56 protein-coding genes and 4 tRNA genes (2 of these 60 cut by a window edge) are annotated in these 57,671 nt (G+C 37.8%); 54 read left to right on the top strand and 6 right to left on the bottom strand.

What is annotated here, in order from left to right; genetic code table 11:
• From B9J78_02245 to B9J78_02185, 13 genes are all read left to right on the top strand, one after another.
• Positions 1-157, top strand: partial view of an electron transport complex subunit RsxC gene (locus tag B9J78_02245; GenBank protein MBA2123747.1) — the 3' end only. It extends 1,151 nt beyond the left edge of the window; the window shows 157 of its 1,308 coding nt (coding positions 1,152-1,308); its start codon lies beyond the left edge, outside the window; it ends in the stop codon at positions 155-157.
• Positions 154-1,116: a hypothetical protein gene (locus B9J78_02240; GenBank protein MBA2123746.1), complete on the top strand. Its 963-nt coding sequence runs from the start codon at positions 154-156 to the stop codon at positions 1,114-1,116. The genes B9J78_02245 and B9J78_02240 overlap by 4 nt, the downstream gene beginning before the upstream one ends.
• Positions 1,113-1,643 (top strand): hypothetical protein, encoded by a 531-nt coding sequence (locus B9J78_02235; protein ID MBA2123745.1) that lies wholly within the window; start codon positions 1,113-1,115, stop codon positions 1,641-1,643. Before B9J78_02240 ends, B9J78_02235 begins: the two co-directional genes overlap by 4 nt.
• Positions 1,640-2,455: a hypothetical protein gene (locus B9J78_02230; protein ID MBA2123744.1), complete on the top strand. Its 816-nt coding sequence runs from the start codon at positions 1,640-1,642 to the stop codon at positions 2,453-2,455. Before B9J78_02235 ends, B9J78_02230 begins: the two co-directional genes overlap by 4 nt.
• A gap of 30 nt (positions 2,456-2,485) precedes the next feature.
• Positions 2,486-2,812, top strand: a complete 327-nt coding sequence (locus B9J78_02225; GenBank protein ID MBA2123743.1) for a thioredoxin — start codon at positions 2,486-2,488, stop codon at positions 2,810-2,812.
• Between the two features lie 19 nt (positions 2,813-2,831).
• The gene (locus B9J78_02220) at positions 2,832-3,683 is read left to right on the top strand and encodes a 30S ribosomal protein S2 (protein MBA2123742.1); all 852 of its coding nucleotides are present in this window, start codon (positions 2,832-2,834) and stop codon (positions 3,681-3,683) included.
• Between the two features lie 93 nt (positions 3,684-3,776).
• Positions 3,777-4,373, top strand: a complete 597-nt coding sequence (locus B9J78_02215) for a translation elongation factor Ts (GenBank protein MBA2123741.1) — start codon at positions 3,777-3,779, stop codon at positions 4,371-4,373.
• Positions 4,374-4,391: 18 nt separating this feature from the next.
• Complete coding sequence (locus tag B9J78_02210; GenBank protein ID MBA2123740.1) at positions 4,392-5,108, top strand: UMP kinase; 717 nt, start codon at positions 4,392-4,394, stop codon at positions 5,106-5,108.
• 74 nt (positions 5,109-5,182) lie between these two features.
• A complete protein-coding gene (locus tag B9J78_02205) occupies positions 5,183-5,743 on the top strand; it encodes a ribosome recycling factor (protein MBA2123739.1) in 561 nt (186 codons plus the stop codon).
• A tRNA-Lys gene (locus tag B9J78_02200) sits at positions 5,744-5,819 on the top strand. It begins immediately after the preceding gene.
• A gap of 150 nt (positions 5,820-5,969) precedes the next feature.
• A tRNA-Glu gene (locus B9J78_02195) sits at positions 5,970-6,042 on the top strand.
• A 72-nt stretch (positions 6,043-6,114) separates the two neighbouring features.
• Complete coding sequence (locus tag B9J78_02190) at positions 6,115-7,344, top strand: bifunctional 3,4-dihydroxy-2-butanone-4-phosphate synthase/GTP cyclohydrolase II (protein MBA2123738.1); 1,230 nt, start codon at positions 6,115-6,117, stop codon at positions 7,342-7,344.
• Between the two features lie 58 nt (positions 7,345-7,402).
• A complete protein-coding gene (locus tag B9J78_02185; protein ID MBA2123737.1) occupies positions 7,403-8,275 on the top strand; it encodes a hypothetical protein in 873 nt (290 codons plus the stop codon).
• A gap of 502 nt (positions 8,276-8,777) precedes the next feature.
• On the opposite strand, the gene B9J78_02180 is transcribed toward B9J78_02185, so the two are convergent.
• Complete coding sequence (locus tag B9J78_02180) at positions 8,778-9,020, bottom strand: preQ(1) synthase (protein MBA2123736.1); 243 nt, start codon at positions 9,018-9,020, stop codon at positions 8,778-8,780.
• Positions 9,021-9,214: 194 nt separating this feature from the next.
• On the opposite strand from B9J78_02180, the gene B9J78_02175 reads away from it, so the two are divergent.
• The 8 genes from B9J78_02175 to B9J78_02140 all read left to right on the top strand — a co-directional run bounded on the left by B9J78_02175 (position 9,215) and on the right by B9J78_02140 (position 19,047).
• Entirely contained in the window at positions 9,215-10,801 is a 1,587-nt protein-coding gene (locus B9J78_02175; protein ID MBA2123735.1) for a phosphoenolpyruvate carboxylase, read from the top strand.
• On the top strand, positions 10,798-12,108 hold the full coding sequence (locus tag B9J78_02170; GenBank protein ID MBA2123734.1) for a hypothetical protein: 1,311 nt from the start codon (positions 10,798-10,800) through the stop codon (positions 12,106-12,108). The genes B9J78_02175 and B9J78_02170 overlap by 4 nt, the downstream gene beginning before the upstream one ends.
• A gap of 7 nt (positions 12,109-12,115) precedes the next feature.
• Complete coding sequence (locus B9J78_02165) at positions 12,116-13,795, top strand: dihydroxy-acid dehydratase (GenBank protein ID MBA2123733.1); 1,680 nt, start codon at positions 12,116-12,118, stop codon at positions 13,793-13,795.
• Positions 13,764-15,167 (top strand): UDP-N-acetylmuramoyl-L-alanine--D-glutamate ligase, encoded by a 1,404-nt coding sequence (locus tag B9J78_02160; protein ID MBA2123732.1) that lies wholly within the window; start codon positions 13,764-13,766, stop codon positions 15,165-15,167. The genes B9J78_02165 and B9J78_02160 overlap by 32 nt, the downstream gene beginning before the upstream one ends.
• On the top strand, positions 15,164-15,976 hold the full coding sequence (locus tag B9J78_02155) for a hypothetical protein (GenBank protein ID MBA2123731.1): 813 nt from the start codon (positions 15,164-15,166) through the stop codon (positions 15,974-15,976). The genes B9J78_02160 and B9J78_02155 overlap by 4 nt, the downstream gene beginning before the upstream one ends.
• On the top strand, positions 15,967-16,989 hold the full coding sequence (locus B9J78_02150; protein ID MBA2123730.1) for a type I glyceraldehyde-3-phosphate dehydrogenase: 1,023 nt from the start codon (positions 15,967-15,969) through the stop codon (positions 16,987-16,989). Before B9J78_02155 ends, B9J78_02150 begins: the two co-directional genes overlap by 10 nt.
• A 73-nt stretch (positions 16,990-17,062) precedes the next feature.
• Complete coding sequence (locus B9J78_02145; GenBank protein ID MBA2123729.1) at positions 17,063-18,286, top strand: phosphoglycerate kinase; 1,224 nt, start codon at positions 17,063-17,065, stop codon at positions 18,284-18,286.
• A gap of 35 nt (positions 18,287-18,321) precedes the next feature.
• Positions 18,322-19,047, top strand: a complete 726-nt coding sequence (locus tag B9J78_02140; GenBank protein ID MBA2123728.1) for a triose-phosphate isomerase — start codon at positions 18,322-18,324, stop codon at positions 19,045-19,047.
• Positions 19,048-19,129: 82 nt separating this feature from the next.
• Here the strand turns inward: B9J78_02140 and B9J78_02135 are convergent, their stop codons facing one another.
• Positions 19,130-19,333 (bottom strand): cold-shock protein, encoded by a 204-nt coding sequence (locus B9J78_02135; GenBank protein ID MBA2123727.1) that lies wholly within the window; start codon positions 19,331-19,333, stop codon positions 19,130-19,132.
• Positions 19,334-19,700: 367 nt separating this feature from the next.
• Between B9J78_02135 and B9J78_02130 the strand changes: the two genes are divergently transcribed.
• From B9J78_02130 to B9J78_02010, 25 genes are all read left to right on the top strand, one after another.
• Positions 19,701-21,152 (top strand): hypothetical protein, encoded by a 1,452-nt coding sequence (locus B9J78_02130; GenBank protein MBA2123726.1) that lies wholly within the window; start codon positions 19,701-19,703, stop codon positions 21,150-21,152.
• Positions 21,153-21,334: 182 nt separating this feature from the next.
• The gene (locus B9J78_02125) at positions 21,335-22,231 is read left to right on the top strand and encodes a nicotinate-nucleotide diphosphorylase (carboxylating) (GenBank protein MBA2123725.1); all 897 of its coding nucleotides are present in this window, start codon (positions 21,335-21,337) and stop codon (positions 22,229-22,231) included.
• Positions 22,221-23,381: a tRNA guanosine(34) transglycosylase Tgt gene (locus tag B9J78_02120; GenBank protein ID MBA2123724.1), complete on the top strand. Its 1,161-nt coding sequence runs from the start codon at positions 22,221-22,223 to the stop codon at positions 23,379-23,381. The genes B9J78_02125 and B9J78_02120 overlap by 11 nt, the downstream gene beginning before the upstream one ends.
• Positions 23,382-23,457: transfer RNA gene (locus B9J78_02115), tRNA-Gly, on the top strand.
• Positions 23,458-23,644: 187 nt separating this feature from the next.
• Positions 23,645-23,923, top strand: coding sequence for a 30S ribosomal protein S15 (locus B9J78_02110; protein ID MBA2123723.1), 279 nt, complete (start codon positions 23,645-23,647; stop codon positions 23,921-23,923).
• A 10-nt stretch (positions 23,924-23,933) separates the two neighbouring features.
• The gene (locus B9J78_02105; GenBank protein MBA2123722.1) at positions 23,934-26,030 is read left to right on the top strand and encodes a polyribonucleotide nucleotidyltransferase; all 2,097 of its coding nucleotides are present in this window, start codon (positions 23,934-23,936) and stop codon (positions 26,028-26,030) included.
• The gene (locus tag B9J78_02100) at positions 26,027-26,476 is read left to right on the top strand and encodes a deoxyuridine 5'-triphosphate nucleotidohydrolase (protein ID MBA2123721.1); all 450 of its coding nucleotides are present in this window, start codon (positions 26,027-26,029) and stop codon (positions 26,474-26,476) included. The genes B9J78_02105 and B9J78_02100 overlap by 4 nt, the downstream gene beginning before the upstream one ends.
• 172 nt (positions 26,477-26,648) lie before the next feature.
• On the top strand, positions 26,649-26,990 hold the full coding sequence (locus B9J78_02095) for a hypothetical protein (GenBank protein MBA2123720.1): 342 nt from the start codon (positions 26,649-26,651) through the stop codon (positions 26,988-26,990).
• A gap of 55 nt (positions 26,991-27,045) precedes the next feature.
• Positions 27,046-27,117 (top strand) — tRNA-Cys (locus B9J78_02090).
• A gap of 19 nt (positions 27,118-27,136) precedes the next feature.
• Entirely contained in the window at positions 27,137-27,808 is a 672-nt protein-coding gene (locus B9J78_02085; protein MBA2123719.1) for a hypothetical protein, read from the top strand.
• Between the two features lie 27 nt (positions 27,809-27,835).
• On the top strand, positions 27,836-28,261 hold the full coding sequence (locus B9J78_02080) for a hypothetical protein (GenBank protein MBA2123718.1): 426 nt from the start codon (positions 27,836-27,838) through the stop codon (positions 28,259-28,261).
• Positions 28,262-28,516: 255 nt separating this feature from the next.
• Positions 28,517-29,326, top strand: coding sequence for a trehalose utilization protein ThuA (locus B9J78_02075; protein MBA2123717.1), 810 nt, complete (start codon positions 28,517-28,519; stop codon positions 29,324-29,326).
• 20 nt (positions 29,327-29,346) lie between these two features.
• Entirely contained in the window at positions 29,347-29,610 is a 264-nt protein-coding gene (locus B9J78_02070) for a hypothetical protein (GenBank protein ID MBA2123716.1), read from the top strand.
• A gap of 147 nt (positions 29,611-29,757) precedes the next feature.
• Positions 29,758-31,407, top strand: a complete 1,650-nt coding sequence (locus B9J78_02065; GenBank protein MBA2123715.1) for a hypothetical protein — start codon at positions 29,758-29,760, stop codon at positions 31,405-31,407.
• Between the two features lie 26 nt (positions 31,408-31,433).
• A complete protein-coding gene (locus tag B9J78_02060) occupies positions 31,434-32,390 on the top strand; it encodes a 6-phosphofructokinase (protein MBA2123714.1) in 957 nt (318 codons plus the stop codon).
• A 114-nt stretch (positions 32,391-32,504) separates the two neighbouring features.
• Complete coding sequence (locus B9J78_02055) at positions 32,505-33,476, top strand: fructose-1,6-bisphosphate aldolase, class II (protein ID MBA2123713.1); 972 nt, start codon at positions 32,505-32,507, stop codon at positions 33,474-33,476.
• A 36-nt stretch (positions 33,477-33,512) separates the two neighbouring features.
• Positions 33,513-33,899 (top strand): holo-[acyl-carrier-protein] synthase, encoded by a 387-nt coding sequence (locus tag B9J78_02050; protein ID MBA2123712.1) that lies wholly within the window; start codon positions 33,513-33,515, stop codon positions 33,897-33,899.
• Positions 33,900-33,906: 7 nt separating this feature from the next.
• A complete protein-coding gene (locus tag B9J78_02045) occupies positions 33,907-34,794 on the top strand; it encodes an NAD(P)H-hydrate dehydratase (protein ID MBA2123711.1) in 888 nt (295 codons plus the stop codon).
• Between the two features lie 71 nt (positions 34,795-34,865).
• Complete coding sequence (locus B9J78_02040) at positions 34,866-36,905, top strand: hypothetical protein (protein ID MBA2123710.1); 2,040 nt, start codon at positions 34,866-34,868, stop codon at positions 36,903-36,905.
• A 53-nt stretch (positions 36,906-36,958) separates the two neighbouring features.
• The gene (locus tag B9J78_02035) at positions 36,959-37,435 is read left to right on the top strand and encodes a permease (protein MBA2123709.1); all 477 of its coding nucleotides are present in this window, start codon (positions 36,959-36,961) and stop codon (positions 37,433-37,435) included.
• Positions 37,435-38,040 carry a hypothetical protein gene (locus tag B9J78_02030; GenBank protein ID MBA2123708.1) on the top strand — a complete coding sequence of 202 codons (606 nt, stop codon included), beginning with the start codon at positions 37,435-37,437 and terminating at the stop codon, positions 38,038-38,040. The genes B9J78_02035 and B9J78_02030 overlap by 1 nt, the downstream gene beginning before the upstream one ends.
• A 2-nt stretch (positions 38,041-38,042) precedes the next feature.
• Positions 38,043-39,119: a hypothetical protein gene (locus B9J78_02025; GenBank protein ID MBA2123707.1), complete on the top strand. Its 1,077-nt coding sequence runs from the start codon at positions 38,043-38,045 to the stop codon at positions 39,117-39,119.
• A complete protein-coding gene (locus B9J78_02020) occupies positions 39,113-39,442 on the top strand; it encodes a hypothetical protein (protein ID MBA2123706.1) in 330 nt (109 codons plus the stop codon). Before B9J78_02025 ends, B9J78_02020 begins: the two co-directional genes overlap by 7 nt.
• Before the next feature lie 111 nt (positions 39,443-39,553).
• Complete coding sequence (locus B9J78_02015; protein MBA2123705.1) at positions 39,554-41,296, top strand: V-type ATP synthase subunit A; 1,743 nt, start codon at positions 39,554-39,556, stop codon at positions 41,294-41,296.
• Positions 41,297-41,417: 121 nt separating this feature from the next.
• A complete protein-coding gene (locus B9J78_02010) occupies positions 41,418-42,755 on the top strand; it encodes a glutamate dehydrogenase (protein MBA2123704.1) in 1,338 nt (445 codons plus the stop codon).
• 14 nt (positions 42,756-42,769) lie between these two features.
• On the opposite strand, the gene B9J78_02005 is transcribed toward B9J78_02010, so the two are convergent.
• From B9J78_02005 to B9J78_01995, 3 genes are all read right to left on the bottom strand, one after another.
• On the bottom strand, positions 42,770-46,060 hold the full coding sequence (locus tag B9J78_02005; GenBank protein MBA2123703.1) for a hypothetical protein: 3,291 nt from the start codon (positions 46,058-46,060) through the stop codon (positions 42,770-42,772).
• Complete coding sequence (locus B9J78_02000; GenBank protein ID MBA2123702.1) at positions 46,061-47,503, bottom strand: hypothetical protein; 1,443 nt, start codon at positions 47,501-47,503, stop codon at positions 46,061-46,063.
• A gap of 563 nt (positions 47,504-48,066) precedes the next feature.
• Positions 48,067-48,294, bottom strand: a complete 228-nt coding sequence (locus tag B9J78_01995) for a YgiT-type zinc finger domain-containing protein (protein ID MBA2123701.1) — start codon at positions 48,292-48,294, stop codon at positions 48,067-48,069.
• A gap of 390 nt (positions 48,295-48,684) precedes the next feature.
• Here B9J78_01995 and B9J78_01990 point away from each other — a divergent pair, with 390 nt between their 5' ends.
• The 8 genes from B9J78_01990 (at position 48,685) to B9J78_01955 (ending at position 56,999) form a co-directional block, all read left to right on the top strand.
• Entirely contained in the window at positions 48,685-50,403 is a 1,719-nt protein-coding gene (locus B9J78_01990) for a cell division protein FtsH (protein MBA2123700.1), read from the top strand.
• Positions 50,404-50,509: 106 nt separating this feature from the next.
• On the top strand, positions 50,510-51,373 hold the full coding sequence (locus B9J78_01985; protein ID MBA2123699.1) for a dihydropteroate synthase: 864 nt from the start codon (positions 50,510-50,512) through the stop codon (positions 51,371-51,373).
• Position 51,374: 1 nt separating this feature from the next.
• On the top strand, positions 51,375-51,998 hold the full coding sequence (locus B9J78_01980; protein ID MBA2123698.1) for a V-type ATP synthase subunit D: 624 nt from the start codon (positions 51,375-51,377) through the stop codon (positions 51,996-51,998).
• A gap of 82 nt (positions 51,999-52,080) precedes the next feature.
• Positions 52,081-52,500: a hypothetical protein gene (locus tag B9J78_01975; GenBank protein ID MBA2123697.1), complete on the top strand. Its 420-nt coding sequence runs from the start codon at positions 52,081-52,083 to the stop codon at positions 52,498-52,500.
• A 1-nt stretch (position 52,501) separates the two neighbouring features.
• Positions 52,502-53,389, top strand: coding sequence for a hypothetical protein (locus tag B9J78_01970; GenBank protein MBA2123696.1), 888 nt, complete (start codon positions 52,502-52,504; stop codon positions 53,387-53,389).
• Between the two features lie 33 nt (positions 53,390-53,422).
• Positions 53,423-54,700: a hypothetical protein gene (locus tag B9J78_01965; GenBank protein MBA2123695.1), complete on the top strand. Its 1,278-nt coding sequence runs from the start codon at positions 53,423-53,425 to the stop codon at positions 54,698-54,700.
• Entirely contained in the window at positions 54,697-55,695 is a 999-nt protein-coding gene (locus B9J78_01960; protein MBA2123694.1) for a hypothetical protein, read from the top strand. Before B9J78_01965 ends, B9J78_01960 begins: the two co-directional genes overlap by 4 nt.
• A 41-nt stretch (positions 55,696-55,736) precedes the next feature.
• A complete protein-coding gene (locus tag B9J78_01955; protein ID MBA2123693.1) occupies positions 55,737-56,999 on the top strand; it encodes a 3-phosphoshikimate 1-carboxyvinyltransferase in 1,263 nt (420 codons plus the stop codon).
• A gap of 19 nt (positions 57,000-57,018) precedes the next feature.
• Here B9J78_01955 and B9J78_01950 read toward each other — a convergent pair whose 3' ends face one another.
• A protein-coding gene (locus tag B9J78_01950; GenBank protein ID MBA2123692.1) for a hypothetical protein crosses the window boundary here: on the bottom strand, positions 57,019-57,671 show its 3' portion. Its footprint extends 538 nt past the window's final position; the window shows 653 of its 1,191 coding nt (coding positions 539-1,191); its start codon lies off the right edge, out of view — the gene reads right to left on this strand; it ends in the stop codon at positions 57,019-57,021.

Raw genomic sequence — 57,671 nt, 5'->3', positions numbered from 1 at the left:
TGCAGGTTTTATAAAAAAAGAAAACCTTGATCTGGCAAAAAGGTACAATGTAATAGATTGCATAGAGTGCGGGTGTTGCGATTTTGTTTGTCCTTCACATATCCCACTTGTGCACTGGCTCAAGTTCGGGAAAATGCTTTTAAGAGACAAGAAATGAAGGAAAAATCTTTTTATGTGAAATCATCTCCGCACATACACTCAGGTGCAAGTGTGCAAGGTATAATGTTTACTGTTATTGCCGCACTTATTCCTGCTGGGATTGCAGGGGTATGGTATTTTCGTTTTAATGCACTGATATTGATGTTAACCTGCACAGTTGTTTGTATTTTAACAGAAGCAGTGATACAAAAAATAAGAAAAGTCCCCATAACAATTTCAGATGGAAGCACTATCTTAACAGGACTTTTGCTTTCCTTTAGTTTGCCTGCTTCTCTTCCAGTCTGGATGGCTGCTGTGGGTTCTTTTTTTGCTATTGCAATTGCCAAACAGGCATTTGGAGGATTAGGTTGTAATATATTTAATCCCGCTCTTGCTGGAAGAGTTTTTTTATTAACCTCTTGGCCAAAGCAGATGACCTCATGGGTTAGCCCTTTTTCGCTTGATGCGATATCTTCTGCAACACCGCTTGCCATAGAAAAATTGAACTTACAAAAACCCATCCCGAACATTTTTGATATGTTAGTGGGAAACAGAGCCGGCTGTATCGGTGAAACTGCAATAATACTTCTTGCCCTTGGGGGTATATTCCTTGTATATAAAAATATCATCACCTGGCATATACCGGTAACATTTATTTTTACTCTGGGAATTTTGGGTTGGTTATTTGCAGGTGATGAAATATTTAAAATGAATCCTTTATTTTATCTAATGGCAGGTGGAGTAATATTGGGTGCAATATTTATGGCAACGGATTATGTAACAAGTCCTCTTACAGAGCGGGGCAAGATTATTTTTGGTTTTGGATGCGGGTTTATAACATTTATTATTCGTGAATTTGGTGGTTTTCCTGAAGGTGTTGCATACTCAATACTTCTTATGAATTGTCTTGTCCCGTTGATTGACCGTCTAACGCAAGACAGAGTGTTTGGCACAATCAAAAGAAAGATGGCGTTATGAAAATATTTAGAGAATACAAGCCGGTGATAATACTTTTTATCATATCTATTATTGCATCAGGGTCACTTGCACTTACGCAGGTTATAACAATCCAGACCGTTATATCAAACCAAAAGGCAAGGGAAAAGGCTATGATTTTATCAATTCTTCCGGGCGCTCATTCATATCAATTGAAAAACACTTCTTTCGGAAAACAATATTTTGAAGGATTTTCTGAAACAGCACAATCTATAGGATATGCAATATATGCTCAAGGGCGTGGTTTCAGAGGACCCATTAAGATATTAGTCGGATTTTCAAAAGATGGCATAATATTTAATATAAGAATATTTGAGCATAAAGAGACCCCCGGACTTGGAGCAGGGATAACTCAAGCATGGTTTGTTGGGCAGTTTGATGGGAAAAAAATATGTGAATTAAGCCTTGATAATATCCAAGCCATAACAGGCGCAACAATATCTTCTCGTGCGGTTGTTGAGTCAGTAAAAAAATCTGTTGAAGAATTCTTAAAAAGTGTAGAAAAATGATAATTGTTTTTTCAATACTAACAATAGGAACACTCGGTTTGTTATTTGGGATCGGACTTACCATTGCTTCACAGCGGCTTCTAATATCTGAAGACATAAGGCTGGGGAGGATTATGTCTATCCTTCCTGGCTCTAACTGTGGTGCCTGCGGCTTTGTAGGTTGTCATTCTCTTGCAGAGGCGATACTTCAGGGAAAAGCAGATGCAAGTTCCTGTGTTCCGGGTGGAGAAGATGTTGTAAATCGGATTGCAGAATTTTTAGGATTGCTTCCCTCTACTGGAACAAAGCGACAGCAGATGGTTGCTGCGCTTTTTTGTTATGGCGGAATAAATGCAAAAAACAGGATGCAGTATCAGGGAATAGAAGATTGCAGGGCCGCATCCTTGCTTTTAGGGGGACAAAAACAGTGCAGGTTTGCCTGTCTTGGGAAAGGTACCTGTGTTACGGTTTGTCCGTTTAATGCCATAAAAATGAAAGAAGAAGGGCTTCCAATCATAGATACGAATAAGTGCAGAGCCTGTCAGAAATGTATAAAAATATGCCCCAAAAATGTTGTTCATCTTATTTTAAAGGAAAAGCATGTAAAAGTCAGATGTTCCTCGCATGACAGGGGTAATGTTGTTGTTCATGTTTGTTCTGTCGGTTGTATTGCCTGCAAAAAATGTGAAAAAGTTTGTTCATTTGATGCAATACATGTTATAGATAATCTTGCTGTAATTGATTATAAGAAATGCACAGAATGTTTAGAATGTGTCAAAGCCTGTCCCCGGCATATCATCACACAGGACATAAGTGTAAATAATTTTGCATAAAAAACTTGTTGTACAGGACAAGGAGGATATATGTCAGATGTAAAAGAATTAAATGAAACAAATTTTGAATCGGTTATCTCTAATTCGGCACCGGTGCTGATTGATTTTTTTGCCCCCTGGTGTGGTCCCTGTAAGATGATGTCTCCTATAATAGACCGGGTGGCAAAAGAATTTGAAGGAAAGTTAAATGTATATAAAATAAATATTGATGAAAACAAGACACTTGCATCAAGGTATGGTATAATGTCAGTTCCCACACTTATATTTTTTAAAAGTTCCAAAGAAGTTACAAGAAGTGTCGGGCTTGTTAATATAGGTGAAATAAAAAGAAAGATAGAAGATATTTTAAAGCAATAATAAAGAGGGTTAAAAACAGATGGAACAGATTACAGTAAAAGAATTACTTGCAGCGGGGGTTCATTTCGGGCACCAGACCAAAAGATGGAATCCAAAGATGCAACAGTACATCTTTGGAGAAAGAGAAGGTATCCATATTATAGATTTGCAAAAAACGCATCAAAAACTTTTAGTTGCAATGAATTTTTTAAAAAGTATAGCAGAGAAAGGGGAGGACATACTTTTTGTCGGAACTAAAAGACAGATAAAACAAATTGTTGAGGAAGAGGCCGGAAGGTGCGGCGTATTTTATATAAGCAATCGTTGGCCAGGCGGTCTTTTAACAAACTTCGAAACTATTCGTCAATCTATGAAGCAGTACAACAACTTGCAGGGTATTGAGACGGATGAAAGGAAAAATCAGTATACGAAAAAAGAGATTTTAAAATTTGTTAGGATAAGACAAAAGATAGAAAAAACACTGGGTGGTATTGTTTCTATGAATAGGCTTCCATCTGTTTTGTGTATTATTGATGTTAACAAGGAAGTTTTATCAGTAAAAGAGGCAAACAGTTTAGGTATCCCGGTTGTTGGAGTTGTTGATACAAATGCTAATCCAGAGCCCATTAAATATCCTGTTCCGGGCAATGATGATGCAATGCGTTCTGTCAAAACATTGCTATCATGTTTTGCAGATGCAGTATTAGAAGGTAAAAGGGTTTTTGAAGAAACACACCCTGCAAAAGAAGTATCATCTTCAATAGAAGAAACAAAACACAGTGCAAACATTGAAGAAGAAATAACAGAAGAAAAAGCAAAAAAGCCTTTTTTTAAGAAAAGCCCATATCGGTGGAAAGAAAAACAAGACAGAAAAAATAAAACAAAAATATAAGTCTGTTGCATAACCGCTCACACACCCAAAGGGTACCTGAGTAGAAATGTGGTTGTGCAACGGGCTCAAACAACGAGGAGGATATCGTAGATTATGGCAGATACACTGGAACAGATCAGAGAGCTTCGTTTTAAGACAAGCGCAGGGGTTGGTGATTGCAGACAGGCATTAGACCAATCAAGAGGAGATATAAATCTTGCAATAGAAATATTAAGAAAGAAGGGTATTGCTCTTGTTGCTAAAAGGTCGGGAAGAACAACAAAAGAGGGTATGGTTGCATCATATATTCATCACAATGGTAAGTTAGGTGTTCTTGTAGAAATAAATTGTGAAACAGATTTTGTCGCAAAGAACGAGGAATTCCAGTCCTTTGTTAAGGATATAACCTTACAGGTTGCAGCAAGTGCTCCGTTATATGTAAAAAAAGAAGATATTCCTTCTGATGTTTGTGAAAAGGAAAAAGAAATACTGAAAGCACAAATATCGGGGAATAAACCGGCGGTGGCTATAGATAAAATCATTGAAGGGAGATTGCAAAAGTTTTATGAGGAAAAGTGTCTTCTTGAGCAGCCATACGTAAAAGATCCAAATAAAAAAATAAAAGACCTTCTTGGTGAGATAGTGGGAAAGATTGGAGAAAACATTTTAATAAGAAGGTTTGTCCGATTTCAGGTCGGAGAAGAAGTGTAAAGAAAGAAGGAAACAGTATTGGGCAAAAAGGCTGTTTATAAAAGGGTTGTATTAAAATTAAGCGGAGAGGCTCTGCAGGGCGAGGAAGGATTTGGTATAGACCCTGTGGTTGTTAATTCCATTTCACAGCAGATTAAGAATGTCCACTCGCTTGGAGTAGATGTTTCAATTGTTATAGGAGGCGGCAATATATTCAGAGGTAAGGTAGCAGAACAAAACGGTATGGATAGAGCCACAGCCGACTATATGGGGATGCTTGCGACAATAATAAACGGACTTGCGTTACAGGATTCTATGGAAAGGTTAGGTCTAGATACAAGACTTATGACTTCTATACATATCCAGCAGATTGCAGAGCCATATATAAGAAGAAAGGCAATAAGTCATTTTCAAAAAAGCCGTGTTATTATATTCGGAGGGGGGACCGGGAATCCATATTTTACAACTGATACAACAGCGGCACTGAGAGCTATGGAAATCAATGCAGATGTTATTCTAAAAGGAACAAAGGTAGATGGCGTATATTCTGCCGACCCTATGAAAGATAAAACCGCCAAAAAATATAAAAAACTTTCATATATAGATGTACTTAAAAAAGAATTAAAAGTAATGGATGCAACTGCGATATCCCTTTGTATGGATAACAATCTTCCAATAATAGTCTTTAATCTTTTTATCCCTGGCAACATTAAAAAAATTATATTAGGTGAAGATATAGGGACAATTGTGAAGTAGATTTTACTCTTTGGATAATTCTTCCCTAATAAAGAGGATAATGGGGGTGTTTTTTATTAAGGAGGTGTGGCGGTATGGATACAGCAGGTATTATTCGTGAAACTGAAGATAAAATGAGGAAAACAGATGAAGAAACTGCACGACAGTTTGCAACTGTAAGAACTGGTCGTGCAAGCAGGGTTCTTGTGGACGATATAAAAGTAGATTATCATGGAACATTGACATCCTTAAAACAGCTTGCAGCAATAAATATCCCTGACCCTCGTCTTATAGTTATTCAACCATGGGACATAAGTTCAATATCTGATATTGAGCGTGCAATATTAAAATCAGATATTGGTATTACGCCTGTGAATGACGGTAAAGTAATAAAACTTACAATTCCACAATTGACAAAAGAAAGAAGAGATGAGATGACGAGGCTTGCCCGAAAGATAGCCGAAGAAATGAGAGTTTCCCTAAGAAACGCAAGAAGAGCAGCAATGGAAAATTTTAAAGCACTACAGAAAGATGACAGAATTACCGAGGACGATTATTTTAAGTATCAGGAACAGATACAGAAACTTACCGATAAGGCAGTAGAAAAGATAGACACAATGCTTGCAGCAAAAGAAAAAGAATTGGCACTGGTATAAGAGCCGCTAGCTCATCAGGTAGAGCACCACCCTTTTAAGGTGGGTGTGCCGAGTTCGAGTCTCGGGCGGCTCACCATAAACATAGTAGGTAGTAGATAGTAGACAGTATGTAGGAAAAAAATGGTGACAGGCAACCGGTGCTCTGGTGTCTTGACAGAGAAGTCCCCTGACAGGTATGGAAAACGTTAAGAGCATAAATAAAATTGCAAGTGGTGTGATTTATAGCGTCCCCATCGTCTAGAGGCCTAGGACAAGGGCCTTTCGAGCCCTCGGCGGGGGTTCGAATCCCCCTGGGGACACTCGTTTTTTTAGAGTCTGTGAGCATACACACAAGAAGGTCCCGTTGTGCAACGGGTTCTTATTTTTTTATTATGAAAAAATCAATTTTTAATACAATAGAACAGGCAATAAAAGACCTCAAAAAGGGCAGGATGATAATCGTTGTGGATGACGAAAACAGAGAAAACGAGGGGGATTTTATTGTTGCTGCATCTTTTGCTACACCTTCTGCAATAAATTTTATGGCTCATCATGGTAAAGGGCTTATCTGTGTCCCTATGGACGGTTTAAGTATTGATAGGTTGAAGTTAGAGCCTATGGTCCAAAAACTAAAAGACCCTTTCAAAACGGCGTTCACAATATCGGTTGACGCCGCAAAAGGAATTACAACAGGTATATCTGCTTATGACCGTTCTGTTACAATAAAATTACTTGCCAATCCTTCTTCTACATCAGATGACTTTATAAGCCCCGGACATATTTTTCCGTTAAGGGCAAGAGAAGGAGGTTGTCTTGTCCGAGCAGGACATACCGAGGCCTGTGTGGACTTATTAAAGATGGCTGGACTTCCCCCCATCGGTGTAATATGTGAGATTATGTCAAAAGATGGGAGAATGGCACGACTTCCTGAACTTTTAAGTTTTTCTAAAAAATATAAACTTTCAATAATATCCATAGAGGAACTTATAGGCTATAAAAGAAGAAAAGAGAAACTTGTTAAAAAAATTTCCACAACATCTCTTCCGACCCCCTGGGGGATATTTAAACTTTACACATACCAGAGTCTTATTGACGGTAAGTACCACATTGCCCTTGTTTTAACAGATACAGGGGAAAACCTTAAGAAGCCCATTCTTGTCCGTGTCCATTCAGAATGTTTGACAGGAGATGTTTTTAATTCCGGAAGATGCGATTGCGGATTTCAACTAAAAATGGCTCTGGAAAAGGTAAAACAGGAAGGCAGGGGTGTAATTCTTTATATGAGACAGGAAGGAAGGGGCATAGGGCTTGCAAATAAAATAAAAGCATATGAACTTCAGGATAAAGGGCTTGATACTATTGAGGCAAACAAGAGGCTTGGTTTTTCAGCCGACTTAAGAGAATATGGAATTGGGGCACAAATACTTGTGGACCTTGGTTTGCAGAATTTAAGACTTATGACAAATAATCCGCGGAAGATAGTGGGTTTATCCGGATACGGGGTTAGGGTTGTAGAAAGGGTTCCGCTTGAGATAGACCCAACACCCTGGAATAAAAAATATCTTAAAACAAAAAAAGAAAAGTTAAAACATATACTTTCCCATTCGGCAAGAGGTTCATAAGAACAGGTAACTGGTGCACTGGTGCTCAGGTGCTCTGGTACTCAGACAGGAGGTATTTATGTACATTTCAATCAGAGAAGATATCCTGTATCAGGCAGGGTACTTAAGTATTGCAGAAGGGCTTAAGGATTTAGGTCTTGACAGCGTGGAAGTGGAATTTTTTCGGGACTATGCCGTCTATGCAGCCAGTTCCTGGCAGAAGATGTCTTTGGACAGGAATAATTTGGCAGAAACGATAAAAAAATCTTACGAACCTGCCAGCATCAGAATCTGTGCCTTTCTGCTACATAATAACTTCAACTGTGCTGACCGGTCTGGAGAGGTGAACTGGGTAATTGATGTTGTAAGAACTGCAGAAACCCTGAAGATACCAGTCATTCGTATTGATGCCGTCACCGAAGGAGAACTGGAGGAGCCTTTTGAATATAGAGTTAACCGTTTTGTGTCCTGTATAAAGGAAGTTCTTTCTGCCACGGAAGGAAGCCCGGTTCAATTAGGCATAGAAAACCACGGATTACAAGGAAACGATCCGAACTTTTTGCACAGGATCATCAAACAGGTGGACAATATACGGCTGGGCATTAACATGGATACTGGCAATTTTTACTGGTATGGTTTTCCATTGAACGAAGTATATGAAATACTTTCGTCCGTCTCTAAATACACCAAACATACCCATGTAAAGAATATCCGGTACCCGGAAAAGAATCGAAACCGAAGACGGGAAGTTGGGTGGGACTACGAAAAGTATGTCAGTCCTGTTTATGACGGGGACATTGACCATGGGCGGGTCGTCCAGATATTAAAAAGCGCTGGGTATGAAGGGCCTCTTACTATTGAAGACGAAAGCCTGGGTAAATTTGCCAAGCCCGAAGAGAAAAAAGAGGTGTTAAAAAAAGATACGATTTATCTCAAAACTTTGCTTGCGTAATATAAATGCCTTAAAATTAGTTTCCACCGAATAAAAACTGTTGTAAATATTCACTAAACACCGTTCATATTTTAAGCACAGAGGCACAAAGTTTACTGTCTTTTTATCTTCTTTTCTCATGCTTTGTGCTTTTGCTACTTTGTGCCTTCAGGCAACGCAGTTGACTGAATATTTACAATCCCCAGACAAGTCGGGGCAGGCCCTGCGGTGTTCTATCGGGGTTGTGCAACAGGCCCCATAATGGGTATTCTGCCTTTATTATTGATTTAATACCCCCTCCTCGGATTAAATTTCACCTGTAATTATTGCCTTTTTTGGATGCACAGACTTTACAATGTCTCTTAATGACCTTTGCATAAATAATGGAAACTTTTATCGTCTCCATGGTAAATGATAAATATAAATAGGGTCAACTCTATTTTCTCTAAAAAACCAATGTAGTATTATTAAAAAAAGAAAATAGAGTTGACCCTATTTATCCCTGAAGATATTTTTCCATTATTTATGCAAAGGTCAATAATATCCTGTTTATGGCATTCTCATAAAATATTCCGATATTTCTATAACAGTTTATGTATTCTTTTAACGATTTCAATTCAAGACAGAATTCACCCGGGATATACCATATTGTTATTGTTCCAAAATCAGGTAGTTTTGTTTTTGGACATATAGATGTATATTCAGGGACTATAATTGTTATCTGATAATTTGGGAATTGATTCTTAAAAGTTTTTATACTTGGCATCTTAATATCAAGCCCTCATTTTCCACATTTCTTATATGTCTTCATATTTTTTATTTTACTTTTTGTACGAAGCTTATCAATATGCATACTTGACAAAAACTTTCTTACTTGGATAATACTAAAAGTCTATGTGTATGTAGAAAGTTCAAAAATCCCCCCAACTTCAAATCGGGGTGAGATATTTGATATATTTCATGACACTGGTAGTCGCAAGTTCTTTAGCCTGCCACAATGTAAAAAATATAAATACCATGAGGAAAATACCTAGGACTATGGTTACACAACATCCAGATAATGCTGGAAAGGCATTCTGGCTTGGTAAAAGTTTTATTGATAGCCGGGAAGAGGTTAGGGAGTGTTTTATTTCATATCTTGAATTAGGTTGTGAGGAATTTATGTGGGACTGGGAGGGGAAATATGTAGATGAGGCAGTAATTGAGCGGCTCTTTGAAAAAAACCTTTCTTTCTTTAAGGAAAATTCTTTAGGCAAAGATATCTTTCTTACTTATAGATTTCCCAATATCTGGATTGAGAAAGGAAGCTATCGCATCTTACGTGCCTTTGTCAATATCATCACCGCATATGATATTGCTAAAGACATAGGACTTCATTGTCCTCCAATATTTGAAGTTATACTTCCTATGGTAACCCAGGCAGAACAATTGATTTATATCCAAACAAAATTTACCGAGTTATCTCATCTTGTTAGTATGGACTCAACTGCAAAAATCGGAAGTGGAAATCCACCCACTGTTGAGATAATTCCCCTCATTGAAGATATCCCTCATTTGCTTGATATAGATAAGTTACTTGAAAAATATGTAGAGCTTTATAATAAAAATGGGTTAGCAAAAATCAAAAAGCTTGAATACATTCGTCCATTCATTGCCCGTTCTGACCCGGCACTAAATTATGGGTTGGTTCCAGCGGTTCTGGCAGCAAAGATCGCCTTATCAAAATCACATCAGGTATCTTCAAAATTAGGTATTAAAGTCTATCCCATCATTGGTTGTGGCACCGTTCCTTTCAGAGGACATCTTTCGCCTGAAAATATCAAGAATTTCCTGAAAGAGTATCCGGGGATTAAAACAGTGACTATACAGTCTTCTTTCCGATATGACCATCCGCCTGATAGGGTTAAAAAGGCGATAAAAACTCTGAATACAAAATTGCTAAAACCAGATAAAATGACCTTAATAGAAAGCAAAGACTTAAAAGCCCTGGAAGAGATTATAAAGGTTTTCAAGACTTATTATCGCCGAGATATTACTAAAATAGCAGGATTGATAAATGAGACTGCTAAATTTGTTCCTTCACGAAGAGAACGAAGGCTGCATATAGGACTGTTTGGTTATTCCCGGGAATTTACCCGTGGGGTTCATTTTCCTCGCGCCATTACCTTTACATGCTCTCTGTATTCTTTAGGTATTCCACCTGAGATTATTGGCGCAGGCAGGGCATTAAAAATAATTCAAAAAAAAGGTCTTGGAGAAGTTTTGGAAAGGCACTACACTAATTTAAGGTGGGATTTGGAAAGATCTTGCAGATTTGTTAACCGGGAAAATATAAAGAGGCTCAAAAAGAAATATCCGAACTTAAAAGACATAGAAGAAGATTTAAAAATTATAGAAAATACTTTAAAAGTGTCGACAGAGCCTCAAACAAGCAGCCATATCGTCCATAAAAGATTGACCTCAAATATCTTGCTTTTGTTGAAAAAAAAGGAAAATCCCACTATGTTAATTGAAGAGGCAGGAACCTTGAGAGGATTTTTGGGATGACCTATAAACAGGCTCTGGCTTATTTACATAGTCTAGAGAGATTTGGCATTAAATTGGGTCTGTCTAACATAAAAAGGCTCCTTGAAATTTTAGGAAATCCTCAAGTAAAGTTTAAGTCCATTCATATCGCCGGGACAAATGGAAAAGGTTCTACCACAGCATTTATCAGCTCTATATTAAAAGAGGCAGGCTTTAAAGTAGGTAGATACACCTCTCCTCATTTAACTAACTTTAGGGAACGGATAGCCATAAATGGCAGTCAGATACCTGAAGAGAAAGTAGTAGAATTATTAGCTAAAATTAAATCACAAATTAAAAAGATATTCGCTGACTCTGAATTTGGCCATCCGACTTTCTTTGAGGTTCTTACAGCGATGGCTCTAACCTATTTTTTTGAAGAAAAAGTGGATTTTGCTGTCCTGGAGGTAGGGTTGGGAGGAAGATTAGATGCCACAAATGTAGTTGAACCCCTGGTTTCGGTGATAACCAATAGCGACTATGACCACATGGATATATTGGGATCTGAGATTGATTCTATTGCCCGGGAAGATGCCGGGATTATCAAAAAAAATGGCTTGGTAATTACGGCTGCCAAAGGAGAAGCACTTGCAGTAATTGAAAAGGTCTGCCAGCGATGCAATGCGCGACTATTTCAGGTAGGTAGAGATATAAAATGCGAGTTTTTAGAATCAGATTTGGAAAATCAGTCATTTGGGGTAAAAGGGATTTTCTCTGAATTTAAGAATTTGAAAATTTCACTTTTAGGTAAGTACCAACTAATTAATGCCTGCTGCGCTCTTGGCGCGATAGAGCTTCTTAAGTTTCATAATATTTTGCTCAGTGATGAGAATGCAAGGAGTGGGTTGGCCACAACCCGCTGGCCGGGCAGGTTGGAAATAGTGCGGCACGCGCCCCTGGTGATTTTAGATGGTGCCCATAATCATCCCGCAGCAGAACAACTTAAAGGGGCTCTTTTGGAGTTTCTTTCGTGTCCGTTAGCGTATGGGAGAAAAGAGAGGCTAATATTGGTTATTGGGATTCTTAAGGATAAAGAGGTAGAAAAAATTGTGAAAGAACTCGTTCCTTTAGCCTCCAAAGTTGTGGTTACAGCACCAAAAACATCCCGGGCCACCCTGCCTGAGGATTTGTGTAAGGTTGCAGTTAAGTATAATCAGAATGTCATCACCGTAGGGGATGTAGAAGAGGCAGTAAGAGAGTCTTTGAACGAGGCGGGGGGAAATGATATAATCTGCATTACGGGCTCCTTATATACCGTAGGAGAGGCAAGGCAGTTTTTGATGGGGTGAAAAAACAATGTCCAGAAGTAATAGAATTAAAAAAGGCTTGGAGCAGGCGCCACATCGTGCGCTGCTTAAAGCCTGCGGGGTAAAGGATGCAGATTTTGGGAAACCATTCATTGCGGTAGTTAATTCCTGGACAGAGATTGTTCCCGGGCACATTCATTTGCAAGAATTAGCTAAGTCAGTAAAAGAAGGTATTAAATCTGCAGGTGGTGTGCCTTTTGAATTTCACACTATTGCTGTCTGTGATGGTCTGGCTATGGGTCATAAGGGGATGAAGTATTCTTTACCTTCAAGAGATGTAATTGCTAACTCTATTGAGATAATGATTGAGGCTCACGCCTTTGATGGAATGGTGCTTATCCCGGCCTGTGATGAAATTGTTCCGGGACATTTAATGGCTGCTGGCAGACTTGATATTCCTACTATAGCCCTTACCGGTGGCCCGATGCTACCTGGTGCTTTTAAGGGCAGACCTGTAGATATAATTGATGTCTTTGAGGCTATAGGTGAGGTTTCGCAAGGTAAGATGAGCAAAGAGGAATTGAAAGAACTGGAAAGTTGTGCCTGTCCAGGAGCAGGAACCTGTGCCGGGATGTTCAGCGCCAATACCTTAGCCTGTGGAGTAGAAGCATTAGGGTTATCCTTGCCAGGCTGCGCTACTTCTCATGCTTTGGACCCTAAAAAGAAGGATATTGCCAAAGACACAGGAAAACAGATAGTCCATTTGGTAACTCACGAGATTAGCGCAAGAAAGATAATGACTTTTTCCGCTTTTCAGAATTGGATAAGAGTCTCTTTAGCTGTAGCCGGCTCTACCAATGATGTCCTGGAAGTCTTAGCAATCGCCAAAGAATGCGAATTAGAGATTCCTTTAAACCTATTTGACGAACTTTCTAAAACCACACCACATATCTGCAATATGCGTCCGGGTGGCTCTTGGACAATGCAGGATTTAGATAGAGCCGGGGGCGTGCCGGCGATAATGAAGAGGCTTGAACCTCTATTGAACCTAAATTGTCGGACTGTCACAGGAAAAACTATTGGTGAGAATATAGCTGATGCGAAAGTTTTAAATCCGGAAGTAATCCGCTCTTTGGATAACCCAGTTCATCCCACAGGAGGACTTGCCATTCTCTACGGAAATCTGGCTCCCAAAGGAGCGGTAGTGAAACAGACTGCGGTGGTAGAGAAGATGCAAAAGTTTAAGGGCAAGGCGCGGATATTTGACTGTGAGGAAGATGCTCATCAGGCAATACTTACAGGCCAAATAAATAAGGGCGATGTAGTAGTTATTCGCTATGAAGGGCCAAAAGGCGGCCCGGGTATGCGGGAGATGTTAGCGCCAACTTCAGCTATCTGTGGTTTAGGCTTATCTGAATCAGTAGCCCTTATTACTGACGGTAGGTTCTCAGGTGGAACACGCGGCCCCTGTATAGGTCATATATCACCTGAAGCAGCCGATGGAGGTTCCATCGCTCTAATTAAAGAAGGAGACGTCATTTTGATAGATATTCCCAATAGAAGAATAGATTTAGAAGTTTCTGAAGAAGAACTTGAAAAGAGGAGATTGCATTGGCTACCCAAAGAAGGAGAAATTAAAGGATGCCTTTCTCAATACAGAAACAGCGTTTCTAGTGCAGATAAAGGTGCAAGTATAGATACGGGGGATTCTTGTGGAATTAAAAAATAAAAAAATAGCAGTGATTGGATTTGGATTAACCGGAAAAGCAGTAGTTGATTTTCTTCTGAATAAAAAAGCTAATCTTACCGTATTTGACGAAAAGACAGACAAAGAATTTAAAGACTTGGGATTTTTGAAAAAAAAGGGGGTAAGATTTAATTTCGGTCCGTTTGATTTTGATGGGATAGCTCAAACACAGCTTATCGTAATGAGTCCGGGGGTGAGTGCCTTTAGATTTCCTGAATTCAAAAAACTCAAAACACTTGGCAAAGAAGTTATCTCCGAGATTGAGTTAGCATTTAGATTTTTAAAGGGAAAACTAATCTGTATAACCGGAACAAATGGGAAATCTACTACTGCAACCTTGGTGCATCATCTTTTTAAAACTGCAGGAAGAAAAAGTTATCTTTTGGGGAATATCGGCATCCCTTTTATCAGCAGAGTTGAGAGTATAATGGCTGATGAATATGCAGTTGTAGAGGTATCTTGCTTCCAATTAGAGTATGTAAAAACATTTAAACCCAACTATATTATTTTAACCAATATAACTGCAGATCATCTCGACCGATATCCTTCTATGGAATCTTACATAGAAACCAGAAAAAATATTTTTAAAAATATTACCTGTCAGAATAAAGTTATTTTAAACCTTGATGATTCATTGACCCAAAGGCATTTTAACAGGTCAGTCAAAGGAGAAATTTATTGGTTCTCCCGAAGGTCAGAAGTTTCAAAAGGCGCTTTTTTAAGAGGGAATAATTTCATATTTCGGGATCACAACAGGGAGCTCTCTTTTTGTACTTTTTCAGATTTTCAGCTTCCTGGTTTTCATAATGTAGAAAATGCCTTAGCTGCGTCTCTGCCTCCTCTATTAGAGGGACTAAATACAGATCTTATCAAGAAGGGGCTGAGAACATTCAGGGGTTTAAACCACCGAATGGAATTTGTAACCCATTTTGACGGGGTAGATTTCATCAATGACTCTAAGGCTACCAATGTAGATGCTGTTTTGAAGGCGGTCTCAAGTCTTAATTCTGCCCCGGGTCAAATATCGCTCATAATAGGAGGAAGAGATAAGGGAGGAGATTTTTCGTTATTAAAGCCTGCCTTAGCCAATACCCCTATTGATGCAAGTAAAATTAAACTCGTGGTTTTAATAGGTGAGGCTACTTCTAAAATTTGCACCCATCTAAATGGAGTAATCCGCATGAAGAAAGCCCGCAGCATGGAAGAAGCAGTCAGACTCTCTTTTAAGGAGGCAAAACCTAAAGGCGTGGTTTTGCTATCTCCAGGATGTGCCAGTTTTGATATGTTTGATAGCTTTGAGCATCGGGGGGAGATTTTTAAAGAAGAAGTAATGAGGCTGAAGGAACAAGGGTGAAAGAGATATTAAAAAAACTTAAATCCGGCAAGATTACGGTAAAGGAAGCAGAAACTCTTTTAGAGAAGAGCTCTTTTGATAGATTAAAACTTAAATTCGTGGATAAATTGGCAAGGTTAGATATTTACAGACAAGACAGGGCAGGCATTCCAGAGGTTATTCTTGCTGAGGGTAAAAAGCCAACATGGGCAGTTAAACTTATAATAGAAATGACCAAAGCCCAAGGCAGGGCAATAGTTACCCGTGTAGATTCGGCTCTTGTTAAGAAGATAAAAAAATCTATTCCCCGGGGCTTTACTATTAAGGTTTACAATGAGGCTCATATGGTTGTAGTGAAAAAGAGGAGATATAAGGTGGTCGGAACCGGTGGTAAAATTGGACTAATCGCTGCTGGCACTTCTGATATTGGCGTGGCCGAAGAGGCCCGAGTCTTTGCTCAAGAGATGGGCTGTGAGGTTTTATACGGCTATGATGTAGGTATTGCAGGGGTTCATCGGGTGCTTGAACCTTTAAAAGAGATGTTGAGCAATGATGTAGATGTCATTATCGTGGTAGCGGGGATGGACGCTGTTCTTCCTATCACTGTTAAGGGTCTGGTCCATTTACCGGTTATCGGTGTGCCTACCTCAGTAGGATACGGTATTGGCGCTGGCGGTATTGCTCCACTTTTGACTATGCTTCAGTCCTGTTCACCGGGTTTAGCAGTGGTGAATATAGATAATGGATTTGGGGCTGGGGCATTGGCGAGTTTGATCGCCAACAGAGCAGCTAAATTTCGGAAAAATAAAAGGAGGAGGATATGGCTATAAAAGTAGGAGTAAATGGTTTTGGAAGGATTGGTCGTCTTGCAGTGAAGGCGGCTCTTAAAAGGGAAGACATTGAGATTGTTGCTGTAAATGACCTTACAGATTCAAAAACACTGGCACACCTTTTTAAGTATGATTCAACCTTTGGAATATATCCAGGCGATGTTCGTGCAAAAGAAGATGCAATTATTATAGATGGAAAAGGAATAAAGGTTGTTGCTGAAAAAGACCCTGCAAAACTTCCCTGGAAAGATTTAGAGGTTGAATATGTAATAGAATCAACGGGTAGATTTACGGATGCAAAAACTGACCATGATAAGGGTAAGCCGGGTGCTGATGCACATATAAAAGCAGGTGCAAAAAAGGTTATAATCAGTGCTCCTGCAAAAAATGAAGACGGAACATTTGTAATGGGTGTGAATGAAACAAAATATGACTCTTCAAAACACAATATCATATCAAACGCATCCTGTACCACAAACTGCCTTGCACCTGTTGCAAAGGTTTTGATGGATAACTTTGGCATAAGCAAAGGGCTTATGACAACAATCCATTCATACACAAATGACCAGAATATACTTGATTTTCCGCACAAGGATTTAAGAAGAGCAAGAGCAGGTGCGCTCTCTATGATACCGACATCCACAGGCGCTGCAAAGGCAATAGGTCTTGTAATACCCGAACTTAAAGGTAGGCTGGACGGTTTTGCTATCCGTGTTCCTACGCCCAATGTATCGGTTGTTGATTTAACCGTAAATGTTCTTAAAATCGCAACAGCTGAATCTGTAAATGATGCATTCAGAAAAGCAGCATCAGGCTCTATGGGTAAGTATCTTGCGGTATCGGATGTTCCACTGGTAAGCAAGGACTTCAACGGTTGTGAAAAATCTGCAGTAGTAGATGCAGAATACACAAAGGTTATACAGGATATGGTAAAGGTTATTGCATGGTATGATAATGAATGGGGATATTCACTCAGAATTATTGACCTACTGGAATATATAGCAAGTAAATAACCAATGACCAAATCCCAATAACCAAAGAATAGGCGACTGGTGCCCTGGCGCTCTAAGATGAGGGATGATTATTATGGCAAAGAAAACAGTAAGAGATATTGAACTGCAGGGTAAAAGAATATTGATGCGGGTTGATTTTAATGTGCCACTTGATAAGAGTTTAAATATTACAGATGATACAAGGATAAGGGCTGCACTTAATACAATAAGATATTGTATAAAGCAGGGTGCCAAGACAATTCTGATAAGCCACTTGGGAAGACCAGATGGCAAGGTTGTAGAATCTATGAGGCTGGGTCCTGTTGCAAAAAGGCTTGAGGAACTTTTAGGCAAAAAGGTGTTATATGTTAAAGATTGTATAGGAGATGAGATTAGAAGTATATCTTTGAATATGTCATCAGGCGATGTGGTTCTTCTTGAAAATGTAAGATTTTATCCGGAAGAAGAGGCAAATGACCTTGAATTTTCAAAAAAGATTGCCTTACTGGGCGATATATTCGTAAATGATGCATTTGGAACAGCCCACAGGGCACATTCATCTACAGAAGGTGTGGCACACTTTCTTTCTTCTGTTGCCGGTTTTTTGATGGAGAAGGAAATAAAATATATTGGTGATTCGCTTGCAAATCCCAGAAGGCCCTTTGTTGCTGTTTTAGGAGGTGCAAAGGTATCAGACAAGATAAATGTTATAAAAAATATTCTTAATATTGTAGATACCTGTCTTATCGGTGGTGCAATGGCTTATACATTTTTAAGAGCACAGGGCTGTGAGGTTGGAGATTCCAGGGTAGAAGGAAAAATAACGGATAAAAAAGGCAAAGAAATAGATATTCTGAAGATCGCAGGTGAGACACTGGAGATGGCAAAACAAAAAAACAAGGAAATACTTTTGCCTGTTGACCATATCATTGCAGATAAGTTTGATCCATTTGCAAACAAAAAGACCGTTGATACACCTGAACTTTGCAAGGGATGGATGGCACTGGACATAGGTCCGAGAGCAAGGGAAATTTATTCAAAACAAATAATAGGTGCAAAGATGGTTATGTGGAACGGTCCTATGGGTGTATTTGAGATGAAGGGGTTTGAACAGGGAACACTTTCTATTGCCAAAGCCTGTGCGGAATGTACCAAAAAGGGCGGTATTACAATAGTAGGTGGCGGAGACAGTGTTGCAGCTGTTCAGCAGATGGGCTTTACAGATAGCATCACACACATCTCCACAGGTGGAGGTGCATCACTTGAATATATGGAGGGCAAGGTTTTGCCCGGGATTGCAGCATTACAGGAGAAATAGTGAAAAGAAAACCGCTTATTGTCGGCAACTGGAAGATGTATGAAAATTGTAAAGAGGCAAAGTCTCTTGCACAGGCAATTTTGGATGGATGTAAGGATATTAAAAATGTTGATATTACAATATGTCCCGCCTTCACCTCATTATATGTCGTAAGAGAAATTATTAAAGATACGAACATTGAACTTGGCGCACAGGATATGTTCTGGGAAAAAGAAGGCGCATATACAGGGGAAATATCTGCCAGTATGCTTAAAAGTATAGGTTGCAGGTTTGTAATAATAGGGCATTCCGAAAGAAGACAGTATTTTAATGAAACCAATGAAAATGTAAATAAGAAGATAAAATCTGCACTTTCCGAAGGACTTACCCCTATTGTGTGTATTGGCGAAAGACTTGATGAAAGAGATAAGGGACAGGCGTTTGGAGTTGTTGCGGACCAGATTGCAGAAGTGTTGGCGGGACTTAATAACAATGATGTATTAAAAATAGTTATTGCATATGAACCTGTATGGGCAATAGGAACAGGAAAAACTGCCACACCCCAGATAGCACAGGAGATACATTCTTATATAAGAAAAATTATAGCAACAGCAACATCGCAAGGTCTAGCGAACAGCATAAGAATACTGTATGGAGGAAGCGTAAGACCGGATAATATAAAAGGGCTTTTAATGGAACAGGATATTGATGGTGCATTGGTTGGCGGTGCAAGTCTTAACATAGAATCATTTATATCAATAATAAAAGAGTGCGAACAGTAAAAAGCAATCTAAATACTCTTTTCCATAATAAAAAAAGCCTTCCAGACTAAAGTTTTAGTCTGGAAGGCTTTTTTTATCGGCCCTATGCTCCTACAACATTATTTGCCTGTTTACCTTTTGGTCCGTCCACAACATCAAGTGTTACTTTCTGTCCTTCTACGAGTGTTTTAAACCCATCACCACCGCCGATGGCAGAAAAATGGACGAATACATCTGTTCCTTCGTCCAAGGTTATAAACCCATAACCCTTGCGTTTGTCAAACCACTTCACTGTTCCTGTTGCCACTACCTACTCCTTTCTCTTGCCCCTATGACTTAAAAATCAGGGGTTGTAAATATCCCCCGACTGAAATTTTAGCCGGGGGGATAAAATCAGGATTCCCAACGCAAAAGCCTTGAAGCCACACGGCGTCCTAAAGATACTTATTGCTACCAAATCGGAAATTTTCTATAAAAACCTAATTTTATCAAATACCCTATTTCTGGATACGGGTAAATTCTATCAAAAATTTATATACTTGTCAAGAAAAAAATTTGCTGTGTTACCCCATTAAAAAATTCCCGCCTTTCTAATGGGGTGGTTTGTTAAAAAATTGACTTTTAATATAGGAAATAATATATTATAATAATTAACATTAAGGAAGGGAGGATATATGATGAAGAAATTTTTCTTATTGTTAGTTGTTTGTCTAATAACTTTTCCCACCTATTCACAGAAGGAAAAAGAAAGTGCCACAGAGCAGGCAAGGGTGCTAAGTCAGGCGTTTGTTGAAGTTGCAAAAAAGGTAAGTCCCGCTGTTGTAAGTCTTGCTGTAGAAAGAGAAATTAATGTTCCACATCGTGGTTTTAGATTCTTTGATGAATATGATTTTTTTAGGGGGACACCTTTTGAAGATTTTTTTAAGAGGATGGAACCAAGAACGCCAAGGCAAAGACGGCCGCAGCATCGTCCAAGACAAAGAGGGGCCGGAAGCGGTGTGATAATTGATAAAAGAGGCTACATTCTTACGAACAATCATGTTGTTGAAGGAGCGGATAGGATAACTGTTAGATTAGGCGATAAATCAGAATTTTCGGCAAAAGTTGTTGGTAAGGATCCAAGAACAGACCTTGCTGTAATAAAGATTGAGCCCAAGGAGGGACAGGAGCTGCCCATAGCAAGTATGGGAGATTCAGATAAGATTCAGATTGGTGAATGGGTTATGGCAATAGGTCAGCCATTCGGTTTTGAACATACTGTAACAGTTGGCGTTATAAGCGCAAAAAGCAGGGCAGGGCTGGGCACAGGCAGATTTGAAGACTTCATACAGACAGATGCTTCTATAAATCCTGGAAACAGTGGTGGTCCTCTTATAAATATTGATGCAGAGGTGATAGGGATAAACACGATGATATATGGAATTGGAACAGGAATTGGTTTTGCAATACCGAGCAACCTTGCAAAGAAAGTAATGAATGACTTAATAAAAGAGGGTAAGGTTACAAGGGCGTGGATTGGTGTAAGCATACAACCTGTGACAAAAGATATGGCAAAATCCTTAGGTATGGAAGAACTTAAAGGAGCAATAGTTTCAGAGGTGCATCCTGATAGTCCCGCACAGAATGCCGGTATTGAAAGATATGATGTGATAAGAACAATTAATGGAGAAAAAATTGAAACTGCAGACGATGTTGTAAGAAAGATAATGTTAAAAGAAGTCGGACAAAGAATAAGAATATCTTTGTTAAGAAATGGGAAACCATTAGATGTGTGGATAACTACTGCACAGATGCCCTTGGATTTAGAAAAGACAGATGTTGAAGAAGGTGAACAAAGAAAAGAAGAGATAGGTATTGGCGTAGAAAATCTTACAGACCAATTAAGAGAAAGGTTTAATATTCCGAAAGATGCAAAGGGGGTTATTATAAATGAAGTGTTAGAAGGAAGTCCTGCTGAGTTTGCGGGGCTAAAGCCTGGACAGGTTATTGAAGAGGTTAACAGAGTGCCCGTATTATCTGTAAGTGACTATAACAGGGAAATTTTAAAGGCAGATTTGAAGAGGGGTATTCTGTTGGGTATCCGTGAAGGAAGGAGAAGATTTATTGTTTCTTTGAGAGCAGAATAATTGGATGCCAAGATATCAAGTGTCAGAGCATAGGTAACTGGTGAAAGCCATATATTTTATTCCGTATACCGTTAAAGTGCTTGGAATTTAATTTCGTGGTACCCACGATAGTGGGCCGTTTGATTTTTTGAACTTTTTTCTTCAGGTGAGCGATTGTGCTCACAGGCTCTTGAAATAAACTTATGGGGGAAGATACTTTTAAAAAAATTGTTCAAATTGCATTAGAAGAAGATGGCGTGGATGAGGATATTACATCTTTTTCTCTGATACCTAAAAATATCAGTGTCAGTGCTAATATAATTGCAAAACAGGCTCTTGTTTTAAGCGGGATTGATTGTATAAAAACTATTTTTGAAAATGTTAAAAACAGAGTAAAGATTAAAAATTTTTTTAAAGAAGCAGATCTTGTCAAATCCGGTTCAACTGTTGCTAACATATCCGGCGATGCAAGAACAATTGTTTCTTGTGAAAGAACGGTTCTTAATATATTAGGGCGTCTGTGCGGGATAGCAACAATGACAAAAAAATATGTTGATGCTGTAAAGAGCAGCCGAAAGACATCCTCTGTTTTAATTGTTGATACAAGAAAGACGCATCCAGGGCTTCGTTTTGAAGAAAAAATGGCTGTAAAAGCAGGCGGAGGTGTCAATCACAGGTTAGGACTCTATGATATGGTTCTTATCAAGGATAATCATCTGGCATTCTTAAAATTATATAAAGATTTAAAAAACGACAAACAGGCTATAAAAATTGCGTTAAATTATACAAAAAATACAGGGCTTCCTGTTCAGGTAGAGGTTAAAAATAAGGAAGAATTGGAGGTTGCAATAAAAGAAGGTGCAGGGCTCATACTTCTTGATAATATGAGGCCTTATCTTGTAAAGTCTATGGTGGATTGGACAGAATGTATCTGTTCAAAACTTAAAATAAAAAAGCCTATCATTGAATATTCGGGAGGAGTGAATTTAAAAAATGTAAGAAAGTATGCATCCTGCGGAATAGACCGTATATCAATAGGAGCACTTACACATTCTTCTGCATCTGCAGATTTAAGTATGGAGATTATTGGTGTTGGATAGTTCTTTTAAAATTGATGGAAAAGATAACAGCGCAAGGCTCGGGATTTTATATACAAAGTCAGGACCTGTCCAGACCCCTGCGTTTATGCCCGTAGGCACACAGGCTGCGGTTAAGACACTTACCCCTGATGAGGTCCAACAGTCCGGATTTAAGATGCTTCTGTGTAATGCATACCATCTTTATTTAAGACCCGGGGTAGATATTATAAAAAAATCAGGGGGGCTTCACAATTTTATGAACTGGGATGGTTCTATACTTACAGATTCGGGAGGATTTCAGGTTTTCAGTCTTGCAACATTAAGAAAAGTGTTTGATGATGGCGTTGAATTTCAGTCTCATATAGATGGTTCAAAGCATTATCTGACTGCTGAAAAAGTTCTTGGCATTCAAACAGACCTTAATACGGATGTTATAATGCCCCTTGATGAGTGTGTTGCTTTTCCAAGTTCAGAAGAACACGCAAAAAGAGCTGTTAAAAGAACTGTGAAATGGGCAAAATTAAGCTTTAACAGTTTTAATCAGAATGTCAAAAATAGTGATAAAAAATCTCTTCTTTTCTGCATAATACAGGGCAGTACCTATCAAAATTTAAGAATAGAATGTTGTAACGAACTTACTCAAATACCATTTTCAGGTTATGCAATTGGCGGAATAAGTGTAGGAGAACCCACAAGCCTTATAAGAGAAATTGTTTCTTTAACAGTAGAAAAACTTCCTCTCAACAAACCAAGGTGTCTTATGGGGGTTGGAGCCCCTCTTGATATTTTAGATTCCATATCAAAAGGGATTGACCTTTTTGATTGTATAATGCCTACAAGATGCGGAAGAAACGGTGCTGCGTTTGTAACGCAGGGCAGATTGTTTGTAAAAAATGCAATATATTCTTCTGACGATGAACCTGTCCAGCAAGGGTGCCCCTGTCCGTGTTGTAAAAATTTTAGCCGTTCTTATATCAGACACCTTTTTAATGCAAGTGAAGCGTTAGGTCCCCGACTTCTTACAATACACAACCTCTGGTTTTATTCTGCACTATTAAGAACAGCAAGGAACAGAATAAAAGAACAAAGATTTTTGGATTTTAAAAAAAAGTTTGAAGATATATATGATAACAAAGAAGATGTGGATATAACGAAGATACTTGATTTTTAAGCGGCGGTAATTCAGTTGGCAGAATGCGAGCTTCCCAAGCTTGATGTCGCGGGTTCAAACCCCGTCCGCCGCTCCATAGAATAAGGGGTTTGAACCTTCCAAATTGTTCAAGGGGTAATTCAAAGGGGTGAAACCCCTGTGAAGCGTAAGCGGGGCAGGGGGAAAAAACAACAAAGTTTAAAAAGATTTACAAGCATAATATAGTGTGGTAAGATACTGGTGTGTGTAATAAATGAGGCAGAAAGGGGGTGAGAATAAAAAAAATGGTTGCAGTAGATTTACTAAAAGATACAAAAGAAAGTGTGATAAATGAGTTTCATCTACATCCAAAAGATACAGGTTCTGCTTATGTCCAGATAGCAATTCTTTCGCAAAGAATAGAAAAACTTATGGAGCATTTTAAAACACATAAAAAGGACCACAGTTCAAGAAGGGGACTTTTACAACTTATAAGCAGCAGAAGAAAGCTGCTTGACTATTTAAGTAAAAATGATGCACCGAAATACAAAGAAGTGCTTGAGAAATTGAATTTACGCAAATAGGAGGATTATATTGGCAACAGAAAAAACATATATTGCTGTTGGTAAAAAGCAGATAACCATAGAAACAGGTCGTTTTGCAAAACAGGCTCATGCTGCTGTAAGTGTTCAGTGCGGAGAGACAGTTGTCCTTGTAACTGTTGTTATGTCAAAAGAACCTAATGAAGATATAGACCATTTCCCTTTGACTGTTGAGTTTCAGGAAAAGACATATGCCGCCGGAAGAATACCGGGTGGGTTTTTTAAAAGAGAAAGCAGACCCACCTCTTCGGAAATCTTGGGCGGACGCCTTACAGACAGGGCTATCAGACCGCTTTTTCCAAAAGGTGTATTAAACGAGGTTCAGGTTGTAAGCATTGTTTTATCAAGCGATGGTGAAAATGATCCGGATGTTCTTTCCATCATCGGCGCTTCAACGGCATTATCCATTTCATCTATTCCCTTTAATGGTCCTGTCGGTGCCGTAAGAGTTGGAAGGATTGATGATGAATTTATTATAAATCCTGTATATCGGGAACTTGAAAAAAGCGATATAGATGTTGTTGTTGCAGGAACCAAGAGCGGGATTATAATGTTGGAAGCAGGCGGTAATCAGGTTTCTGAAGATATACTTGAACAGGCTATCTTATTTGGACAGTCTGAGGTTTTAAAAATCATAAAAGTGCAGGAAGAGTTTGTAAAAAGAGTTGGTGTTTCTAAGTCAGATGTTCCTACGAAAAAGACCTCAGATGAACTTTTAACAAGGGTAAAACAGATTGCACAGGAAAAATTATCAGCGGTAAATAATATCCCGACCAAGGAAGAAAGAGAACAGACAGTAGATGCAATCTGCAAAAATGTTATTGCAAAACTTACAGGTGAGGGCGCAACATATTCAAAAACAGATGTACATCTTGCACTTATTGAGATTGAAAAAGAAAGTGTCCGACAGTTTATAATTAAGAATAAAAAGCGTGTAGATGGACGCTCTTATACTGATATAAGACAAATAAGTTGTGAAATTGGAATACTTCCCCGAACACATGGCTCTGCGCTTTTTACAAGGGGTCAGACACAGAGTCTTTCTGTAACAACACTTGGAACAGGTGAAGATGAACAGCTCATAGAAAGATTGGAAGGTGAGACATCAGAAAGATTTATCCTGCATTATAACTTTCCTCCGTTCAGTGTGGGCGAGGTGCGTCCTATAAGAGGTCCGGGCAGAAGAGAGATAGGTCATGGGGCACTTGCAGAAAAGGCGCTAAGACCTGTCATGCCGGGGAAAGAAAAATTTCCCTATACAGTTCGTGTGGTATCGGAAATTCTTGAGTCTAACGGTTCTTCAAGCATGGCAACAGTATGTGCAGGGACACTTTCACTTATGGATGCAGGGGTTCCTATAGCTGAACCTGTGGCGGGTGTTGCTATGGGATTGATAAAACAGAAAAACGATGCCATTGTTCTTACAGATATATCAGGACTTGAAGACCATTTTGGTGATATGGATTTTAAGTTAACGGGTACAAAAAATGGCGCAACTGCTTTACAGATGGACCTAAAAATTGATGCTATAGATAAAGAAATATTACATAATGTAATTATTCAGGCAAAGCAGGCAAGAAAGATAGTGCTTGATGTAATGAATAAGACAATACTTAAGCCCAAAGAACAAATATCAGTATATGCTCCACATATAACCACATTTAAGATAAAACTTGAAAAGATAGGTACAGTAATCGGCCCTTCGGGTAAAACAATCAGGAAGATTATTGCAGACACAGGTGTTTCAATTGATATACAGGATGATGGAACTGTTAATGTAGCATCTTCAGATGCAGCGGCCTCTGAAAAAGCAATAAATCGGATAAAATCCATCATAGAAGAGCCGCAGGTTGGAAGAGTTTATACGGGGAAGGTAAAAAGGGTTACAAATTTTGGTGCTTTTTGTGAGATACTTCCCAATATTGAGGGACTTGTTCATGTATCGGAACTTTCTGATAGTTATGTTAAGAATGCGGAAGACATCGTCAAGGTAGGGGATGAAATAACCGTAAAGTTAATTGAGATAGATAAACAGGGGCGTCTGAATTTAAGTAAGAAAGCGGTGCTAATTGAAGAAAGAAAAAAATGAGGGAAGTTATTTTAAGAATAAAAAGAAAACGGGGGTGTGAAGATATCCCTGTTCCTAAATATATGTCAGAAGGCGCAAGTGGATTTGATCTCTGTGCGGATGTAGAACAGAAAATTTGTATAAAACCGGGTGAGATAAAACTTATTTCGGTGGGATTTTATGTAAGTATTCCATATGGATATGAAGCACAGGTAAGACCCAGAAGCGGGCTTGTTATAAAACATGGGGTTACAGTAGCAAATGCACCGGGCACAATAGACAGCGATTACAGGGGACTTGTAAATGTAATACTTGTCAATCATGGAAAAGAGCCCTACATAGTAAAAAGAGGGCAGAGGATTGCCCAGATGATAATACAGGAAGTTATCCAGGCACAAATTCAGGAAACAGACATGCTTGATATTACGCAAAGAAATGAAGGTGGTTTTGGACATACGGGAACATAAGAACTTGTCCTTGGTAAAGATTGTTCCTTAGACAACTTGTAGTGGCCAGGCGCCAATGTTTGTCCTTGTGCCCGCCCATAGTGTTAAAAACCTCGCCCTCGTTTTCTCCAGGTGGGGGAGGTCTGAGCCTTGTAGAGGCGAACAAAAGATGAGTGTGTGGCGGGAATCTTAGATGTCAATAATTGATTTTAAAATAGAAGTAAAGGTTCGTGGGATACTTACAAGGTTTGAGATAGATATGCGCTATGTAGATGTTGATGTTATCAGACAGGTTGTTTATATCAATGGCTATATGGTTTACGACAGATCAGCACAACCAGTTTTGAACAGAGATATTTCAATAATCCTCCATGAGATTAAAAAATGGCAGGGCGTGAAAGATGTTGTTATTCAATTGCAGGAGCCTCCTGCTGTTAAAAAGAAGCAGGAAAAAGAATTGCCCAAACCTTTTATAAAAAAAACAGAAGGAAAAACAGAAGAAAAAACAGAAACAACAGAAGAAACATTAAAGTAGGTAGAAAATAGCGTGCTTAATCTCGCTTGATAGCGGAGTCTGTTGTGTTTATTCTGGCGGCATAGCCAAGTGGCAAGGCATCGGTCTGCAAAACCGCTATTCACCGGTTCGAATCCGGTTGCCGCCTCTGGTTTTAAAAATTCGTAATGAATTTTAATAATATAAGAAATTTATTAAAACAAAAAAAGACAAAAATAGTTGGGACCATAAGTTCGGTGGAAGGTTTAGAAAAGTTTTCAAAAAGGAAAAAACTTCCCTGTGATATTGTAGAAATAAGACTTGATAAAATAGGAACTTCTATAGACTGGGTTGGGTATGGCAAAAAATTCCAGGAAAAACTACCTGTTATTCTTACAATAAGGCTAAAAGAAGAAGGTGGCGAATGGGAAGGCACTGATAAAGACAGGCTGAAATTTTTTGAAACAGCAGGCGGTATTATAAATATTATTGATATTGAACTATCAAGCAATATAACAAATAAGTTATGTAAAATAAATTTTATTTTTCTCTGTTCTTACCATAATTTTAAGATAACCCCCTCTTTTAATACACTTTTAAGAATATTTTCAGAGGCACAAGAAAAGGGTGCTGATATAATAAAGATTGCTACAATGATTAATAAACCAGCAGATATAAAGATTTTATCCAAGTTTTTAGAAAGTGTTAAAAATAAAATGCCTGTGTGTGTTATCGGCATGGGTGAAAAGGGAAGAGAATCAAGGACTTTACTTGCAAAACAGGGTTCAGCCTTCACTTATGCATATCTTGATAAACCGGTAGCACCAGGTCAGATAGCGTGTACCACTCCACTGACTTAAAGTTTATATTTTAAAAAAGGGGGGAATATGAAATCTACCTTTATTTCTTTAGTTTTATTCTTTTTTGGTTGTTTTTGTACATCTTTTGCACAGGAGACGCCTCCTGCAATAGAACCATTGCCTGTTGTTATTGAAGAATCTGCACCAAACAGGTACTGGGGTAAGGTTAGTGCAGAAAATCCTTTGAGAATGTGGCAGGGTGAGGTTATTAAAGAAACAAGCCAGTATATAGTACTTCTTTTTAAAAATGGTAGAAGGTCGGGTAAGGTTCTAAAGTCAGACATTATAAGTTTTAGTAAAAAACCGTTACAAGAAGTGATAGCAGCAAGAGCAAAAGCAGAAGAACAGCGGCTGCCTCCTGATGTTTTTCCCGGTATGCCACCCGGTACTTTTCCCGGTATGCCACCCGGTACTTTTCCCGGTATGCCACATATGCCTCAACCCAGAAGATAGAGCTTTGAAGGTGGTTGAGGGCGTGTCTCTGTAGATTAATAAATCGTTGCAATACTTTTAAATTTAATCTGTATGTAAATCCTCAGTCAACTGCGTTGCCTGAAGGCACAAAGACACAGAGTAGCAAAGGTACGAAGCATGAGAAAAGAAGATAAAAGGACATTCCACTTTGTGCCTGTGTGCCTTAGTGCTTCTGTGCCTGAAATATGAACAGTGTTTAGTGAATATTTATATTTGCATAAATAAAGAAGAGATATGAATCCCAATTTGGATAAAAAAGTAAGAATAACCATCTGGAACGAGTTTAGACATGAAAGAAAAAATGAAGCAGTCAAAAAGATTTACCCCCAGGGCATGCATACCGTCATTGCCAAAGGTTTAAAGAAACAAAGCCAGTTTTTGATCCCATATCTACGGTTTAAGATCAAAACTGCCACTCTTGACGAGCCTTCACATGGTTTGACAGATGAAGTGATAAATTCTACAGATGTTCTTATATGGTGGGGACATATTGCACATAATGAGGTAAAAGATGAAATTGTAAAAAAAGTTCAAAATAGAATACTTGAGGGTATGGGGCTGATTGTTCTTCATTCGGGGCATTACTCAAAGATATTCAGGGTTTTACTTGGGACAAACTGCTCTTTGAAATGGCGTGAGGCTGCTGAAAAGGAAAGGCTATGGAACATTCAGCCTTCTCATCTTATTACAGAAGGTATTGGAGAATATATTGAACTTCCAAACACAGAAATGTATGGAGAACGTTTTGATATCCCAGATCCTGATGAAATAATCTTTATCTCTTGGTTTGAGGGTGGAGAAGTTTTTAGAAGTGGTATAACATTTAGGCGAGGGGCCGGAAAAATATTTTACTTCAGGCCTGGTCATGAAACATATCCTATATATTATAATTCACAGATAATCAAGGTTATTACAAATGCATGTAAATGGGCTGCTCCTAATATATTTATTCAGGACTCCTGCCCAAATGTTTCAAATCCTCTTGAAAAAATTTCTGCGGTGAGTGTTGATTTTGGTAAAACTGGGATTATTCAGAAAATGTAAAAGATATGTAAAGGAAATGTATGAAAAAATTAAGGGTAGGTGTTATTGGACTTGGGGTAGGATATTTTCACATCAAAGGACATATGAGCCACCCGATGGCGGAAGTTGTGGCAGGGTCAGATATGGACCCTAAAAGGTTAGAGGAAAGGGGTAAAGTAAAAATACCGGAATCAATCAAAGGCAAAAAGGAGGTGCAAGAAAACTTGAATTTAGCCTACGATTCTGTTAAGATAGAAAATGAAAAAGAAGAGGTTCTGGAGTGTCAACCTGTAACCACATCTTGAAGCCAGGACAATTTAGTTGATAGTATAGTTAACAATACGCATCATACAATGACTGGTGAGGAAGGGCTGATTGTACTGGAGATTATAGATGCAATCTATAAAAGTGCTACAAAGGGTAGACCTTTAAAAATAAAATAGAGGAAAGATATGTTATTTCAGGTATTAAGAAAAAATATGAGGACACTTCTTGTCGGGATCACTATTATAGTTATCTTTACATTTCTGTTCTGGGGTCCTGGAATGATAGGCGAGCCCAGAGAATACGCAGGTCAAATATTTGGTAAAAATATTTCAATGGAAAAATATTATAATAGCATTTTTTCCACTGAAATAGAGTCCCGTCTTTTGTATGGGGAACAGTTTGAGAGGTTTAGAAGGTTTTTAAATATTGAGGAGCGGGCATGGGAACGCTTAATATTATTAAGAGAAGCCAGAAGACAGGGTATAAGGGTAACCGACAAGGAGGTTATAAGACAGATAGAAGGATTCCCGTTTTTTAGAGATGAACAGGGTTTCAATCAGAACCGTTATCAACAATTTCTTCAATTTGTCCTGCAGATAACTCCCAGAACATTTGAGTCTATCATAAAAGAATCATTACTTCTTGAAAAATTAAGAGAAAGGATTGTTGCAGGTATTACTGTATCGGATGAAGAGGTAAGGGAAGAATTTACCAGAAGAACACAAAAGATAAAGGCTATATTTGTTGTTGCAGACAAAGAACTCTTTCGTCAAAAGGTTTCTGCAACAGAAGAAGAGATTCTTAAATACTATAACAAACACAGGGAAGAATTTACAATGCCTGAACAGGTGAGGGTTGATTATATCGGGATTACAAAGCAGGATATGCAGGCAAAAGTTAAAATAAGTGATGAAAGTATAGAAAACTTTTATAAAAAATACAGAGAAGAATTTAAAAAACAGGACACACAAGAGGTGTCGGAGGATATATCACAGGAGAAGAAGAATGAGTATAAACCGCTTGAAGAAGTAAAAGAAGAAATCAGACAAAGATTAACACAGGCAGAGGCGTTGAGGCTTGTTGAATACATAGCAGACAAGATATCAATTGAACTTATTGAAAAAGAAGAATCCGCAACTGTAGAATTAAAGGCAAAAATTTTAGATGAGATTGCAAAAAAATATAACCTGCAAATAAAGGAAAGTCCGTTTTTTACCCGGGATGGACAAATTCAGGATATTGGTTACTCAGAACAGATAGGAGATGTTGCCTTCTCTCTTGGCAAAAATCAGGTAAGTGACATAATCAGGACAAATTCAGGTAGTTATTTTATAAGACTGAAAGACAGAAAAACAGAATATATCCAACCTGTTGAAGAAGTAAAAGATAGGGTAAAAAATATAATTATTAAAGAAAAAACAGGTAATCTTTCAAAGCAAACAGTAGAGGAACTTCTAAATAAATTTAAAAGCAATGTTTTTAATGGGGAAAATATAGATAATATGGCGAAGGAACTTTCTGTGAAGATATTAAGACCTGAGCCATTTGTCAGACAAGGATATATAGAGGGTATAGGTCAGGCAGCAGGACAGATACTTGATATTTTTAATTTAGAAAAATCTGAATTATCAAGCATTTTAAGACTTGAAAAAGGTTATGGTTTTGCGTATATAGAAGGTATTATAGATGCCAATGGTGAAGAATTTGAAAAAACAAAAGATAAATATTACAGTTTTATTTTTATGAAAAAAAGGCAGGAAAAATTTGCCGATTGGTTTGAGAAATTAAAAAAACAGGCACAAAGGTCTGCCCTGATACTTCCTGTCGTACCTTAAAGTAGATAAAAAGGCGGGCTCTAAAAGTGAAAAGGATTGCAGTTGTAACAAGTGGCGGGGATTGTCCGGGTTTAAATGCCTGTATAAGGGCTGTTGTCCGATACTCTCTTTCAAAAGAACTTGAGGTTTATGGTATAAGAAGAGGATACCAGGGACTTATTGAGGGAGAGGTTTTCAAGATGGATAGAAGTGATGTAAGCAATATAATTCATTTAGGAGGGACAATACTTAAAACTGCAAGGTGTGAAAATTTCTATAAAATATCAGAACAACGAAAAGCATATCAAACACTTCTTAAATATAACATAGATGGGCTTGTGGTAATAGGGGGGAATGGTTCTTTAAAAGGAGCCGGGTGCTTAAGTAAAAATTTTAATGTAAGATGTGTTGGTGTGCCAAAGACAATAGACAATGATGTATCAGGGACAGATATATGCATAGGATTTGATACAGCAGTTAATACTGCCCTTGATGCTATAGACAGGATAAGAGACACAGCCACAAGTTTGGAAAAGATATTTATCGTTGAGGTGATGGGAGGGGATAGTGGTTTTCTTGCACTTTTTTCAGCACTTGCAGGAGGCGCTGAGGATGTTCTTATTCCTGAACACAGGTTTGATATAAAAAATGTTTGTCAACAGATAAAAACGGGGCGTCAGAAAGGAAAAAAAAGCTGGATAATAGTTGTTGCAGAGGGCGCAATAAGAGGCGAAAAAGTTGCAGAATTTATAAGAAAGCATACAGACTATGATGTAAGGGTAACTGTTCTTGGCCATGTTCAAAGAGGAGGAAGCCCAACCGCACAGGATAGAATAATTGCTACACAGTTTGGATACACAGCAGTGGATGCTCTTTTAAAAGGAAGGACAAGGTGTTTTGTTGGTATGAAAAATGGCAAAATAGTTCTTGTCCCATTTGAAAACAGGGAAAGACTAAAGATTAATATAAGACTGTACAATATTGTAGACATACTGGCACAGTAGAAACAGGAGGTAGTAGATAGTAGGTAGGGGAAAAAGTGGTGATTGGTTCCTGGTGACAGGTGTCCTGGTGTCTCGGTGAGGAGAACGGTGAATCTTGATATGGGGAGGAAAACAATGGCAGTAAATTTTAAAAGTTTAGGGCTTGTGAATACAAAAGAAATGTTTAAAAATGCAATGCAGAAAGGATACGGCATACCCGGCTACAATTTTAATAATATGGAACAATTGCAGGCAATAATTATGGCCTGCGTAGAATGTAGATCGCCTGTTATATTGCAGATATCCAAGGGTGCAAGACAGTATACAAACCAGACACTTTTAAGATATATGGTGTCGGGTGCGGTTGAAATAGCAAAAGAGACAGGTGGCAATATTCCCATTGCACTAAATCTTGACCACGGAGATTCTTTTGAACTTTGTAAAAGTTGCATAGATTACGGATTTTCAAATGTTATGATAGACGGTTCATCACTTCCTTATGAGAAAAATATAGAGACCACAAGCGAGGTTGTTGAGTATGCACACAGGTGTGATGTAACGGTAGAAGGAGAACTCGGAGTTTTAGCAGGCATTGAAGAGCATGTAGTTTCGGAAAAATCGCATTATACGGACCCCGGACAGGTTGAAGATTTTGTAAAAAAAACATCAGTTGATAGTCTTGCAATATCAATAGGCACATCACATGGGGTATATAAGTTTAAGGTAAAACCTGGAGAATCTATTCCGCCTTTGAGGTTTGATATACTTGAAGAATGTGAAAAAAAGCTTCCCGGCTTTCCGATAGTTTTGCATGGTGCATCTTCGGTATTGCAGGAGTATGTGAATATAATAAATAAATATGGAGGAAAACTTGAACAAACCGCCGGTGTTTCGGAAGATCAGATAAAAAGAGCTGTAAAATCAGCAGTATGCAAGGTTAATATAGATTCTGATGGAAGACTTGTTATGACAGCGATGATTAGAAAATACCTTGCAGAAAATCCAAAAGAGTTTGACCCCCGCAAATACTTAGGTCCTGCAAGAGAGGAATTGAAAAAGATGTATGTAGAAAAGTGTCAGATTCTCGGAAGTGCAGGTCAGGCATAAAGGGCAGGCTACACAACAGGCCCTTAAAGGGACTCAATGATACTTGGAGTTGGAATAGATATAGTAAGTGTTCCCCGTTTTTTGAAGGTCTGGAAAAAATGGGGAACGAAGTTTTTAGAAAAAATATTTACGCAAGACGAAATAAGATACTGTCTTTTTAAAAGTTGCCCAGAAGAACATCTTGCAGCACGTTTTGCAGCAAAAGAATCTGTTCTTAAAGCACTTTCAGAAAAAAGGTTTGATTATGCACTTGTTTGGAAAAATGTAGAGATTGTGAAAGAATCTTCAGGCAGACCGAACATAAAGCTAAATAGTAAAAAAAATTTATCAGGGTTTAAACAAGATGAAGATATACTGCATTTAAGTATTTCTCATTGCAAAGAATACGCTATTGCAGGTGCTATCTTTGAAAGAAAGGAATAATTAAGTATTGAAGCCTTTATCTTTCGATTTTTTAAAAAGAAAAAAAGATACTCATAAGAAAGATTACGGGCATATACTTATTATTTCTGGTTCAACCTGCTATACAGGTGCGGTATATTTGTGTTCACAGGGGGCTCTGCGTTCAGGTGCAGGGCTTGTAACACTTGCAGTTCCTTCTTCTGTCCATCCAATAATTGCATCCCGGGTTATAGAGGCTACCACTTTACCTGTTTCCGATAAACAGGGAAGTTTTACTCTGTCATCTAAAAAAAAGATTTTTAATTTTATAAAAAACATTGATAGTGTTGTTATAGGGCCAGGTATTTCAAGAGCAAAAAATACACAGAAATTTGTTTTAGGCTTGTTAAGTAAAATTAACATTCCGGTAGTTATAGATGCAGATGCGCTTTACCCTTTAAAAAAACACCGGGATATTATTGCCTCAAGAAAACATCCAACAGTATTAACTCCCCATCCTGGTGAGATGTCACAACTTACGGGCATGTCTGTTGAATTAATACAAAAAGACAGGGTTGGAATTTCAAAATCCATTGCTGAAAGATGGAATTGTATAGTTGTTTTGAAAGGGCACAGAACAGTCTGCACGGATGGAAATAATATTTATATAAATAATACCGGTAATCCCGGAATGGCATCAGGGGGAACAGGAGATGTATTAAGCGGTATAATCGGGGCATTCCTTGGAATGAAAATACAAGCCTATGAGGCGAGCTGTTGTGCTGTTTATATCCACGGGCTTGCAGCAGATATGGCGGTAAAAAAGGTTGGTATGACATCACTCCTTGCTGGCGATATAATTTCATACCTACCGCAGGCATTTTTAGAAAGTTCAAAAATCCCCGGACAGGTTAAGGGCAGGCCCTGTGAAACTTAAAAGACAACTGGTGCACTGGTGCTCTGGTGCTCTGACACCTTGTGGACCCTATTTAGACAGAGGCAAATTATATGGCCATTGCAAAGATTAATAAGATAAATATTGTTTTTCTTAAAGAAGAACAGGACATTGTTTTAAGTCTGCTACAACAGGCAGGGGTTGTCCATCTTGAAGAGGCATCTTCTTACCTTGAATTTTATAATTTTAATGAAAAAGTAGATTTTTCAAGTATTGATGCAGATATTGCACATCTTGAGTACACAATAGGTTTTTTATCGGATTTTCAAAAGGGAAGAATTTTAAAAAGAAGGCCTGTTTTTACTTTTAAACAGATACAAGAAAGTGCAATCCACTCCCAATGGAGGGATATTTATAGCAGGTGTTATCAATCTGACCGCGTCCTTAAAGAGATTACTGCTGAAAAAAACAGAATATCTCTTGAAATAAAATCGTTACAAAACTGGGAAGGCTTAAATGTTCATCTTGAGAACACCTGTTCAACAAAACTTTGCAGTATATATCTTGGGATTATTCCTGTAAAGGTAAAAAGTGCTTTTGAAGAAAATATTAAAAAAACAAACATATCTGTTGCAATTAGTATAATCAGAGAGGATGAGGAAAATGCTTATCTTCTTGTTGCACACAGGAAAGAAGACGAGGAGGAAATATCTTCTATTTTAAAGTCATTTAGTTTTCAGTATGTGCGCTTACATCACTTGAAGGGAACTGTAAAAGAAAACATAGAAAGACTGAATAAAGATATTAATGCCTTAGCAGATGGATATAATACAGTAGTAAAACAGGCAAAAGAATTTCTTCCTTCTCTTTTTTCTATAATGTCTGTTTACGATTTTTTATATCTGAAAAAAGAAAGAAACATTGCCTTATCAAGCACAAAGGCCTCAAAAAAAACCATTGTATTCCAGGGTTGGATTTGTAAGAAAGATACTAATATTTTGTTGAAATTGATTAAAGAAAAGCAAATTTTGTGCGAGGTTATTATATCTGAACCCCAAAAAACGGATAATCCTCCTGTTGTTCTTGAAAACAAACAGCCGATAAAACCCTTTGAATATATCACAAATGTATATGGTGTGCCGCAGAGATTTGAAATAGACCCAACACCTTTTCTTGCCCCTTTCTTTTTCATATTCTTTGGTTTCTGCCTTACAGATGCAGGATATGGGATTGTTATTTTTTTATTATCCATATGGGCAATCTTAAAATTTAAGCCCAGAGGAGAAGTATTTTATCTTCTATGGATTTTGTGTTTAGGAGGTATATCAACAATATTTTTTGGTGCACTTTGCGGCGGCTGGTTTGGGAACGCTCCCTCTATGCTTGCAAACAGTTTTCCTGTATTCAAGCCGGCAGCAGATTTTACCGCGCGGATTGGTGTGCTTGATCCTATGGCAAACCCACAGAATGCAATGAACCTTATGCTTATTGCACTGGGGCTAGGTGTTGTCCATATACTATGCGGCAACATTGCAGGACTGATAAACAATATAAAAAATAATTTATGGAGAGATGCAATAATGGACCAGGGTTTTATGCTGATTTTGCTTACAGGAATACTTGGTATGATATTTTCTAGTACAGGAGTGGCACCTGGAAATTTAAAGAATATGTTTCTAATATTTTTAAGTTTAGGAACAGCAGGAATAATTATATTTGCAGGAAGGTCATATAATAATATAGGATTTAGAATATTTAACGGTTTTTATTCCGCATATAATGCCTGGGCTGGGTTTCTGGCTGATGTTCTTTCATACAGCAGATTATGGGCGCTTGGACTTGTAACAGGTGTTATGGCAACAACAGTCAATATGCTTGCAGTACAGACTGGACAGATTTTCTGGGCACTTCCGGTAATAGGGCCTCTGGCGGGAATAACAGTGGGTTTTTTAATTATTCTATTTGGGCACACATTTGCAATTGCTATAAATATTCTCGGTGCCTTAATACATACAAGCAGATTGCAGTTTGTGGAATTTTTTTCGAAATTTTTTAAAGGCGGAGGTAAAACATTTGTTCCGTTTTCAGTTAAAACAAAATATGTGGCGGTAAAAAACCTGCCGTTTGTAGAAGCCGTCGTTCGTATACCGTAAAAAAACGGACAACGAAATACGGGCAACGGGATACAGAATATAAAAGGAGGAATATGGAGATGTTAGGATTTACACTGGCAATATTAGGAATGGCATCTGTTATTGCATTGGGTGGGATAGGTTCAAGTATCGGTGTTGGGCTTGCCGGTCAGATGGCAGCAGGGGTAATAACAGAAGAACCTCAAAAGTTTGGCAAGCTTATACCTTTTATCGGTCTTCCGGGGACACAGGGTTTTTATTCACTTCTTATAGGATTTCTTGTGATGATGAGACTTCAGTTTTTTACAGAACCTATCACAACAGTTTCCACAGGGGTAGGATTGCAGATATTCTTTATATGTCTGCCCATAGGACTTGTTGAAATGGTATCTGCCATATACCAGGGTAAGGCTGCTGCTGCTGCAATTGGTATTGTTGCAAAAAAAGAAGAAGAAACCGGCAAGGCTATTATTGTCCCTGCATTTGTTGAAATATATGGTGTTCTTGGACTTGTTTCTGCATTTATTCTTCTTGGCGGGGTAAAGGTGTAATGGCAGTAGAAAAAATAGTTGAAAAAATAATACAGGATGCCAAAAACAAGGCAGATGTTATATTAAAGGAGGCGGATTTATCCGTTAATGAGATTCTTTTAGAATCTTCAAAAAATGCGCAAGTAAAAAAATTAGAAATTTTAAGTAAAAGAAAAGAGGAGGCAGAATCAAAAAAAAGAATGGAACTGATAAGAATGCAGATGCGTCTAAAGCAGGAACTTCTTGATCTTAAAAGAGACCTCTTGGATTCCGTATTTGAAGATGCAAAAGAAGAGTTTAAAAATATAAAAAAAGACAAACACCGGGAGTTTTACAGGTCCCTTCTTTTAAGGAGTATTGTTTCCGGCAGTGAAGATATCTGTATCTCGGTTTTTGATAAACAGAAAATGGATGAAGATTTCTGGAAAGATATAGAACAGGAGTTGATAAGAAAAGGGATCCATCCAGAGTTAAATATAATTATTGATAATTCAATAGATATGGGATTTATAGTAAAGGGGAAGAAAGTTTTTACAGACTGCAGGATATCAAGTATAATTTCCTCAATAAAAGAAAAAATTGAAACAGAGTCTGCAAGTGTATTATTTGAACCATTTGAGAAATAGAAATGTACGAAAATGTAGCATTTATTCAGGAAAAACCTTTAATGCTTTCTTCTGTCGGAAGGATAAGGGTATTAGAAACAAGGTTGCTTCCTTTGGATTCTATAAACAGAATGCTTAAAGCAGATAATCTTGAAGCGGCACTGAGAATACTTGCCGAATATCAGGATTATCAAAATCTTATAAATGAACTTAAAAGTCCTTCTCAGTGGGAGATTGTCTTAAAAAGACATCTTTTAAGTGTTCTGCTTCTTGTAGATAAGATTACAGAGAAGAATGTGGGTGTATTTGCAATAAGGCTAACCTGGGATATCTATAATCTTAAAATACTTTTTAAATCAAAAATTACAAATCAGGAAATAAAAGAAAACATTTTAGAATATGGAAATTTCTCTTCTGAACAGATAATCTTTTTAATCAAGGAAGAGAAGTGTTCCAAAGAATGCAGGAGCATTCTTTTTCCGATTCTTGAACAGGCAAAAAAAATATTTGAAGAAACAAAAGATATTCAGGCAGGTGATGTTGTAATAGACAGGTTGGGGATGGAAAAGGCACTTGATATTGTTTCTAATAAAAATCTTTTCTTTCTCCATAATTACTTCAGATTTAAAATAGACATCTTAAACTTAAAAATATTTTTAAGGTTTTATAATCTTAAAAAATCTTTACAGTTTATTACAAACACCCAACCCTTCGGGCAGGAAATGGCGCCAGAATCTCGCTATGCAATGATAAAGATAGGGCTTATCAATGGCGGATTTATTGATAGAAGGATATATCTTGAATTGTTTGAAGAGCCGTTATCTACTTTATGGACTAAATTAATAAGAACACATTTAGAGGACATTGCAAAGATTGGAATGGAAGTTAAAGACCTGACCACTGTGCTTGAAGAAGTGGAAAAAGCCGAGTTAAAGCTAAGAAAAGATTTTTCTATCCTTTCAAGGAGGATTGCGTTTGGTTTTCCTGTAATTGCGGGATATTTTTTTTCAAAAGAAAATGAGATCTGCCTTTTAAGAACAATATTATCACAGAAGGCAATGGCAATAAATTCAAGTGTCATAAGAAAAAACATATGGTAAAAAACGATAAAATTGCTATTATTGGAGATGAAGATGTGGTTCTTTGTTTTAAGGTATTTGGTGCAAAAATGTTTGGAGTTACAGACATAGCACAGGCAAAAAAAGCAATAGAAGATGTTAAAAAACAGAATTATTCTATTGTTTATGTTGCGCAAGTATGGGCAAAACAATTAAAGCATATACTACATCCTCTGCCTGATGAGACTTTTCCTATTTTTGTTGTTATTCCTGATGGCAGGACAGAAGACTCTATGGGACTTGAAAAGATTAAAAATGCTGCAAGAAAAGCGTTAGGTTCGGACAGGCTGTTTGAGGAACAGTGACAACATAGTAGATAGCAGGTAGGAGTCAGGGGGACAAGCGACAAGGTGACAGATGACAGGTGACAGGTAGTGGGTGACTTGGCGACAGAATACGGATAAAACGGAGTAAAAATGGAATTTGGCAAGATAGTAAAGGTATCTGGTCCGCTTGTTATTGCTGAGGGCATACCTGAGGCAAAGATGTATAATGTTGTTCAGGTAAGCCAACACCGTCTTATGGGTGAAATTATTGAAATAAAAGGGAACAGGTCATCAATTCAGGTATATGAAGAAACAGACGGCATCGGGGTCGGAGAACCCGTCTATACCACAAAAATGCCTCTCAGCGTTGAACTTGGTCCGGGACTTTTAGGCAACATCTTTGATGGCATACTAAGACCTCTTGATATCTTAAAAACGCTTTCAGGTAATTATATAAAAAGGGGTATCCAGGTACCTGCACTGGATAGAACCAAAAAATGGAATGTAACTGTTTCTGTCCAATCCGGTGATAATATTCAGGGTGGTGATATAATTGCAGAGGTTGAGGAAACAAGCCTTATCTGTCATAAAATTCTTTTATCCCCATATCTTTCTGGAAAGGTTGAAAAAGTTTTTTCAGGGAATCTTTCCGTAGCGGATACTTTGCTTAAAATTAAAACAAAAGACAACAACATTATTGACATTCCGTTATTTCACCTGTGGGCCGTCAGAAATCCAAGACCTGTAAAAGGTAAATTAACACCAACCCAACCGCTTGTTACAGGCCAGAGGGTTATTGATACATTATTCCCTGTTGCAAAAGGTGGAACTGCCTGTATCCCCGGTCCTTTTGGTTCAGGTAAAACAGTATGCCAGCATCAGATTGCAAAATGGGCAGATGCTGAGGTCATAATATATTGTGCCTGCGGTGAAAGAGGAAACGAGGTTACGGATCTTCTTATTGAATTTCCTAAATTAAAAGATCCAAAAACCGGTAAGCCGCTAATGGAAAGAACAATAATTATAGCAAACACATCAAATATGCCTGTTGCAGCAAGAGAGGCAAGTGTCTACACAGCAGTTACACTTGCTGAATATTACAGGGATATGGGATATTCTGTCGCACTTATGGCAGACTCAACATCCAGATGGGCAGAGGCAATGCGTGAAATATCAGGCAGGCTTGAAGAAATGCCGGGCGAAGAAGGGTATCCCGCATATCTTTCATACCGTATTGCGGAGTTTTATGAAAGGTCAGGGAAGGTTCAGTGTTTGGGTTCTTCGGAAAGAGAAGGAACGCTTACTGTTATAGGTGCAGTATCTCCTCCGGGAGGAGATCTTTCGGACCCCGTTGTTCAGTCTACATTAAGGGTAACAAAAGTTTTTTGGGGACTTGAAGATAAATTGGCATACAGAAGACATTTTCCAGCAATTAACTGGTTAAACTCCTACTCGCTTTATACGGAATCTGTTCTTAAATTTATGAAAGAAAATGTGTCAACAGACTGGGCAATAATAAGGACAGAAGCAATGCGTCTTTTACAAGAAGAATCAGAATTGGAGGAGATAGCAAGGCTTGTTGGTATGGATACACTCTCACCACAGGATAGACTCATACTTGAGTCTGCCCGTTCAATAAGAGAGGATTTTTTACATCAGAGTGCGTTTGATGGAGTTGATGCATATACAACACTTAAAAAGCAGTATCTTATCTTAAAGATAATAATCAGATTCTATGAGTTTTCAAAGTCTGCACTAACAGAAGGCAGAAGCCTTGATAAGATAATGGGTCTTCCTGTAAGACAGGACATTGTAAGAGCAAAATATATTCCGGAAAAAGACATCTCAAGTCTTGTTGAATTAGAAAAAAAATTAGGTGAACAGTTTGTCTGAACAAGCAAATATACACAGGGCCCCTGTGTAGTGTTGATTATATTACAGTCTTATTAAGACGGGGAACTCTGGCTGGATTGTTTAAATATCTTTTAGAAAAGACTCAAGAAAAGAGGCTAAAATGACAAAAAAAATAGATGATTTTATGGTGATGATAACTGATAAGAATCCGGGAGAGCCGGAATTTCACCAGGCTGTCCGCGAGGTAGTTGAATCCGTTATGCCTTTTATTGAGAAGAATCCAAAGTACCAGACATATAAAGTATTGGAAAGAATGTGCGAGCCGGAAAGGGTGATAATGTTTCGTGTTCCCTGGCTTGATGATAGTGGTGAAATTCGGGTAAATAGAGGCTACCGTATAGAGATGAATAGCGCCGTTGGCGCCTATAAAGGCGGGCTTCGTTTTCATCCGAGCGTAAATTTAAGTATATTAAAATTCCTGGCATTTGAACAGGTTTTTAAGAATAGCCTTACTACTCTTCCTATGGGTGGTGGCAAGGGCGGTTCGGATTTTGACCCTAAAGGTAAAAGCGATAACGAGGTTATGAAATTCTGCCAGAGTTTTATGAATGAGCTTTTCCGTCATATCGGTCCGGATACTGATGTTCCCGCAGGCGATATCGGTGTAGGCGGCCGCGAAATAGGCTATCTTTTCGGCCAATACAAGAGGTTGCGTAATGAATTTACAGGTGTTTTAACCGGCAAAAGATTGAATTGGGGCGGAAGCTTAATCAGGACTGAGGCAACCGGTTATGGATGTGTATATTTTGCCCGGGAGATGCTTAAAACCCGCGGCGAATCCTTAGAAGGAAAAACCTGTGTGGTATCCGGATCAGGTAATGTGGCACAATATACCGTAGAAAAACTTATTGAGTTAGGCGCAAAAGTAGTTACCTTGTCTGACTCGGACGGGTTCATCTATGATGATAAAGGAATAGATAAGAAAAAGTTGGCGTGTGTTATGAGTCTGAAGAATATCAGGCGCGGCAGGATAAAAGATTGTGCCAAGGAATTTAATTGCAAATATTATGAGAAAAAAAAACCGTGGAATACAAAGTGCGATGTTGCATTTCCTTCTGCTACCCAAAACGAGATAAGCGGACAGGATGCCGAGAACCTGGTTAAAAACGGTTGTATGTGTGTGGCAGAGGGAGCGAATATGCCTTCTACACCGGATGCTATTGAGGTTTACCAGAAGGCGGGTATTTTATATGCTCCTGGAAAAGCATCTAACGCCGGCGGAGTGGCTGTCTCAGGACTTGAGATGTCACAGAACAGTATGCGGATCTCCTGGCCACGAGAGGAAGTAGATAGGAGGCTTCAGGATATAATAATTACTATACATAAGCAGTGCGTTAAATACGGCAAGGAAGGCAGGAATATAAATTATGTAAAAGGCGCAAATATTGCCGGGTTCATAAGAGTTGCCGATGCCATGATAGATCAGGGTTTGGTATAAGGGCTTATTTAAACCTATAGAGCTTCTTGTTTTCTGTCTGTCTTTGTTTGCTGGCGGGCCCGCTTTATAAACTCTTCAAACCTATAACCACATTTTTTTGCAAGATTTATAGTTTTTTGATAAATCCTGTAGTTATTGGCATTACCACTTATTAGTTCAGTAATATATAACAAATATAAGAATTCTTCAAGACTTTCTTTGTGAAACCATAAAACATTGTTATGTTGGTTGCATCCAATAATTTTTTTAAGTTTATTTTCTGTCCAGATATTTAATATATCCTGATTTTCTGAAATAAACAGGATCTTTTCCATAATTTTTTCAGCGTTGTTAATCCCCTTTTGTAGAAGACACTTTTTTATTACATTGTGCAACCCTGATTGGAAAAACATATTTTTAACAGATGACAATAGAATTGATGTGCCCAATATATAAAAAACTTTATCCTGATATATTTTTTTAAGTTCCTTAAATGCTTTGTATCTTTTTAATTTATTAAATGTTTTTTTGACATTATAGGGCTTTGAAAAATCTTTTAGAAACGATTCAATCTCTTCTGCAAAATTTTGTTCAGGGGATAAGAATACATTTTTTATTCTGTTGTGCAAGGGTTCGAGTTTCATCTCAAGAATTGCCTCTTCAATACTTTGTACGGGCGCGCCTTTAAGTCTTTTTTCAATCTCTGTATATTTTCCCGTTGTGTCCTGTATTTCCTTGAAATCAAGAAATACATTGTACTTAAATGCCCCTAATTCTATATATAGCCCTTCGGATCTTATTTTGTCTGTTTTTCTTATGTGCTCCATCCCTGTGATAAGATCTTTGAATACTATGAAGGATTTCTCACTGCAATTAATCTTAAGTCCGTCTATTATATTTTTTTGTATAAGTTTACCGGTTTTTCTATCAAGAAATGCAGCAGATGTTTTTATCCATCCAGATGCTTCTTCATATTTATTGTTATACACAACAATTGCTCTTTCGTCTCCGTACCTGTTGCTGTATGCGAATACATTTTCATTTACCCTGCCATCTGTTGCATATAGGTCATAGAGAAGAAAATTTTCAACTCTGCTGAAAAGAGGTCTTTTTTTAAGAAGAGGAAATATTTCTCTTTCATGTCTTTCTATGAATTTTATATCAGGATTTTCATCCCAGTATGCTTTCCTGTATTCCATTCCGTATTTTTCTCTAAACCCCTGAATCTGTCCATGTCCGAACATCGGAAGTCCGGGCATTGTTACCATCATTACTGTGATTCCAAAATATTTATCGTCTTTTCCAAATTGTATCACGGCTGGAACCTCATCAGGGTTATCCATAAAATTTACAAATCTCTTTAAGATTTCTTTGTCAAACTCCATAACATTTTTTATCACACTTCTGTATTTTGAGTTTTCTTCATTTTTTAACATATTCATAAATGCACTGTTATATACCCTGTGCATACCTAATGTTCTTACAAAATATCCCTCCATAAGCCAGAATGCCTCTGCAAGAAGAAGTGTATCAGGCGCCTCTTTTGCTACCCTGTCAACAACCTGTCTCCAGAATTCAACGGGAAATAGTTTTTCAAACTCCTCATTTGATACAGTATGTTCAGTCCTTGATGGGATGTCTCCTCCTGTTCCAGCCTCCGGGAACCAGAGCCTCTTATAATGTTTTTTTGCAAGTGTCATTGCTGCATCAAACCTTATGATGGAAGATTTTCTTGAAACATTAAGAATTTGCTGTATCACCGCTTCTTGGACCTCCGGGATAAGAAAATTTAGTTGTGCCGTATCATTCCAGGGCATACTTGTTCCGTCGTTGCCATGATAGATATAACGAACATCCCCTGTCTGTCTGTCAAGTCTTTTAAATACAACAGCAGCATCTGTTCTGTTCCAGTATCCGTCCTCTATAAAAATACTTATCCTTGTGTTGTCTGAAAGGTCTGTTCCATTGAATTGATATTTAGGGAAGGGAATATGCCGTAGTTGTATAAACCAGTCCGGATGTTCTATTACCCATTTTGAGCATATTCCCACATGGTTTGGAACCATATCTATGGCAATTCTTATACCTCTTTTAAGAGCCCTTTGTTTTAGATTTTCATATCCCTGTTCTCCGCCCAACTCATTTGCAACTGTATAATCATAGATAGAATATGCAGATGAATGTGCCTCAGGGTTTCCTGTTATCTGTTTTATCTTTCTTGAGGCGGGACTTCTTTCCCACACCCCTATTAACCACAGGCCCGTAAAACCCCATCTGAAAAGTGTGTCTATCTCTTCATCGGGTATTGCACAAAGGGTTGTTATAGGATACTGGTATTTTTTTGATAACTGGTCAAGCCAGACATATGTGTTTTTTGCAATCAGTACAATATTTGACATCCAGTCCAAATCCTGACTGTATCTTTCAGGTTCATCATAAAGTCCCATACCTTTTTTAAAAAAGGGGACAAATGTTTCCATTGCCCCTAAAAAAGGCATCTTTTCTTCTTCTTTTATCATATCAAGCGCAACAAGAAGCCTGTGTAAAAGTTTTTCTAAAAGTTCTTCGGATAACAGCAATCCCCAGTGTTCTTTTATATAAAGAAGTTGCCCTGTAATAGACCTTGGATGTGCAACAACAGGGGATTTTAATAAATTTACTATATCTTGATTATAAGGACCAAACCTTGGTTTTTTTTCTAAAAATCTGCAAAGGTTATAAATTACTTCAAGATAGGATGTGTTTTTTTTAAGAATTTTATCGTCAAAAAGTTCAAGAAATTGTTCAAATGCGGGATTGTTGTTTGCAAGAAAAGTAAGAAACATTTCTTCTAAAATTATCTCTGAATTTTTAATACCGTTGGTGCTGTCTTCTATATATTTTTTAGGGATTATGCCACCCCTATAAACAGAAAGCGGCGGGAATGTTTCAACAAAATCTATAAGTGTTTGTTTTAAGGCAGGACCAATCTTTTTTTCAATATATTCAATGGCTTCTGCAAATACATCGGATTTTTTCTTTCTTTTATAAATACCGAGCACATAATGAAAAATCTCATCCTCAAGAGTCATTGCATTTAACTGACCTGCACTTATTGTTTGTTCCGGCTGTTTAATAAGATTTCTTTTCTGGTTTATTTTGTATGCCAGTTCTTTTGCAATCTTCAGATTTCTAAAAATCACATTACCTGTAATAGAAGAAAAATCCTCATCTATATTGTATTTTTCCCTGCAGATTTTTGAGATATGGAAATGGAATGTTGAGGCAGAGGAAGTGTATGTGATATTATTATGGTTAAATTTTTTAGGTTGTATTTTAAAATTCATTTATTTTTCACTATCTTTTGATTTGTATGCTTCTTCTATTTTTTTTGCAACATCTTTATAACCTATATCAACCTCAAATATCTTTTTAAACTGTTCTGTTGCTTCGTTGTACTTTTTCATTTTTTCAAGTGTTATTCCAAGGTCATATATAAGCTCTTTTTTTTCTTCTGTAAGAGAAGTCATATTTTCTAATGCTCTTTCAAACTGGGCAACCGCAAGGTCGTTCATACCTTTTTCTCTAAAACATACGCCGAGCATATGAAGTGCCTGCACTCTTCTTGCAGGATCCGGCACAACTGTCTGAAACTCTGCAATTGCCTTGTCGTAGTTTTTATTTTGAAACAACAGCACCCCATATTCAAATCTTATTGAAGGATCTGTTGGGTAAAGCGCTGCTCTTTTTCCGGCCTCTTTTAATTTTGTAGCCTCTACCTCTTTTTTTAAGGCTTCAATTTGTTTTAAGATGAAAGGGTCATTGGGAGATTTTTTTAATTTTTCTTTCGTTTTTTCCATCTGTAACTCAATCTTTTTTAAGTTCACATCTCCAATCTTTCTTATTATTGCAAGGTTTGTTTTGTCAATCTTTAATACATCCTGGTATTTTTCCACTGCCTTATCATAATCTTCCGCTCTTACATAAAGGTCCCCCAATGTCCTAAGAAAGGTAGGATTAGAGGGTTCGCTTTTAAGTTTTTCTTCGTAATACTTTATCATCTGGTCTATATCAGACTCTGTTCTTACAATTTTTTCCTCTCTTTCAATCTGTGTAGCCTGTGCTGTGTCTTTTACGCTTGTTCTGAATGTGCCTGTGCTTGATTCTTCCCATCTTCCTTTTTGTATTGTTTCATGTGCGTCAATTTTTTTCAATTGAAACAGGATTTCATCATCGTTTGGTTTTAATCTACTTGCAACGTTTAAATAATTTCGTGCTTTTTTGTAGTCTTCTTTACTTGAATATAATTCTCCAAGTTTTTTCATTACCTTTGTATTTTTTTTGTTAAACTCTAATATACTTTCATAGGTGCCTATTGCAGACTCTATCATACCTGCTCTTAGCATTGCTTCTGCCAGAAGTGAAAGAAGCCTGGGGTTATAGGGGTTGCTATGAAGTGCCTTTTCAGTAATTTTGATTGCAACGAGGGGTTTGTTCTGGTTTAGTGCAACTGTTCCTGATGATATTATCTTTGGGATCTTTATCATTCTTATAATTTTACTTACGATTGAGGGAGGGTTCGCATCTGTTTTTCTTCTTTCACAGACACGCATAAGCATATGTGCCTCATACAAATCAGGTTTTAACTGAACAACCTCATCAAGCATATGCAGGGCATATCTATAATTATTTTTTAGTGCAGATGACTTTGCCTTTTCAAATATTTCTTCCCATTTTTCTTTTTGTAAAGACTGTTTTGTTTTAAACATATCTTTTATCTCATTATCCATACCACCTTTTGTTATAAGAATTTTAAGTTTAAAAATTGCTGTTTACAGTATATCAATATGAGATTTAACTGAGCCCTCGGGGAGTTTTTTTCCTCTATTTTCTTCTGAGGGCTCATCCTGAAGCCTAAAGGGCTGAAGAATCTCATGAGATCCTTCGTTGCTCCGCTTCTCAGAATAATGAGTCGGGAAACTCCCCGACCCGTCATTTAACTGTCAATAGGTAAGGAGTTTGACTCCATATGTTTCTTAAAATTTCTTGTAATAATTATCAATTATAACATAAATTTTTTAATTTCAATGTCGGATAATTTTTTCATACCTTATTTCCTTTTTTAGGCGACCAATAAGCGTATGACGAGATGCGGACATACAAAGTTTCCACAAAGTGGGAACTTGGGTGTAGCCGATGACCGAGTATCGGTTAGGCTTCGTGTCGTGCCGCACACCTATTTCAGTTTAATCTCAATAATAAAACGGACGGCATGGAGCGACCTCAATTCTTAATCTAAATAATTTGGAGCGTCGCAAAACCTGGTGTTATGTGAAATGCACGATTATTTTCTTTAAGCAAAATTGATAACAGAAACCGAACGCTTAACTGCAAAACTCTTTTTGTGCAACTTAATATGTTCAATTTCATGCAGTGTTTCGGCCTCAAGATAACTTTCTCCGCAGTGCAGACAAATTACAATAGGAACATTTTCTATTACAAAAATGTCCCTACCCTTGCCATATGTCCTGGCAACTCTGCGGATATGCACATCTTGTTTTCCACAATTATCACAAATCATTTCTATTCCTCTTACGATAGAAATATTATGGTGCATATACTGTAATTTTTTTTATTTATGTCCTGGCTTCAAGATGTGGTTACAAGTTGAGACTCCAGAACCTCCTTATTTTCTTCCTCTATTATAACAGAATCACAGGCAAAAGTCAAATTTCGTCCCGCCAGAAATTGGGAAGCGGGAAGTCACATCTTGAATTTAATATAATTTATAGTATAATAAGCAAGGAAATTTTAAAAGACGGAGGAGATAGTGGACAATATAAAAAAGGATAATAAAAGAGAACGTCAACAAAAACAAAAGTTTAATCCTATATTTATTGTGTGGATTATTGTATTGATTACACTGGGATGGCTTTTTATAACAAATCTAAACCGGGAAACAATCCAGAATATGTCTGACGGAGAACTTTACAGGCTACTTAAAACATCGCCCCTTGGTATCCATGCTATTGAAAAAGAAGCAGATATACTCCATGTACAGATGAGCGATGAAAAGAAATACCGTGTAATAATACCGGAAACAGACACACAAATGGTAGAACTTATAAGAGAAAGCGGTGTTGATTTTACAAATAGACAACCAAGAAGGGCATTGCAACAGTTCTTACTTTTTTTTGGACCTACTATTCTTTTTATATTTATAATCTGGCTTTTATTCTTTCGTGGGGCAGTGCAAGGGGGGGCAAAGATATTTTCATTCGGTAGAAGTGGCGCAAGAATGGTTGCACAGGCGCAAAATCCCATTACATTTAAGGATGTTGCGGGTGTTGACGAGGCAAAGGAAGAGATGCAGGAGATAATAGAATTTTTAAAAGACCCGAAAAAATTTCAGAAACTCGGTGGGCGGATACCCAAAGGTGTTCTTCTTATGGGAGCTCCTGGGACAGGTAAAACACTTCTTGCAAAGGCTGTCGCAGGAGAAGCAGGTGTGCCATTTTTTAGTATATCAGGTTCTGATTTTGTAGAAATGTTTGTAGGCGTGGGAGCATCAAGGGTAAGAGACCTTTTTGAACAGGCAAAAAGAGCTACAAAAACAATTGGTAAGGGCTGTATAGTATTTATAGATGAAATAGATGCAGTTGGAAGACAGAGGTTTGCAGGACTTGGCGGAGGACACGATGAAAGAGAACAGACACTTAATGCACTCCTTGTTGAGATGGATGGGTTTGACACACAGGAAGGCATCATATGTGTTGCTGCTACAAACAGGCCTGATGTTCTTGACCCTGCTCTTTTAAGAAGAGGAAGGTTTGATAGACAGATTGTTATAAACAGACCAGATATTCTCGGAAGAGAGGCTATCTTAAATGTTCATATAAAGAAAGTAAAACCTGCAAAGGATATTGATATAAAATCCATTGCAAGACAAACATCAGGTTTTTCTGGGGCAGACCTTGCAAATCTTGTAAACGAGGCTGCACTTCTTGCAGCAAGAAAGGGTAAAGAAGACATTACCATACTTGAATTTCAAGCCGCCATAGAGAGGGTTATTGCGGGGCCTGAAAAGAAAAGCAGAATAATAAGTCCACATGAAAGACAGTTGGTTGCATACCATGAATCAGGACATGCACTTCTTGCACTTTTAATACCAGGTTCAGAACCTCTTCATAAGGTTTCTATGATACCGAGGGGGCTTGCACTTGGATATACTATGAGGCTTCCCACAGAAGATAGATATATAATAAGCAAGAATGAGCTTTTAGGAAGGGTTGTGGGATTGCTTGGCGGAAGGACGTCTGAAGAACTGATATTTAATGAAATAACAACAGGAGCGGCAAATGACCTTGATATTGCGACAGAGATTGTAAGACATATGGTGTGTGAATATGGGATGGCAGAAGGGCTTGGTCTTGTTACGCTTGGCAAAGGGCAGCACCAGGTATTTCTTGGAAGAGACCTGTTAGAGGAAAGAAATTATTCTGAAAAAACCGCTCAGGTTATTGATGAAGAAATTCATCGTTTATTAAATACCGCATATACCAGGGCAAAACAGGTGCTATCTGAAAATTTAGATAAACTTAAGATCCTTGCCACAACATTGATGGAAAAAGAGGTTCTTGAGATGAAAGAGGTGGAGGAATTGCTTGGCCTAAAGATAGTGAAGGTATAAGAACCTGGCAAGCGGTGACAGGTGACAGGCGACTGGTGCCCTTGCGCTCTGGCATTTTGGTGAACGGAAAACGGTGAACGGAATACGGGGCGATGGAATTTTGGTTATGGAAAGAAAGATATTTTGTTGGGACTGCAATGGGAAAAAAATTGTGCTTGGTAAAAAAACCCTGATTATGGGTATATTAAATGTTACACCTGATTCTTTTTCAGGAGATGGAATATATAAAAATCTTACTCTGGCAGTTGAAACAGGAATAAAACTTGTTGAAGAAGGGGCAGATATAATAGATACAGGGGGTCAATCAACAAGACCCGGTTCGGTATGGATAAGCAAAGAGGAGGAATATCAAAGAACCATTCCGGTTATAAGAACACTTTCAAAAAAAATAAAGGTTCCTATTTCGGTTGATACAACAAGGTCTTCTATTGCAGAAGCTGCTGTTGATGCAGGTGCGGGCATTATCAACAATATAAGAGGATTATCTGAGGGACAAGAAATAGCAAAAATTGCAGCAAAACAAAATATTCCCATTGTTATTATGCACATCAAAGGAACACCTAAAACAATGCAAAAAAATCCTCATTATAAAGACCTTTTGAAAGAAATTATAAACAGGCTTAAAAAACAAATAGACATTGGCTTAAAACAGGGCTTAAAAAAAACTCAAATAGCAGTTGACCCTGGCATAGGATTTGGAAAAACACCGGAACACAATCTTGAAATTCTTCGCAAACTGGACATTCTACATACACTCGGGTGTCCTGTGCTTATAGGAACATCAAGGAAATCTTTCATAGGAAAGATACTGAATAATAGACTTGCGGATGAAAGAATTTTTGGCACCGCCGCCACTGTTGCTCTTGCTATTTTAAAAGCGGCACATATTGTAAGGGTGCACGATGTTGCACAGATGAGGGATGTGTGCAGGGTTTCTGATGCAATATGTTTTCCTATGTTGAGGGGTTAATATGAAACTTACTGTAAATCCCAATAGAATGGAACTTTTAAGGATAAAGAAAAGAACTATTCTTGCAAAAAAAGGACATAAACTTCTCAAAGACAAACAAGAAGAACTGATGAAAATGTTTATCCTTACCATAAAAGCCGCAAAAAAATTAAGGATAGAACTTGATGCGCAATTAAAAGAGGCACAATTTGCCTTTTTATTGGCAAGGTCCAAAATGACACAAGAGGAATTGCACAGTGCCCTTGCATTCCCAAAGGGGAGCATAACTGTTGATGTCTCGGTTCAAAATGTATTAAATATAAAAGTGCCTGTTTTTAAGATTTCAGGCAGGATAGACCCTTATTCCTATGGTTTTGCACATACAGGAGTTTATCTTGATAAGGCAGTAGGACTTGTTTGTGGTTTGTGGTCAAGTATGATAAAACTTGCAGAAATAGAAACAAAGGTTGAACTTCTTGCAAAAGAGATAGAAAAAACAAGAAGAAGGGTAAATGCATTAGAATATGTGCTGATTCCTTCTCTTCTGGAGACAACCAGAGGCATTACCATTAAACTTTCAGAGGATGAAAGGTCAAATCTTACAAGGCTTATGAGAGTAAAAGAAATAATAGAAAGCAGATACTAAAGACCGGAGACTGGTGCACTGGTGACTGGTGCACTGGTGCTCTGGTGACTGGTGCTCTGGTAACTGGCTCCAAGGAGGAATTATGGAAAAAAATAAGGATTTTAAAATTATAGAAAAAAGGGTTGATGAATCCTGGAAAGAAGGTGTAGAAAAGGAAAAGTCCAGGGATGAGGCAAAACAGGAAGCGTCAAAAACCTTTACTTCTGAAGAACCTCAACAACAAAGACAGAGCAAACCTCAGCCTGAATTTGAAGAACAGAGTGCAAATCTTTTCGGTATGCTTATAAGCAGTCTTGCAACACAGGCACTGGTGTTTATGGGTGAGATGCCTGTTGATGAGGCTGGAAACAGGGTAAGAGATGTTGAAAGAGCAAAACAGACGGTTGACATGCTCGGGATGATAAAAGAAAAAACAGAGGGCAATCTTTCTCCTCAGGAGGCAAAAGCAATAGAAGATGTTCTTTATGAATTAAGGATGAAGTTTGTAGGTGTGTTTAAGTAGGATGGAAATTTTTATTGAAAGATATTTAAGATATCTTGAGGTTGAAAGAAATGCATCTGTGAACACACTGAAGGCCTATTCAAATGACCTGAAAAATTTTAAGACATATATAGCGGATAAACCCTTAAAAGAAATAGACTATCTTACCATCAGGGCATTTCTTTCAATACTAAAAGAGAAGTACAATAAAAGCAGTATAAGAAGAAAGATAGCCTGTTTAAGGTCTTTTTTCAGGTTTATGTGCAGGGAAGGGCATCTATCTTCCAACCCTGCGGCTGCGGTGAGCCTTCCTCGGAAAGAAAAAAGACTTCCCATTGTACTTGATGAAGCAGAGATTATAAAACTTCTTGAAGCCCCACCTGAAGATGATGTATCTGGAATCCGTGATAGAGCGGTTCTTGAAACATTGTACAGCACCGGTATAAGGGTAAGCGAACTTGTCGGATTAGATAAAGATGATATTGATTTTATCGGAGGAAGTATTGTTGTATTCGGAAAAGGGAAAAAACAAAGGCTCGTTCCTATTGGAGACAGAGCACTTTCTTATATAAAGACCTACCTTGAGAAAAAAGACAGATACTTAAATAAATTGGGAGTAAAAAATATCAACCAGAAAGCAGTATTTTTAAATCATAAAGGCGGACGTCTTTTAGACCGCTCTATAAGAAGAATTGTTGAAAAATATATAACTATTGCAGGCACAAGGCATAATATTTCACCACACACACTAAGACATTCGTTTGCAACTCATATGCTTGACAGAGGAGCGGACTTAAGGGCTGTTCAGGAATTGCTCGGTCATCAGAGCCTTTCAACAACGCAAATATATACACACCTTACACCGCAGAGATTAAAATTGGTTTATGAAAAAACGCATCCGAGAGCATAAAGACAAAGAAGACAATCAGAGGGTATACAATAGTTGACAAAAAATATGCAGATTATAATAGATGTGGCATATTTTTTATTTTTTATTTTTTCACTACCCTTTTTTATATTTAAGTCAATAACACAGGGGAAATATAAAAAAGGCATTCTATCTCGTTTTGGTTTTTATCCCACACGTTTGTCTAAATATTCAAAACAATCTCCTGTGATATGGCTCCATTCTGTAAGTGTCGGAGAGGCAATATCAGCCCAGAAATTTATTAAATCCTTAAAAGAGAGACTTACTTCTTACAAATGGGTGTTTTCAACTGTCACTGATACAGCACAGGAGGTGGTCCAACACAACTGGGGCAATTTCTCAGAGGTTATCTATTTCCCGCTTGATTTTAGTTTCAGCGTAAAAAGAGCAATAGACGCCATAAATCCGTCTCTTGTTATTGTTATGGAAACCGAAATCTGGCCCAATCTTCTTATCAGTCTTTCAAAAAGAAAAATACCTGTTTTTTTTGTCAACGGAAGAATATCTGACCGTTCTTATAAAAAATATAGAATTATAAAACCTGTTTTAAAAAATGTTTTTAAAAGTGTATCAGGATTTTTTATGCAGACAGACGAAGATGCAAGAAGAATTATTGGTATAGGAGCAGACCCAGAAGATGTTTTTGTAACAGGCAACATTAAATTTGACAGTGTAGATGAGATGTGTTTTTCAAGCAAAACAGGGTATTACAAAGAATTATTTGTATTGACACATCCTTTGATTGTTGCAGGAAGCACACACAGGGGTGAAGAAGAAATAATACTAAAAGCATTTAAGTACATCAAAGAGGGATTTCTTATTCTGGCTCCAAGACATCTTGAAAGACTTAAAGAGGTTGAGGATATTATCACAAGATATGGATATAATCCGTTAAGGTTGAGTAATTTTAAAAAACAAACTGACTTAAAGCATAGTATCATCTTGCTTGATACGATGGGCGAATTAAGATTTCTGTACGGTGCGGCTGATATTGCAATTGTAGGGGGAAGTTTTGTACCAAAGGGAGGACACAATATACTTGAGCCTGCATCTTTTGGGATACCTGTATTGTTCGGGAAGTACACATTTAATTTTAAAGAATCCGTATCAATAATGTTGAATTCAGGTGCCGCGATACAAATAAATAATAAAACCGAATTAAAAACAGTGATAGAAAAACTGCTGAAAGACAAACAGTATGCGGAACAAATAGGAGAAAAGGGAAAAGAGCTTATATTAAAGAATAAGGGTTCTTCCGATAAAATAGCAGATATGATAAAGAAACTTTTATGAATATATTTTCAGGCACCACAACTGATGTTATTTATCAGATAATATATATTTTTATTCTGATGGGATTCGGGGTTATATTTTCAAGATATATCCAGGCTTCTTCTAAAAAGGAAACCTATCTGTTATGCAGGGAGAGTGGTGTCTTAACACTAACCACACTTTTGATGCGGATTGCTTTTCCTTGTCTTATCTTTACAGTGATGCTTGAAAGGTACAGTGTTGATTTGATTTCAAAAAACTGGATGCTTCCTGTGCTCGGCTTTCTGATGCCTCTTGTCGGATATATAATCGGGAAAATATTTTTAGTTTTCTTCAACACAAATATAAATAAACAAAGGGCATTTCTTTTTAATTGTTCTATAAATAATTACTTTTTCTTTCCGCTTCCTATTGTTATGTCTACTTGCGGACAGGAAGGAGTGGTTCTACTTGCGCTTATGACAATCGGCTCAGAGACTGCCTTGTGGACATTAGGAACCATAAGCATTACAGGCGCCAGGATGGATAAACATAGTCTGAAACATCTTTTAAGCCCGACACTTATTGTGCTTTTTCTATCAATTATTATTGCTCATTTTACAAGAGAGTTGCATTTCTGGAATTACCGTTTTACAAAGATAGCCATAGAAAGTATAAAAAATACAGGAGCCTGCGCCATACCACTTGCAATGATTATAGCAGGAATAAACATAGGTAGATTAAAACCAAAGTATGTATTTAATGACAAATGGATAATATTTATAACATTGATGAGGCTTATTATAATACCATTTATATTGCTGACGGTCCTTAAATTTTTTGTATATAGAAATATTCTTCAAACAACAGGCTATACAGTTGCATCAATAGTTTCTGTTATGCCTGTTGCAATTGCAGGTGCGATTTTTGTTGAACACTATGGAGGAGATAAAGAATTCATTGGCGCAAGTATGCTGGTAACAACACTTTTTATGCTGATAACCACACCACTTTTACTTATCTATGCAGGGATATAAGGAGGCTCGGATTGGAAAATATACTTGTAAATCCCGCAAAAATGATTAAAGGAAGCATTGAAATTCCGGGTGATAAATCAATATCCCAGAGGGCAATAATAACAGGAAGTATCTCACAAGGGAAAACCTGTATTAAGGGCTTTCTTGAAGGCGATGATTGTATTTTTGCAATAAAATGTTTTGAACAGATGGGTGTAAGATTTGAAAAACGGGGCTCTGATATTATTGTGCAGGGTGTGGAAATGTACGGACTTAAAAAACCTTCAAAGGAATTATATTTTGGGAATTCCGGAACATCTATCAGGATTATAATGGGTATTCTTGCGCCACAGGATTTTGAGTCTACACTTACAGGTGACAGGTCCCTTTCATCAAGGCCTATGGGAAGGGTTGTAGAGCCTTTAAGGCTTATGGGTGCTGATATTGCCGGCTCTGGCGGTGGAAATTTTGCCCCGATAATAATAAAAGGAAAAAGGCTTCGTTCAATAACATACAGAACAAGTGTTGCAAGTGCCCAAGTGAAATCTGCTATACTTCTTGCAGGACTTTATGCAGACAGGACAACAACTGTAATAGAACCTTTGAAGTCAAGAGACCACACTGAAAGGATGCTTTCCTATTTTGGGGCCGATGTCCATGTTGAAGATTTAAGCATTTCAATAAAACCGATAGATAGACTTATTGCCCGAGAAATTAATGTTCCGGGGGACATATCAAGCGCAGCGTTTTTTTTATGTGCAGGGGCTATTTTAGAAGGAAGTGAAATTTATATAAGCAATGTGGGATTGAATCCAACAAGGACTGGTGTAATAGACATACTAAAAAGAATGGGGGTTGATATAGAAGAAGAGATTAAGGAACAGGGTTATGAACCTAAGGGTGATATTATCTGTAAGGGCGTAAAAAACATAAAGCCTTTTATTATAAATCCCGATGAAGTTCCTTCTGTTATAGATGAACTTCCTATACTTATGGTCTGTGCAGGTTTTGCTGATGGTATATCTGTTATAAAGGGTGCATCTGAATTGAGAGTAAAAGAAGCGGACAGAATTTATTCCATGCAAGAAGGACTAGAACATCTCGGGATTAAGATGGATATAAAAGGCAATGATATATATATACAGGGAATAAAAACAGGCAGGAGTTGCAAAGTCAAAAGTTTTGGTGACCACAGAACTGCTATGTCAATGATGGTAGGAGCCTTAAGAGCAGATGGTCCTGTTGTTGTTGAAGATACAGCCTGCATTAGAAAATCATTTCCAGGTTTTGAAAAACTTTTACAGCAGGTTGTTGTAGAGAAATAGGTTCCTCCTTCTATAGTTTTTAATGACCCGCCGAATTTCCTGCAACAAATCCAGAAGACCATGCCCACTGCAGGTTATATCCTCCTGTATCTGCATCTACATCCAGTATCTCTCCACAAAAAAATAAATTTGGTATTATCTTAGACTGCATTATATCGGCTCTGACCTCTGATACATCCACTCCACCACAGGTCGTTTGCGCTTCTCTAAATGGTCTTAGCCCTTTTATTTTAATTTCAAAATTTTTTAAGTTTTTTATAAGTCTTTTCATATCACTATTCTTAATCTTTTCACAGGGTAAATCAGAAGCAATACCTGATACAAAGATAAGAAACCTCCCGAGTCTATCAGGTAGAAAGCCGATAAATAAATCCGATGCTTTTCTATTTTTAAGAAGCAAAATCCTTTTTTTCAGTTTCTTTTCAATATCATTTTCATAAGGCAGAAAGTCAATATTTATATTTGAATTTCTGCTCACAAACCTGCTTGAAAAAAGTGCAGCAGGACCCGATATCCCATATTTTGTCCAAAGGATTTCATCCGTTATTTTAAGTCCGCATTCAGGAATTGTTAGCGTAACATCAAGCCTTATTCCCTGTAGAGTATGAGGCCAGCTTCCTTCGGTTTCTATTGGAACAAGTCCGGGTTTTAATAGGCTTACTCTGTGTCCAA

Source organism: bacterium Unc6 (assembly GCA_013626165.1).
Classification (GTDB): domain Bacteria; phylum Omnitrophota; class Gorgyraeia; order Velesiimonadales; family Velesiimonadaceae; genus Velesiimonas; species Velesiimonas alkalicola.
The sequence above is the reverse complement of the archived record's forward strand: the minus strand, read 5'-3'. Positions and strand labels throughout refer to the sequence as shown.

Coding starts and splice junctions, on each gene's coding strand:
- B9J78_02215 (MBA2123741.1), top strand. CDS start 3,777: ATGGCAGATACACTGGAACAGATCAGAGAGCTTCGTTTTAAGACAAGC.
- B9J78_01985 (MBA2123699.1), top strand. CDS start 50,510: ATGGAAAGAAAGATATTTTGTTGGGACTGCAATGGGAAAAAAATTGTG.
- B9J78_02000 (MBA2123702.1), bottom strand. CDS start 47,503: ATGGATAATGAGATAAAAGATATGTTTAAAACAAAACAGTCTTTACAA.
- B9J78_02140 (MBA2123728.1), top strand. CDS start 18,322: ATGTATGAAAATTGTAAAGAGGCAAAGTCTCTTGCACAGGCAATTTTG.
- B9J78_01980 (MBA2123698.1), top strand. CDS start 51,375: ATGAAACTTACTGTAAATCCCAATAGAATGGAACTTTTAAGGATAAAG.
- B9J78_02085 (MBA2123719.1), top strand. CDS start 27,137: ATGAATTTTAATAATATAAGAAATTTATTAAAACAAAAAAAGACAAAA.
- B9J78_02145 (MBA2123729.1), top strand. CDS start 17,063: ATGGCAAAGAAAACAGTAAGAGATATTGAACTGCAGGGTAAAAGAATA.
- B9J78_02025 (MBA2123707.1), top strand. CDS start 38,043: ATGTACGAAAATGTAGCATTTATTCAGGAAAAACCTTTAATGCTTTCT.
- B9J78_02225 (MBA2123743.1), top strand. CDS start 2,486: ATGTCAGATGTAAAAGAATTAAATGAAACAAATTTTGAATCGGTTATC.
- B9J78_01995 (MBA2123701.1), bottom strand. CDS start 48,294: ATGATTTGTGATAATTGTGGAAAACAAGATGTGCATATCCGCAGAGTT.
- B9J78_02015 (MBA2123705.1), top strand. CDS start 39,554: ATGGAATTTGGCAAGATAGTAAAGGTATCTGGTCCGCTTGTTATTGCT.
- B9J78_01990 (MBA2123700.1), top strand. CDS start 48,685: ATGTCTGACGGAGAACTTTACAGGCTACTTAAAACATCGCCCCTTGGT.
- B9J78_02050 (MBA2123712.1), top strand. CDS start 33,513: ATGATACTTGGAGTTGGAATAGATATAGTAAGTGTTCCCCGTTTTTTG.
- B9J78_02055 (MBA2123713.1), top strand. CDS start 32,505: ATGGCAGTAAATTTTAAAAGTTTAGGGCTTGTGAATACAAAAGAAATG.
- B9J78_02230 (MBA2123744.1), top strand. CDS start 1,640: ATGATAATTGTTTTTTCAATACTAACAATAGGAACACTCGGTTTGTTA.
- B9J78_02100 (MBA2123721.1), top strand. CDS start 26,027: ATGAGGGAAGTTATTTTAAGAATAAAAAGAAAACGGGGGTGTGAAGAT.
- B9J78_02075 (MBA2123717.1), top strand. CDS start 28,517: ATGAATCCCAATTTGGATAAAAAAGTAAGAATAACCATCTGGAACGAG.
- B9J78_02170 (MBA2123734.1), top strand. CDS start 10,798: ATGACCTATAAACAGGCTCTGGCTTATTTACATAGTCTAGAGAGATTT.
- B9J78_02220 (MBA2123742.1), top strand. CDS start 2,832: ATGGAACAGATTACAGTAAAAGAATTACTTGCAGCGGGGGTTCATTTC.
- B9J78_02165 (MBA2123733.1), top strand. CDS start 12,116: ATGTCCAGAAGTAATAGAATTAAAAAAGGCTTGGAGCAGGCGCCACAT.
- B9J78_02205 (MBA2123739.1), top strand. CDS start 5,183: ATGGATACAGCAGGTATTATTCGTGAAACTGAAGATAAAATGAGGAAA.
- B9J78_02110 (MBA2123723.1), top strand. CDS start 23,645: ATGGTTGCAGTAGATTTACTAAAAGATACAAAAGAAAGTGTGATAAAT.
- B9J78_02130 (MBA2123726.1), top strand. CDS start 19,701: ATGATGAAGAAATTTTTCTTATTGTTAGTTGTTTGTCTAATAACTTTT.
- B9J78_02005 (MBA2123703.1), bottom strand. CDS start 46,060: ATGAATTTTAAAATACAACCTAAAAAATTTAACCATAATAATATCACA.
- B9J78_02190 (MBA2123738.1), top strand. CDS start 6,115: ATGAAAAAATCAATTTTTAATACAATAGAACAGGCAATAAAAGACCTC.
- B9J78_02185 (MBA2123737.1), top strand. CDS start 7,403: ATGTACATTTCAATCAGAGAAGATATCCTGTATCAGGCAGGGTACTTA.
- B9J78_02065 (MBA2123715.1), top strand. CDS start 29,758: ATGTTATTTCAGGTATTAAGAAAAAATATGAGGACACTTCTTGTCGGG.
- B9J78_02150 (MBA2123730.1), top strand. CDS start 15,967: ATGGCTATAAAAGTAGGAGTAAATGGTTTTGGAAGGATTGGTCGTCTT.
- B9J78_01975 (MBA2123697.1), top strand. CDS start 52,081: ATGGAAAAAAATAAGGATTTTAAAATTATAGAAAAAAGGGTTGATGAA.
- B9J78_02095 (MBA2123720.1), top strand. CDS start 26,649: ATGTCAATAATTGATTTTAAAATAGAAGTAAAGGTTCGTGGGATACTT.
- B9J78_01955 (MBA2123693.1), top strand. CDS start 55,737: ATGATTAAAGGAAGCATTGAAATTCCGGGTGATAAATCAATATCCCAG.
- B9J78_01970 (MBA2123696.1), top strand. CDS start 52,502: ATGGAAATTTTTATTGAAAGATATTTAAGATATCTTGAGGTTGAAAGA.
- B9J78_02125 (MBA2123725.1), top strand. CDS start 21,335: ATGGGGGAAGATACTTTTAAAAAAATTGTTCAAATTGCATTAGAAGAA.
- B9J78_02010 (MBA2123704.1), top strand. CDS start 41,418: ATGACAAAAAAAATAGATGATTTTATGGTGATGATAACTGATAAGAAT.
- B9J78_02240 (MBA2123746.1), top strand. CDS start 154: ATGAAGGAAAAATCTTTTTATGTGAAATCATCTCCGCACATACACTCA.
- B9J78_02035 (MBA2123709.1), top strand. CDS start 36,959: ATGGAGATGTTAGGATTTACACTGGCAATATTAGGAATGGCATCTGTT.
- B9J78_02175 (MBA2123735.1), top strand. CDS start 9,215: ATGACACTGGTAGTCGCAAGTTCTTTAGCCTGCCACAATGTAAAAAAT.
- B9J78_02040 (MBA2123710.1), top strand. CDS start 34,866: ATGGCCATTGCAAAGATTAATAAGATAAATATTGTTTTTCTTAAAGAA.
- B9J78_02020 (MBA2123706.1), top strand. CDS start 39,113: ATGGTAAAAAACGATAAAATTGCTATTATTGGAGATGAAGATGTGGTT.
- B9J78_02180 (MBA2123736.1), bottom strand. CDS start 9,020: ATGCCAAGTATAAAAACTTTTAAGAATCAATTCCCAAATTATCAGATA.
- B9J78_01960 (MBA2123694.1), top strand. CDS start 54,697: ATGAATATATTTTCAGGCACCACAACTGATGTTATTTATCAGATAATA.
- B9J78_02080 (MBA2123718.1), top strand. CDS start 27,836: ATGAAATCTACCTTTATTTCTTTAGTTTTATTCTTTTTTGGTTGTTTT.
- B9J78_02030 (MBA2123708.1), top strand. CDS start 37,435: ATGGCAGTAGAAAAAATAGTTGAAAAAATAATACAGGATGCCAAAAAC.
- B9J78_02235 (MBA2123745.1), top strand. CDS start 1,113: ATGAAAATATTTAGAGAATACAAGCCGGTGATAATACTTTTTATCATA.
- B9J78_02070 (MBA2123716.1), top strand. CDS start 29,347: ATGAAAAAATTAAGGGTAGGTGTTATTGGACTTGGGGTAGGATATTTT.